This window comes from Actinoplanes hulinensis, assembly GCF_019429605.1.
GTDB lineage: Bacteria > Actinomycetota > Actinomycetes > Mycobacteriales > Micromonosporaceae > Actinoplanes > Actinoplanes campanulatus.
The window spans coordinates 1-52697 of record NZ_JAHXZI010000037.1; the positions used below are offsets into that span (position 1 = coordinate 1).

The window sequence follows — 52697 nt, forward strand, 5'->3', positions numbered from 1 at the left end:
TCCACCTCATGGGGCTCCATGTTCGCGATGAGCGTCGTCTCCCTGCTCCCGATCTTCCTCGCCTTCCTACTCGGCCAGCGCTACCTGGTCAAAGGCATAGCCACCACCGGAATCAAATAACAGGAGGAAATCGCCATGTATAACGGTCTTTCCCGGCGCACCCTGCTCTCCCTCGGTGCCGGCGCCGCCGCCGCGTCCGCTCTGGCCGCCTGTGGCGGTGACGGTGGCGACGCCGGCGGGGAGATCACCAAGGACGCGGTGAAGCTGCGGTTCACCTGGTGGGGATCGGACGCCCGGCACAAGCGGACGCAGCAGGCCATCGACATGTTCACGAAGAAGTACCCGAACATCACCGTCTCCGGTGAGTTCAAGGAGTGGAACGGCTACTGGGACAGCCTCGCCACCACGGTCGCCGCCAACGACGCCCCCGACATCATCCAGATGGACGAGCTCTACCTCGCCTCCTACGCCGAACGCGGCGCCCTGCTCGACCTCGGCACCGCCACGAAACACCTGAAGACCGACGGCATCGACCCGGCGGCCCTCGACACCGGCAAGGTCGACGGGAAGCAGTACGCCGTGCCGACCGGCGTGGCCGCGTACTCGATCGTCGCCAACACCACCCTGCTGGAGCAGTACAAGATCCCGGTTCCCGACGACTCGACCTGGACCTGGGACGACCTCAAGCGCATCGGCCTCGAGGTGTCGAAGGCCAGCGGCGGCAAGGTCACCGGCGTACAGTCCTGGGGCTTCGACGCCGGTGGCGTGAACATCTGGGCCCGCCAGGCCGGCGCCACCCTCTACGACGCGTCCGGCAAGGTGTCCATCCCGCCCGCCGTGCTGGCCGGATACTGGCAGTACCTGCTGGATCTCGCCAAGCAGGGCATCGCCCCGGCGCCGTCGGTGACGGTCGAGCGGGCCGGCGCGTCACTGGACCAGTCCGGCACCGCCACCAACACCTCCGCGTTCGGCACCTGGTGGAACACCCAGCTCACCTCGCTGTCAGCGGCCAGTGGCCAGCAGCTCAAGCTCCTCAAGCTGCCCACCAACGGCCAGGCCGCCGCCGCGGAGAGCCCGTACTACAAGCCGTCGATGTTCTGGTCGGTCTCGTCGCGGTCGAAGCACCCGGCCGAGGCCGCCCTGTTCGTCGACTTCCTGCTGAACACCACCGAGGCCGGCGAGGTGCTGCTCACCGACCGCGGTGTGCCCTCGAACAGCACGGTCCGGTCGGCGATCACCGGAAAGCTGGCCGACACCGACAAGGCCGCAGCCGAGTACCTGGCCGCCATCAAGGTCGGCGCCGCCCCGCGCGTCACCCCCAACGGCGCCAGCGGCATCGAGGCGATCCTCAAGCGCCACACCGAAGAGGTGCTCTTCGAGCGGCAGACCCCGCAGGCCGCGGCCGAGTCCTTCATCAAGGAGCTCCAGACGGAGATCGACGCGGCCTGACGCCTCACCCCTCATCCCCCATTTCCAGGAGAGAGCATGGACGCTCGTACCGGAAAGTTGTTGAAAGCCTGCACGGCGGCCGTGCTCCTGGCCGCCGCCATCCCCTCGTCCGCCGCGGCGCACCCGCCGCGCGGACCGCAGCTGGAACGCCTGGACCGCGGCCTGGTGGCCGCCACGACCGGCGAAGGCGTCTTCCTGAGCTGGCGGCTGCTCGGCACCGAGGCCACCGGTTCCTCGCCGACCGGGCTGACCGGCCGGAACTTCGACGTCTACCGCGACGGCCGGAAAATCGCCACCGTCACCGACAGCACCAACTACTTGGACAAGGATGGCACCGCGACCTCGAAGTACCGGGTCGCGGGCGCCACCACCACACCGTGGGCCACCAACTACCGTGACCTGCCGTTGCGGAAGCCGGCGGACGGCGTGACGCCCGCCGGGGAGACCTACACGTATTCGGCCAACGACATGAGCGTCGGCGACGTGGACGGTGACGGGAAGTACGAATACATCGTCAAGTGGGACCCGTCCAACTCGAAAGACGTGTCCCAGGTCGGCTGGACCGGGCCGGTCTACGTCGACACGTACAAGGCCGACGGCACCCTGCTGCACCGCATCGACCTGGGCGTGAACATCCGGGCCGGAGCGCACTACACGCAGTTCCTGGTCTACGACTTCGACGGCGACGGCCGCGCCGAGATGATGATGAAGACCGCGCCGGGCACGAAGACCATCCGCAACGGCCGGGAACGCTACATCACCACGCCGGGTCACTCGCCCACCGAGGACCACCGGATGAGCGCCGCCGACTACTACCAGCACATCGTGGACATGTTCCTCGGCTGGCATGCGCATCCGGAGGTGGTCGCCGGGAACTGGCCGGCCACCCTGGAGCAGGCGTTCGGCATCGAGCCGCGGTACCGGTACCCGCTCAGCCGGGCCGACGCCGAGGCGCTGACCGACTACTTCATGGACGTCTACGCGCCGTCCCGCAGCACCCGCAACAACCTGCGCGCCTTCGAGGGTTTCATCGTCGACGGGCCCGAGTACCTGACCGTGTTCGACGGGGCCACCGGCCGGGAACTGCAGACCATCGACTACAAGCCGGGCCGCCACGACGACGGCCTGATGTGGGGCGACTACGCGATGGCGCGGATCGAGCCGGGCAACCGGGTCGACCGGTTCCTGTCCGGAGTGGCCTACCTCGACGGGAAACGGCCGTCGGCGGTGTTCGCCCGCGGCTACTACACCCGCACCACGCTGGTCGCCTACCACTGGAACGGGCGGCGGCTGGTCGAGAACTGGTACGTCGACTCCGGCTGGACGCCGATGACGAACCCGTTCAACGACTCGCCGCACGGCCGGGACGGCACCGATCCCGAGTACGGCACGCTCACCACGCAGGGCTTCCACTCGCTCAGCGCCGCCGACGTCGACCTCGACGGAAAGCAGGAGATCGTCTACGGCTCCGCCACGATCGACCACGACGGTGACGTCCTTTACTCGTCGTTCGGCACGCTTCCGGCCGGCGGGCAGGCGCGACTCGGCCACGGTGACGCGATGCACGTGACCGACATCGATCCGGACCGGCCCGGCCCGGAGATCTTCACGGTGCACGAGGGCGCGACGTCGGCGCCCTACGGCATGGCGATGCGCGACGCGGCCACCGGCGAGGTGCTCTTCGGCACCTACTCCGGGCGCGACACCGGCCGCGGCATGATCGGCGACGTGCTGCCCGGCACCCGGGGCATCGAGTCGTGGGCGAGCATGCCCGGCGGGTCCGAGGCGCTCGGCCTGCACAGCGCCAAGGGCGAGATCCTGACCAACACCATTCCCGGTACGAATCAGAGCATCCGCTGGTCGGCCGACCTCACCACGCAGATCGTCAACGGGGCGCAGACCGTCACGCCGACGATCGACGACTGGAACCGTGGCCGTCTGCTGACCGCCGAGGGGACGCTCGCCAACAACGGGACGAAGGGCAACCCGAGCCTGGTAGCCGACATCCTCGGGGACTGGCGTGAGGAGCTGCTGGTCCGTACCGCCGACTCCTCGGCGATCCGGATCTACCTGAGCACCGAGGTGACGAACCACAAGCTGTACACGCTCATGCACGACCCGCAGTACCGGGTCGAGGTGGCGCGCCAGCAGACCACGTACAACCAGCCGTCGTACCCGAGCTTCTATCTGGCCTCGGACACCGACTGGTCGACGGTGCCGCTGCCCGGCCGTCGCTGAACCACCCGCCGTGGGCGGCCCGGTCCGGGCCGTCCGCGGGCGGCGGCTCGATAGCCTCGACCCCATGTCGAAGGAGAACGTCGAGTTCGTGCCCGGTGAGACCGTCTACCTGCGGCACGCCCAGCGGGATCAGGTGGGGATGGTGTTCCCGTTGCGGGTGGTCGAGGAGCGCGGCGACGCGGTCGTGCTGTGGGCGCCGGCCGGAACGCGGGGCTGGCACACCAACATGCCGGACGGCCGGAGCATGGGGCAGACCCCGCTGCCGGAGTGGTCGGCGACCCGACGGGTCCCGGCGCCGCACACCGTCGGCCACGGGGTGCTCAGCTGGCATCCACGCGGGCGGGACTACTCGATCCGATGGTTCTACCGGCCGGACGGCACCTTCTACCGGTGGTACGCGAACCTGGAGGCCCCGTCGGTCCTCTGGCGCGACGGCGGGCTGGCCGGATTGGACACCGCCGACTGGGATCTGGACGTGGTGATCGAACCGGACCGCAGCTGGGCCTGGAAGGACGAGGAGCTGTTCGCCGAGCGGCTCACGATGCCGGAGGCGTACTGGGTGGACGACGAGGACCGGGTCCGCCGGGCCGGCAAGGAGGTCATCGCGCTGGTCGAGGCGGGCGCGTTCCCTTTCGACGGCACGTGGTGCGGCTTCCGCCCGGATCCCGCCTGGCCGCCGCTGTCACCGGAGCTTCCGGCGGGCTGGGACCGCCCGTACAGTGGCCGGGATGAATAACCGTCCCGGCGTGATCGACGATCTCGCGGCCGAGCACGACCATCTGGAGTCGGTGCTGGCCCGGCTCACGCCCGCCGACTGGCTGTCCCCGTCGGCGGCCGCCGGCTGGACCGTCGCCGACGTCGTGCTGCACCTGGCCCAGACCGAGGAGGCGGTGCCGGTCGCGCTGAGCGGCGCGCCGGACGCCATCGGCTGGCGGGATCTCGGCGACAACGTCGACGACGCCATGAACGCGCTGGTCCGGGCGGAGCCGGCCGCGCCCGCCGAGGTGTTCGCACGGTGGCGGGCCGCCCGGCGGGCATCGGTCGCGGCGCTGCGGACGGCCGACCCGAAGCAGCCGGTGCAGTGGGTGGCGTCGTCGTTGAAGCCGCCGACGCTGGCCACCACCCGGCTGGCCGAGCACTGGGCGCACGCCCTGGACATCACCGGGCCGCTCGGCATCGGCTACCCGGACAGCATGCGCCTGCGGCACATCGCCTGGCTGGGCTTCCACACGCTGCCGTACGCGTACCGTCTGGCCGGGCAACCGGCCCCCGATCTGTTCTGCGAGCTGACCGCGCCCGACGGCACCACCTGGCGGTTCGGCGATCCGGTGGCCGAGTCGGTGATCACCGGTCCGGCCGGGGCGTTCTGCCGGGTCGGGGCTCTGCGGCTGGCCCCGGCCGACTCCGGGCTCACGACGCGCGGGCCGCACGCCGAGACGGCCCTGCACGCCCTGCGAAACTACGCCGCCACCTGAGCGATCCGGCCGGGCTCAGCGGTGACGGGTTCACCCTCACCTCGCGCCGGCTCGGGCTGTTCGCGTACCTGTTCATGGTCGCCCGCGTGGTGGCGCTTCCGGTGGTGTCGGTGCGCGTCTGGTGGACGGCCGCGTTGCGAACGAGCCCCGACCGTGGCGGCGCCACCCTGAGTGACCTGCGTTAATGGCCGATTCTGATCACAGTCCCTGGAGGGCCAAACTCGGTGCCCTCATCTTGCAGGTCTTCGATTTTTAGGGCAGCCTAACCAACGTAAGGCTAGGCTTCTCGAAGGATCGGCGCTCGATGTTCGTCTGCATCTGTTACCACGTTCGCGAGCGTGAGGTCCGGGCTGTCATCCAAGACGGTGCGAGGACGGAGGAAGAGGTCGGGGACGCCTGCGGCGCCGGCACGGGCTGCGGCAGCTGTCTTGACCGAATTTGTGAGCTGATCAAGGAGGAATCCGCGGACACACGCCTGCCCATGGTCGCTTAGCGTCACGGGACGCGTACGATTAACCCCAGTTAGCCATAACTGGGGGTATTTGGCATGCAAGGCGACGCCCGCGTCATCGAATTCCTGAACGAGCAGCTCACCGCGGAGCTCACCGCGATCAACCAGTACTTCCTGCACTACAAGATGCAGGAGAACTGGGGACATGGTGTGCTGGCGAAGCACACCCGGCACGAGTCCATCGACGAGATGCGCCACGCCGAGATCCTGACCGACCGGATCCTGTTCCTCGAGGGCCTGCCCAACTACCAGAAGCTGGGCGTGCTGCGGATCGGCGAGTCGGTCAAGGAACAGTTCGAGTGCGACATGAAGATCGAGGTCGAGGCCGTGGACCGGCTGCGCCGCGGCCTGGAGTACATGCGCTCGATCGGTGATGTCACCTCGGCCAGGATCTTCGAGGACATCCTCGCTGACGAGGAACACCACGTCGACTACCTGGAGACCCAGCTCGGTCTGATCGAGAAGCTGGGCGAGCAGCTCTACCTCCAGAACGTCACGGAGCACCCCGAGCCGGCGTGATCGTCAGGCCGCCGCCCGGGGTCAGCATGAACGCGGCCGGGCGGCGGCCATTACCGTGGGCGCATGGAAATCGCCGGGGTGGTCGTCGGCATCATCGCCATCGTCGTCGCCGTGGTCGCGGCCTACTTCGACTACATCCCGGTGCGCGGCAAGCTTCGGCCGGTCCGCAAGGATCCCGCCACTGTCCAGGCCGATGTGCCGAACCGGCCCTACGACGCGTCCTCTCCCACGCCCGGAGGACTCCGCGCTCGCCGAACAGATCGCCCGGCACATGCGCGGTCGCGGCCTCCAGGTCTTCCTGGCCGCGTGGACCTGACCGACGAGCGCACCCACGACGCGAATCTCGACACCCTCGCGGACGCCGTCCGCCGAGCCTGAAACCTCACTCGACGATGAGGACGCCCCGGCCGGGCAGATCGGCGCCGTCGATGACCAGCGGGAAGTCGGTGCGGTTGATGTGGAAGCGGACACCGCCCCGGATCGCCAGTTCCACCTTTCCCCGCAGGCCGGGCGGAAGCTCCGGCTCGACACCGGCGCGGGCCAGCAGTTCGGCCAGGACCGGGGCGAGACCCTCCGGGCCGAGACGGGCCGATACGTACGCCGCGGAGCCGTCGCCCACCGGACGGCGGGTGACCTCGGGGAACAGCACCTCGGTGGCCGGATCGGTGAGGTGCACCCGCTCGGCCCGGAGCGTGTCGTCGAGCCGCGGCTCGAACTCTTCCACCCGGATGCCCAGCAACTCCCGCAGCGCGCCCGGACAGCCGCCCAGCCAGACGTGGTCGTTCTCGTCCACGATGCCGGAGAAGTAGGTCGCCACCAGGTTCCCGCCACCTTCGGCGTACGCCGTGAGCCGGTCCCGAAGGGCGGACGGCACCATGTGCAGAATCGGTGCCACCACCAGGTCGTAGCCGGGCAGGTCGGTCCACACCGGGATCACGTCGGCGCGCACACCTTGGTCGAGGAAGGCCGTGTACCAGTCCAGCGCCTCCTGCCGGTACCGCAGCCGGGAGCTGGGGTGGGAGTCCTGCTCGGCGGCCCACCAGGACTCCCGGTCAGATCCATGATCTCGTCGAGCCAGCCGAAGTCGTACTCGCCGCTGACGGGTTCCAGGTGGGCCCACGAGAAGATACCGAGCGAGACGATGGTGACGCCGGCCTCGCGCATCGCGTCCACGTCGTCTTTCCACACGTCGCGCGGCCACTGCTCGGGGTTGTAGTCGGCGCCGTACTCGATCCGGCGCGGGCCGTCGCGGCGCAACCATCGCGGCTCGCTCAGCCCTCGCACCCGGCTCAACCCTTGCGACCCGATCAACCCTTGCTGTTCACCCGACCCTCGTGACCCGCTCAACCCTTGCGACCCTCTCCGGAGGGGCACCGGGCCGTGCGGACCGGGGGCGGTGGTGTCGGCTGCGTCGTCTCGAGACGATGCGCCGGGTTGCCCCGCGATGATCACAGGGACCTCGACGGAGATCGCATTATATGAAACGTTTTAACCCTAGAGGGACGCGCCGGACCCGCGCAAGGAGGCATGCGGCAACAGGCGCAGTTCCGCGAGCCGGGCGAGCACCAGCAGACCGATCTGGTCGGCCCCGTACTCGGAGAAGTGGGTGTTGTCGCGAAGTTCGTTGTAGAGGTAGATCGGCTTGGACCCCTCGACGCCGAGGCCCTCGACGAGCGCCGCGCTGTCCGCGGTCAGGTCGATGTAGGGCACGGCCTGCTCACCGGCGACCGCGGCCATCTCCGCCGGCAGGTCAACGCCGAGACCGTTCGTGTGCCGGGCCACCGCGTCCAGATGCCCGGTCCCGTCGAAGCGGCGCCGCACCGGCGGGCTCACCAGCACAGGCTTCGCATGCAGGGCACGCAGCTCGGTGATCATCCGGGTGAGGTTGGCGCGATAGCCCTCGGCGGTCGTGGTCTTGTCGTTGTGGCCGAATTGCAGCAGCACCACGTCACCCCGGCCGACCCGCGGCAGCATCGCGGCCCAGAGCTGCGGTTCGGCGAGGAAGGACCCGGTGCTCTCGCCGGAGTCGGCGTAGTTCGCCACGGTCACGCCCCGCCGCAGGTGCTGCGGGATCGCCTGCCCCCAGCCGGTGTAGGGGAAGGTGTCCTGGTCGCAGACCGTCGAGTCGCCGGCCAGGAACAGCGTCGGGCCGTGGCGGCGGGCCGGGCGCACCGTGACCCGCTCGACCCGCGGCGCGGAGCCGGTGAAGGTCAGCGTCAGACCGGGAGTGCCGGAGGTGACCTTGGTCGGTTCACCCTCGGGTTCGCGGACGTCGACGGCGAAGGAGCGGTGGGCGTACCGGCCGGCCGCGGTGGCGATCTCGCCGAGCATCATCCGGCGGGCCTCGGCCCGGACTCCGGTGACGGCGGCCTCGTCGGCGTTGCCGAGGACGACCGAGACGTCGTACACACCAGGGGCGACGTCGAAGTGGCAGACGATCGGCGCGGTGCCGGAACACTCCCCCGGGATGGCGCGCGGGCCGCCGGCGTGGGCCGGGCCGGGAACGCCGCCGACAGCGGTGACGGCGGCCAGTGCCAGGACGAGCGATCGTGATCTCCGCACCGGTTCTCCTCTTGACGGATGACGCAGGCAGTGAATCGTTTTATCGCCCTGCCATGCAAACAGGTACATCGATGTACGTCAACAGATGCACCCAGGCCCGGGCCACCCTGGAGGGATCACCACACTGTCCTGGCCGACGACCCGCCGACCATCGAGCGACTGATCGAGCACGCCGCTGACCGTGCGCTCGACGCCGATCAACGGACTCGGGTCATCGCCGGCATCCAACCGGTAGAGAACCCGGACGGTCACGCTTCCAGGGCCCTCGTCCATGATCTCCAGGCGACCACCTCATCGCCGAAACCGGGTCGCGAAGAGGATGGTGATCTCCCGGTCCGCCGGACCGGTCCGATAGCCGAACAGGGGCGCGGTCGTCTCACCACCGCCGCACTCCGCCTTCGCCGCGAGACTCGGCCGGTCACCGCGCCGGCCGTTCGAGCAATCCCAAACAACGCCGGCAAACACGCCCCCGGATCGCCGGCGACCCTCGACATCGATGTAGATCTTGAGCAATCGTCGCCGACCGGAGCGATCTTGCGCGATCACGGCCGTCCAGGCGCATCCATCCAGGCGCATCCGACAACCCGAGGCCTTCCAGCAGAATAGATCATGGACGATGATCGACCGTCGCATGGCAACCAGGAATCAGGATCGGCCCGAAACTACAATCGCCCAAGATCGCCGGGCGAGTCGGGGCGATGTCGCAGCCATCCGAATGCGCGGCTTGACATCGCGGCCACCCACAACCAGGAAACAGGCGTCGGAGACGCGTGGAACGCCAGCACGGGGTATGCGGAACGGCGGCGCGGGGCGGCGGCACCGGACGGGCGTAGATATGATTCATGGCAGGCGGTGCGCCCGCCCGAGCCCACCGGTGGCCGGCCCACGCCCGGTCGCCCATCAAGGGCCAAGAGTCCGCGACTCAGCGCCGTTCGATCCTGCCCCGGCGCCGTTAAGTCGCCCGTCCGTGCAGGGCGTGGGACTGCTCCGGAGACGACCATGGTTGAGAAGCATCCCCGGCGGACTCCCCGGCAGGGCCGGGCCCGCAAACGGGCCATCCGTGCCCAGGCCGCCCTGACCGGTGTGCGGTATTCGGTGGCCGCCCGCCAGCTCGAGGCGCCCGGCCTGCGACCGGGCGAGACCGTGGCCGGCAGCGGCCGCACGATCTATCCGTTCACCGGTGACGAGCAGCGGCAGCGTCTCATCGAGGCCCGCGCCCGGTGGGCTTTCGAGGAGCGGCTGGCCGACAGCCGGCGGGCCGCGTTGCTGCCGGACGGCCGGGCACAGCATCTGGTCGAGCGGTTCCCGTCGACCGGGTCGCTCTACTACGGCGAGGACCGCGCTGAACTGCTGTCGATGCTGTACATGGCGGTCGTCTTCGAGTCGCCGGCGCTGTTGCCGGAGCCCGGTTTCCTGGCCTGGGTGGCCGAGATGGGCGAGGAGACCACTGTCGACATGGAGTGCGCCGCTCTGGACCGGGCGGCCCGGGCGCTGCTCGACCGGGAGCCGGGCGAGCTGTGGCCGGTCCTGGAGCACGCGGTGGCCGCCAGTCGTGACGGCGCCGACTGGCACATGCGGCAGGTCGGCATCCGGCTGGCCGCGCTGAGCCAGGTCCTGTGGGCGGCCCGCCAGGAGGCGCCGGTCACCGGTGTGGCGCAGACGCTCGACGCGGTGCTGATGGTTGCCGACGACGGCCACGCCCCCGGCACCCGGGTCCGGCTGCTGACCGGGCCCTACCAGGGGCTGCGTGCCATGATCGTCGGCGCGTTGTGGGGCGCCGCCGGTCCGCCGGTGGCCTACCGGGTCCGCCGGGAGCGGTCCGGCCACACGCTGACGATGGCGCCCCACGACCTGGTGGTGTTAGCCGGGCAGGAGCTCCTCCCCCACTGACTCGATGGGGGCCGCGCTGCGGAAGACGAGCCCGGCCCGATCGTCGTCGCAGTCCACGACGACGATCTGGCCGGGGCGCAGCTCGTTGAAGAGGATCTGCTCGGACAGCGTGTCCTCCAGCTCGCGCTGGATGGTCCGGCGCAGCGGACGGGCGCCGAGCACCGGGTCGAAGCCCTTGGCCGCCAGATACTTCTTGGCGTCGTCGGTCAGCTCCAGACCCATGTCCTTGTTCCTGAGCTGACCCTCGATCCGCGCCGTGAAGATGTCGACGATCTGGAGGATCTCCTTCTCCCGCAGCTGGTGGAAGACGATCGTGTCATCGATACGGTTCAGGAACTCCGGGCGGAAGTGCTGCTTCAGCTCGTCGTTGACCTTGATCTTCATCCGCTCGTACGACGACTCCTCGGCCTCCGACGCCTGGAAGCCCAGCGACACCGCCTTCGCCACATCCCGCGTGCCGAGGTTCGTGGTCAGGATGATGACCGTGTTCTTGAAGTCCACGATCCGGCCCTGACCATCGGTCAGCCGACCGTCCTCCAGGATCTGCAGAAGCGTGTTGAACACATCCGGGTGCGCCTTCTCGATCTCGTCGAACAGCACCACCGAGAACGGCTTACGCCGCACCTTCTCGGTCAGCTGACCACCCTCGTCGTAACCCACGTAACCGGGAGGCGCACCGACCAGACGGGACACCGTGTACCGGTCGTGGAACTCGGACATGTCCAGCTGGATCAGCGCGTCCTCGGAACCGAACAGGAACTCCGCCAGCGCCTTGGACAGCTCCGTCTTACCGACACCGGACGGGCCCGCGAAGATGAACGAACCGGAGGGCCGCTTCGGATCCTTCAATCCGGCCCGGGTCCGCCGGATCGCCCTCGAGACGGCCTGCACCGGCTCGTCCTGGCCGATGACGCGCTTGTGCAGCTCGTCCTCCATGCGCAGCAGGCGGGTCGTCTCCTCCTCGGTCAGCCGGTGGACCGGGATGCCGGTCCAGTTGCCCAGCACCTCGGCGATCTGCTCGTCATCGATCTCGGACACCACGTCCTGGAAGCCGAGCCGCTCGGGTGCTGTGCTCAACCGGCGGATCCGCATCCGGGCGCCGGCCTCGTCGATCAGGTCGATCGCCTTGTCCGGCAGGAACCGGTCCGAGATGTACCGGTCGGCCAGCGTCGCGGCCGCGACCAGCGCCGCGTCGGTGAAGGTGACCCGATGATGGGCCTCATAGCGGGCGCGCAGACCCTTGAGGATCCCGATGGTGTGCGCCAGGGACGGCTCACCCACCACGATAGGCTGGAAACGCCGCTCCAGCGCCCCGTCCTTCCCCACATACTTTCGCCACTCGTCGCTGGTCGTCGCCCCGACGGTCTGCAACTCGCCGCGGGCCAGCATCGGTTTCAGGATCGAGGCGGCGTCGATCGCGCCCTCAGCGGCGCCCGCACCCACCAGATTGTGGATCTCGTCGATGAACAGGATGACGTCGCCGCGCACCCGGGTCTCCTTGAGCACCTTCTTCAAGCGCTCCTCGAAGTCACCGCGATAGCGGGATCCGGCCACCAGCGCGCCGAGATCCAGCGTGTACAACTGCTTGTCCCTCAGTGTCTCGGGCACCTCGCCCTTGACGATCGACTGCGACAGGCCCTCCACCACGGCGGTCTTGCCGACCCCCGGCTCGCCGATCAGGACCGGATTGTTCTTCCGCCGGCGGGACAGCACCTGCATGACCCGCTCGATCTCGCTCTCCCGCCCGATGACCGGGTCGAGCTTGCCGTCCCGGGCCTCCTGGGTCAGGTTGCGCCCGAACTGGTCCAGAATCGGCGACACCGCCGCGACGGCCGGCGGCCGGCCCTCCTCTGACTCGCGGCCGAAACCGGCTCCGGTCACCGACTGGACGACCTGCCGGCGCACCTGATCACGGTCGGCGCCCATCCTGGCCAGCACCTGGGCCGCCACGCCGTCGCCCTCACGGATCAGCCCGAGCAGGAGATGCTCGGTGCCGATGTAGTTGTGGCCGAGTTGCAGCGCCTCCCGCAGCGACGTCCCCAGAACCTTCTTGGCCCGCGGGGTGAACGGGATGTGCCCACCCGATGGCTCCTGGTTCTGGCCGATGACCTCCTCGACCTGCTGCCGCACCGCCTCCAGCGAGACACCGAGACGCTCCAGGACCATCGCGGCGACGCCCTCGCCCTGACGGATCAGACCCAGCAGGAGATGTTCCGTGCCGATGTGGTTGTGGTTGAGCATCCGCGCCTCTTCCTGCGCGAAGACGACAACCCGACGAGCCCGGTCGGTGAATCTTTCGAACATGACCATCACGCCCTCGACGGGCACCCACGTCACCCGCAAGACGGACGGCACATCAGCGCACCGCAGCGGAACAGAACGCGCTGAGTCGAAGACTCTTGGCCACATCCATGGTCGACGTGGGCAGCCACACGAGGCTCGGGCGGGCGCTCCGCCCATCACGATCCTAGCGGCCCGGCGCGCTTCCTGCCTCCCCCCATTCCAGGGACGACGGTCACCGGCCGTCTGATGTGGGCCTCAACGTGCCGGTGGGCGGGCCGGCTCGGTGGCCCACGCGGCGAGCAACCGCAGCGCGGTCTGCGAGGGCGAGCCGTCCTCCACGGTGTGGACGACCAGTGCCTGGTCCGGGTCGTCGGGCAGCCGCAGCGTCTCGTATCCCAGTTTCAGTTCGCCGACGATCGGGTGCCGGTAGGCGTACACGCCATGGGTCTTGTCTTTGATGTCGTGCGCGGTCCAGGCCGCGCGGAAGTCGGGGCTGGCCGCGCAGAGCTCGTCGACCAGCGCCCGGGTCTTCGGGTCGTCCAGGTGCCTCGCCCCGCCGAACCGCAGGTAGGAAGTGACATCGCGGAGTTTGGCGGGCCAGTCGGCGTAGAGGGTGCGCATGCCCTCGTCGAGAACGATCAGCCGGGCCAGGTTGCGCTGGCCGGGGTCGAGGGCTCCGAAGTCGGTGAGCAGGGCGGCGGCGAGATCGTTCCAGGCCAGCACGTCGGTGTCACGGCCGATGATGTAGGCCGGGACATCCGGCACCGACGCCAGCAGCCGCAGCAGCCCCGGCCGGACCCGCTCGGGCCGGGCCGGTCCCGGATCGGTGTTCGGCCGGGCCAGCCGGTAGAGGTGGTCGCGCTCCAGCGGGTCGAGGCGCAGGGCACGGGCGACCGCGTCCAGCACGGCCGCGGAGAAGTGCAGGCTGCGGCCCTGTTCGAGGCGGACGTAATGGTCGACGCTGACCCCGGCGAGCCGGGCCAGCTCCTCCCGCCGCAGACCCGGGACCCGGCGCTGACCGCTGTCGCGGGGCAGACCGAGCTCGTCCGGGCTCAAGCGGGCACGCCGGGACCGGAGGAACTCACCCAACTCGGTACGCCGTTCCAAGGTCATGCCGCCAGTATTCCGCGCGGGCGCGGGCGTTGCCTGGTCATGCCGTGCCTAGGCAGCGCACGCTCCTGGCTGTGCTCCCTGGTCTGGGCGAGGGTTACCGGCATGACCGATTCCACTGTGCCCACCCGTCCGCTCGGCGCCACCGGGATGGAATTGTCCGCCACCGGCCTCGGGGCCTGGGTGATGGGCGGCAGCGACTGGGAGTACGCCTGGGGCCCGCAGGACGACGCCGACTCGATCGCCACCATCCACCGGGCCGTCGAGTCCGGGGTGAACTGGATCGACACCGCGGCCGCCTACGGGCTGGGCCACTCCGAGCGGATCGTCGGCCGGGCCGTGGCCGGCCTTCCGGAGAACGATCGTCCCTATCTGTTCACCAAGGCCGGCCTGGTCTGGGACGATCCGCGGCAGCGCCACATGCCCCCGCGCAAGCTGATGACCGCCGCGAGTGTGCGCCGTGAGCTGGAGGATTCGCTGCTCCGGCTCGGCGTCGACCACATCGACCTCTACCAGGTGCACTGGCCCGGCGACGGCCGGCTGCTGGCCTTCGGCGACGATCCCGGCTCCGAGCCGGTCGATGTCACCCCGCTGGAGGATTACTGGCAGACCATGGCCGACCTGCGGCAGGAGGGCAAGGTCCGGGCCATCGGCCTCTCCAACCACGGCGTCGACGACCTGCGACGGGCCGAGAAGGTGGCGCACGTCGACGCGATCCAGCCGCCCTTCTCGGCGCTGGCCCGGCAGTCGGCCGACGAGATCACCTGGGCGGCCGGCCACGGCACCGGGGTCATCGTCTACCAGCCGATGCACTCCGGTCTGCTGACCGGCGCCTTCGACGCGGTGCGGGTGGCGGCGCTGCCGGAGAACGACTGGCGGCGCGGGCATCCCGACTTCACCGCACGCCTGGACCGCAACCTGCTGGTGGTCGAGGCCCTGCGGCGGGTGGCCGCCCGGCACGGCGTGCCGGTGGCGGCGGCGGCCGTCGCCTGGACGCTGGCCTGGCCCGGGGTGACCGGCGCGATCGTCGGCGCCCGGCGCCCGGCGCAGATCGCCGGATGGCTCCCCGCTGCGGGTCTCGCCCTGACCGACGCCGACCTGGACGAGGTGGGGGCCGCGATCGTCACAGCCGGGGCGGGCTCCGGCCCCAGCCGGCCCTGACCGCGACCAGCTCTCCCTGACCGTGACCGGCCCGCGGTCGGCGGCCGTGGGCACGGCTACCCCGTCCCGCCGAGCCACGCGACCGCCTGGCCGTGCACGGCCGCGACGCTCCCGCCGGGCTGGTCCGGGCCGGCGGCTGAAACGAAGCGCTCACCTCCGAGCACGCGAAGCAGGCGCAGCTGCTCGAAGTTGCGGCTGCCCGGCTGGGCGGTGTAGAGCATCAGGTGCTGGTCCTCCGCCGGGGACAGCAACTGCTCGCACTCGAGGTCGATCAGCCCGACGCTCGGGTGTTTCAGCCGCAGCCGACCGGTACGCCGCACCCCGACCTCGTGCCGCCGCCACAGCTCGTCGAACTCGGCGCTGACCTGCCGCAGCCGCCGCACCAGGTCGGACACCACCGGGTCATCGCCACGACGGGCCGCGGCGGCGCGCAGATCGGCGGCGTGCACCCGGCTCCAGTGGTCGCGGTCCTCCGGAGGGTACTCCTCCCGGTGGGCGGGGTCGGTGAACCACCGCCAGACGATGTTGCGGTCCTCCTGCCGAGTCGGGCAGACACCTCCGAACAGCGCCTCAGCCAGGTTGTTCTGCTCCAGCAGGTCGCCGATGTCGGTGAGGATCTGCGCCGGGGTGTCGACGAGCCGGTCGAGCAGGAACAGCAGACCGGGCCGGATGCGATCGCCCGCCTGCCGCCCGGCGGGTGGGCGGTGACCGGCGAGCAGGTAGAGGTGGTCACGCTCGTCCTCGGACAATCGCAACGCGCGGGCCAGCGGGGCCAGCACCTGCGTCGACGGCTGTGGGCCGCGTGCCTGTTCGAGGCGCATGTAGTAGTCGGCGGACATCGCGGCGAGCATCGCCACCTCCTCGCGGCGCAGCCCTGGCGTGCGCCGGCGGCCGCCGTCGGTCAGGCCCACATCGGAGGGTTTGAGCCGCTCCCTGCTACGGCGAAGGAAGTCGGCGAGTTCACGGCGATCCATGCCGGCCATCATCCCGCGCGGCCTCAGCCATAGCCATGGATCGCTGGTCCTAGGCAGGGCGATCCGATTCTCAGCCCGCCCGCACGCTGCCAGAGTCGAGCCGTCCCCGACATCCACACGAAGGAGCGGCCCGATGTCACGAGTTGTCAGCTTCACCCGATTCGGCGAAGTCGACGTCCTCGAGGTGATCACCGCCGAGCCGGGCGACCCCGGCGAGGGCGAGGTGCTGGTGGAGGTCCGTGCCGCGGGTCTGAACCCGGTCGAGTCCGCCATCCGCGGCGGGTTCCTCGAGGCGGTCTATCCGACCACCTTCCCGGCCCGGCAGGGCAGGGACGTGGCCGGTGTCGTCAGGTTCGTCGGGGCCGGGGTCACCGGCTTCGCCGCCGGCGACGAGGTGATCGGCCTCACCTCCGCTCCCGGTACGCATGCTGAGCACGTGATCGTGCCGGCCGCCCGGCTCGCCGCCCGTCCGGCCGGGGTCCCTTGGGAGGTGGCGGGCGCTCTGCCCACCGCGGGCGCCGCCGCCTACGCCGCGGTCCACGCGGTGGCCCCTGCTTCCGGTGACACCGTCGTGGTGGCGGGGGCGGCCGGCGGCGTCGGCTCCCTCGCGACCCAACTGGCCAGGTCCACCGGCGCGACCGTGATCGGCCTGGCCGGGCCGGCGCACCACGACTGGCTGCGCGACCACGGCATCGTCCCGGTCGCGTACGGCGACGATGTCGAGCAGCGGATCAAGGAGACCTCCGGCGGTCGGGTCGACGCGTTCATCGACGCGTTCGGCGCGCCCTACGTCGAGCTGGCCCTGTCCCTGGGTGTGCGTCCCGAGCGGATCAACACGCTGGCCGATTTCGCGGCCGCCCGGGAGCACGGCATCCACGCGCGAGGCAGCAATCACGTGTCCGTGCCCGAGGTGCTCGCCGACCTGGCCGCCCGGCACGCCCGGGGCGGCCTGGACCTTCCGGTGGAGGCGGCCTACCCGCTGGACCGGGTCGCCGACGCCTACCGGCACCTGGAGCGCCGCCACACCCTCGGCAAGCTCGTCCTGACCCCGTGAGGGTGAACAACAGCAGCGGGAATGCTCACGGAAGCTGACAAGGATGCCGATTTCGTACCGTTACGGCTCTCTACGCTTGGCGCCCGGTCCAGCGAGAGGAAGAACGCCCAGTGGACACCGTGCTCAGCGAGGTCGGCCGGCAGACCCTGCAGCTGTCCTATCCCGACGAGGTGGACGAGGTCGAGGCCGCGCTGCGCCGGTTCCGCGGCAGCGCCCGCCGGAGGCCGAAACCGCCGGTCGGGATGGGTGTGGAGCTGCTGCCGTTGGCGGACTACGTGATTCCGATGCTGGCCGGCCTGTTCGGGATCGCATCGGGCCGGATCGCGGAGCGGGCCACCGATGCCCTGACCGACCGCACCAGGGCGCTGCTCGCCGAGTTACGCGACCGGCCGGGACCGGGAGCCGGGCCGATGACGCCCGAGCAGGAGCGGGAGGTGTTCGAGTCGGTCCTGCTCAGCCTGGAGGGGCAGGTCAGTTCGGAGGAGGCACAGCGGGTCGCACACGGGGTGATCGGTGCCCTTCGGATGCGCTCGACCGGTCGATGACCGAAGCGGTACCGGCCCCACGTTCACACGCCCGCGTCCCGTCGCCCACCGGCGGCCAGTACGTGCTGCTCACGACCGTTCTGGTCGCCACCGGCACCTATGCCGGCACCCTCATCTTCTTCGAGTTCTTCGGCCAGACCTGGCTGGCCGGCGTCCGCGAGTGTCTCGCCGGCTTGGACCCGCGCCCGCTGCCCGATACCGAGGTCCTCGCTCAGCAACAGCGTTTCGTTGCCTGTACCGCACCTCTGGAGCGCCCGCGGGCGGTAGCCGCGCTGACCGGTGGGGCGGCGGTTCTGGCTCTCGCTCTCGGCCTGGCCCAGGTGCTTCCCCGGGTCTATCTGCGGCGCCTCGGCGAGCTGCGGCCGCCGCCGCCTCGGTGGCCGGAGGCGATGGCCCGGATCGCACCCGCCTTCTTCCTCACGGCGCCCCCGCGGGTGTGGCTGGGCCCGGGTGATCTGCTCGAGGCGTTCACCATCAAGCGCGGCCGGACTCCCGAGGTGATCATGCCCGCGGGGGCACGCCGGAGATCCGACGCCGAGGTCACCGCGCTTCTCGGGCACGAGGCCGCGCACGTTGCCGCGGGCGATGTCCGGCTGGTCTGGCTGACCCGGGGCACGCGGTGGGCTCTGCCGATGGTGGCCGTTCTGCCGTTGCCCCAGGTCGTCCTCTGGCTGGTGACGGTTCGCGAGATGTCGCCGCTGGACTGGCAGGCGCTGTGGATGTGGATCGAGTACACCGCGCGGACCATGATGCTGCTGGTGGCCGCCTGGGTGCTCGCGGCCCGGATCAACCGGGCCCGCGAACACGAGGCGGATGCCCTGACCGCCGCGGCTGGTGCCCGGGCAGGCCTCGCCGCTCTGCTCAGCCGGCCCCCGAACGAGCCGGTGCCGTTTCGCGAGCGAATCTCCGCCGCGCATCCCTCGCATGCCAGGCGCCGGCATTTCCTCGACCGGACGGACGGCGCGGTGCCGTACGGCTGGCCCGATGAGATGGTCGCCGGGATTCTCGCGACGACCGTCCTGGTGACCTCCTACCAGGTGACCAATCCCGGATTGGTCGGCACGCCGATCGGCGGCTGGATCAACATGATCGACGCCGGGTTGGCCGGGTTGCTGATCACGGCCACCTGTGGACTGTCCTGGTGGCGCCGGGCCCATCGCCATCCCGTAATGGGGTGGCGCCGCCAGCGGCCGGTTCTCGCCATGCTCGCCGGGGTGCCGATCGGCATGCTCACCGGTGTGAGCCAGACGCGTGCCGACGGCGCCGCTGGGTCGTATATCAACTGGTGGAGTCTGCTGACCGTGCCGCTCGCGGTCGCGTCCGCAACGGCGATCAGTATCAGTCTGGCTCACCGGTGGGCCGGAGGCCGGCGGCGACCGGGACCACTGACACCGGTGCTGGTCAACACCGTCCTGTTCGGGCTCGCCTACTGGTTGGGCAGCGGCGGATCGATCACCTTCGTCCAACACGGTCCCGGAAAGATTCTGCTGATCGCGACTACCGCACCGTGGGCGCCGTTCCTGGCCGCGGCGCTCGTTGCCGGCGCGATCTTCGCGTGGCGGATGCCGCATCGGCGGAGGCCGCTGCTGCTCTCGGCAGTGGCCGCGGCCGCCGCCACCAGCGGCGTGCGCCTGCTGGCCCCGCGGCCCGCGGTGCCGGAAGAACCGAACGCGGACGCTTGGATCGATCTGTGGTCGGCCGCGGCGGCCGGTCTCGCCGTCGTCCTCGCGGTCCTGGTGCTGGCCCGTGCCGAGGATTTCGCCGCCACCCTGTACGCGTCTTTGATCGCCACCGTCGCCGCCTCGGCGGTGATCTACCTCCATCAGTTCGGCGACTGGGCGTTTCCCGTAGGCCGGGCCGTCCATGTGGTGGTGTACCCCCTCGCGGTCCTGGCCACCGGCATCGCCGTGGCCGCTCTTCTCCTGCCGCTGCTGCCCACACGGTCCCGCCGCTCGACGACACGGGCATGGCCGCCGGCCGTGCTGGCAGCCGGTTTCGCGGCCGCCATGACCGCCGGCCTGATCCACGTCGCCGGCGCGCTGCACTACTCGCCGCTCGTCTTCAGGGGCTGACGTTCACCATGCGGACATCAACGGACTTCACTTTATTGAGGGTGGTGGGCTTGGCTGAGTTCCATGACCGAACTGTCCCGGAGGTCGCTGCTGGCCGGCAGCGGCGCACTCCTGATGCTGGCCAGCAGCCCCGGCTCCGCAGAAGCCACCACCACCGGCGTCGCCACGAGCGCCGCCCCGACCCGGGCCACCGGCGCCGCCCGGGCTTCGGCGATCAGTCAGGGCACCACCCTGTTCCACGCCGACCTGCACAACCACACTCTCATGTCGGATGGCGACGGCGATCCGGCGAAGGCGTACGAGTCGATGAGATCCGCCGGGCTGGACGTGGCGGCCCTCACCGACCACGCCACCCTGTTGTCCATCAACGGGCTGTCGCAGTCCGAGTGGACGCGGACGGGGCAGCTCGCCGACGCCGCCGACAATCCCGGGATCTATACGGCGCTGCGGGGCTTCGAGTGGACGCATCCGCTGCTCGGGCACGTCAACGTCTGGTACACGGGCGCGTTCACCGACCTGGGTGGCTCTCCCGGGATGGCCAGGCTCTACGACTGGATCAGCAGGACCGGCGGCATCAGCGGATTCAACCATCCGGGTCGCGAGATCCTGCGGTTCAACGACTTCGCCTACAACGCGGCGCTGCGCGAGCAGATGGTCGGCCTGGAGATGTTCAACCGGGGCGACGACTATCTGTTCGACGGCTGGTCGAGTGGGCAGAGTTCACCCCTGAACACCTGCCTGAACGCGGGCTGGCGGACCGGGCTGACCGGAGTAACCGATGAACACGGCACCGAATGGGGCTATCCGGAGGGCAAAGGCCGCACCGGCGTGTGGGCGGTGGAGAACACCCGCAACGGGGTGCTCGCCGCGATGCGCGAGCGCCGGTTCTTCGCGACCCGGGTCAGTGGTCTTCGGGTGGACGCGACGGCGGCGGGCGTACGGATGGGTGGAAGTCTGCCCTTCGCCAAGGGCGACGTGCGGTTCGTGGTCGATCTCGACCGCGGTCCGGAGTGGGTGGGTAAGCCGCTGCACCTCCAGGTGTTGCGGCCGGGATCGCGCGCGCCCGAGGTGGCCGACGTCGTCGAGACGGAGGCGGGGCGGGTCACCGAGTTCACCGTGCCGCTGGACGCCGCGGACGGCAGTTGGGTGGTGCTGCGGATCGCCGACCCGTCGCAGGCCAACGCGTCCCCCGGTCCGTCCGGGCACCCGTGCAATGACTGGGGAGTCGCCTACACGAGCCCGTGGTGGCTCACCATGTAACGGCAGAAGTGACGGTCGCCCGCCTGGGCGGGCGCGACACAGGATCCCGCCACGACAGCGTTCGAGGTCGCCGCTCACAAGGCGTTCCAGAGCCCGGCCGACCGGACGGGCGCAACACGCGGAATGCCACCACGACAGGGATCGAGGTGGCCGCTCACGGGGCGAAGCGTTCCAGGGCCCGGTAGGCGCGGGCTAGGGTCTCGGCGTCGCCCGCCTCGATGGCCGCGTCAGCGAGTTTGATGGCGTGGGCGTCGCCGTTGTCGGCGGCGTATGCCATCAGGTCTTCCGGTCTGGTGCCGGGGCGCGGCGTCACCGGTCTCGGCTGCGCCGGGGCGTACGCCGAGGTGACCGCGGCGGTCGCGGCCCATGCGGCGGCAAGGCTCGGCAGGTGCAGCGCGCCCGGCAGCGCGGGCAGGGTACGCAGCACCGCGGTCGGGGCGGTGGCGGCGTGCACCAGCATGACCGGGTTGGCGTAGCCGTAACCCGCCTGCCGGACGACCGCTGCTTCGATGATGGCGAGAAGCCGGTCGTGCACCGTGTTCTCGTCGGCGGCGAGAAGCCGCGCCGCCGACGGAATCTCGCCGACGGCCGGCGGCTCGGCGGGCACCGAGTCGCGGCCGTTCAGGAACGGCACGGTAGGAGAGCCGGACGGTGCCGGAGAAGGGCCGGCGGGGATCCGCTTCCCTCGGCCGGTGGGGACGTCGGGCCAGGCCGGGAGGTCGGCGAGCTGGGCCAGCCGGGAGCGGATCCCGAAGCGCTGGTCCGGTACGCGCGGGACCGCGTCCAGGGCGGAGCGCGGGTCGGTCGTCCGGTACGGGCCCGAACCGGGCAGGGCCATCGGTTGCCAGCGGGCGGCCCAGTACGCCAGCGCCTGCCCCAGTTCGGCGACACGGGCCGCAGGCGGGCGGAATGCCGCGAGCGGGGAAGCGGCCGCGGAGGAAGACGGCGAGGAGGGCGCCGCCGCATCGGAAGCGACCCGAGGGAGAGCGGGGCCGGGACGATCGGAGGGATGTGCCGAGTCGGGTGGGGTGAGGAGGGCGCGGACCGCGTGGCCCACCCGGATCACGCCGTGGGTGGCGCCCGCGGCGATGCCCGGCAACAGCCGCGGCCACCAGCGGGCCAGCACGTCGGGCCACGAGCCCGTGATCATCTCGCGTTCGAAGAAGTTCAGCCAGTCGCCGGTGCGGGTGGGATCGCCGAGCGCGTCCCGCCACTCCTCTGCGCCGAGCGGGCTGATGCCGCGCGGGCGGGGCTCCAGGTTGCGGCGGTAGTCGTCGAGCCAGCGGTGCACCCGGTCGGCGTGACCGTGGTGGATGAGGGCCTCGGCCGCCATCGGCGCGTGGTTGGACAGCCAGCCGTCGAATTCCGGCCCGGTGTCGCACAGCCGCTCGTACACCTCGTCAAGGGTCGCGTTCGCCATGGTGACGAGCCTGCAACCTGAACCACGGTAGAGGTCAATACCGGATAATGTGGGCGGGGTGCAGCAGATCAACAGCCGTCTGATGAACTGGGCGAGCCTCCTCGAGGACGAGACCCGGCGGCAGGCCGAGCTGGCGTCGCAGCTGCCGTTCATCCACCCGCACATCGCGCTGATGCCGGACGCGCATCTGGGCAAGGGCGCCACGGTCGGTTCGGTGATCCCGACCCGTGGCGCGATCATCCCGGCCGCGGTCGGCGTGGACATCGGCTGCGGGATGGCCGCCGTCCGGACCCGCTATCACCGGGATGACCTGCCGCCGAAGCTGAGCACGCTGCGTACCTCGATCGAGCGGGCGGTGCCGTTGTCGGCCGGGTCGAACAACCAGAGACTGACCGATTCGGCGCGCGAGCGGGTGGGGCGGCTGACCGCCGAGGCGGAGAGGGCCGGTTTCGACCCGGGGCGGTACGCGAAGAACTGGGAACTCCAGCTCGGGTCGCTGGGCAGCGGGAACCACTTCATCGAGGTGTGCCGGGACGAGTCCGGGACGGTGTGGCTGTTCCTGCACTCCGGGTCGCGGGGCGTCGGTAACAAGATTGCGAGCCATCACATCCGGATGGCGCAGGAGTTCGTCACCCGTGGCGGGATCAGCGTGCCCCATCCGGATCTCGCCTACCTCGTGGAGGGCACCGAGGAGTTCGACGTCTACCTGCGGGAGCTGCGGTGGGCGCAGAACTTCGCGCTGGTCAACCGGGACGAGATGATGGACCGGGTGATCGCCTGTTTCGCGGATGTCGTGGGCGGGCCGGTCGACGAGGTGGAGCGGGTGCAGTGCCACCACAACTACACCGAACGGGAGACGCACTTCGGCGAGACCGTGTGGCTGTCCCGCAAGGGTGCGATCAACGCGGCCCGCGGGGTGCCCGGTCTGATCCCGGGGTCGATGGGCGACGCCTCGTACGTGGTGGTCGGCAAGGGTGACGCGATGTCGCTGAACTCGTCGCCGCACGGTGCCGGGCGGGCGTACTCGCGGACGAGGGCGCGCAAGACGTTCACCCGGGAGCAGCTGCGGGAGGCGATGAAGGGCATCGAGTTCCGGGACACCGACGCGTTCCTCGACGAGATCCCGCAGGCGTACAAGCCGATCGACGTGGTCATGCGGGATGCCGCCGACCTGGTGGAGATCCGCCACACGCTGCGCCAGCTGGTCAACGTCAAGGGCGATTAGAATGCCGGTATGGCCGAGGTCGTCCTGTTCCACCACGCGCTGGGGCTGACGCCCGGTGTCACCGCTTTCGCCGACGACCTGCGTGCCGCGGGTCACGTCGTGCACACGCCGGACCTGTTCGAGGGCGAGACCTTCTCGACGCTGCCCGAGGGCGTTCGCAACGCCGAGCGAATCGGGTTCGGTGAGGTGATCGAGCGCGGTGTCCGCGCGGTCCGGGACCTGCCGGCCGAGCTGGTCTACGCCGGCTTCTCGCTCGGCGTGCTGCCCGCGCAGAAGCTGGCGCAGACCCGGCCCGGCGCCCGTGGCGCGCTGCTGTTCTACTCCTGCGTTCCGGCGTCCGAGTTCGGCACGGCGTGGCCCGACGACGTGCCGGTCCAGATCCACGGCATGGACCGGGATCCGATCTTCGCCGACGAGGGTGATCTCGACGCGGCCCGTGACATCGTCGCCCGGGGCAAGTCCGCGGAGCTGTTCCTCTACCCCGGTGACCAGCACTATTTCGCCGATCTGACGCTGCCGTCCTACGACCGCGAGGCCACCACCCTGCTGCTTCGGCGGGTGCTCGACTTCCTGGGCTGATTCGGCGAGGAGCACTGGGCGGAACGGCGAGAAGCACTGGGCGGAGACGGCGAGGAGCACTGAGCTGATTCGGCGAGGAGCAGCGTCCCACCTGATGTAGAGCGCTCCCACGGGGCCGCGCCCGGACGATATGCTGCGGCCGAAAAGGCCGCCCGCTGCCGAAACGTCTGGAGTGTCTCCCCCATGTCATCGGATGCTGTCGCGATCTCCCGTGAGGCGTGGGGTTCCACGCCGGATGGCCCTGTCGAGCGCTTCACCCTCGACAACGGTCGAGGGCTGCGGGTGCGGGTCATCACCTACGGCGGCATCGTCCAGTCGATCGAGACGCCGGACCGTGACGGCGGGACCGCGAACGTGGCGCTGGGTTTCGACACTCTGCAGGGCTACCTGGACAACCCGGGCCCGTATTTCGGCGCGATCATCGGCCGGTTCGGCAACCGGATCGCCGAGGGCCGCTTCACCCTCGACGGCGTCACCTACCAGACCCCGGTCAACGACGGCGTGAACAGCCTGCACGGTGGCACGACCGGCTTCGACAAGGTGATCTGGGCGGCCACCGAGATGGATGGCGGGATCGCGCTCACCCACGTCAGCCCGGCCGGTGACCAGGGCTTCCCGGGTGAGCTGAGCATGACGGTCACCTACACCCTGTCCGCGGACGGCGGCCTTCGCATCGACTACCTGGCCACCACCGACGCGGCGACCGTGGTGAACCTGACCAACCACAGCTACTTCAACCTGGCCGGCGAGGGTGAGGGGCACGTCTACGACCACGTGCTGCGCATCGACGCCGACGAGTTCACGCCGGTCGGTGCGGGCCTCATCCCGACCGGGAAGATCGCGGAGGTGGCCGGAACGGCGCTGGACTTCCGCGATCCGGCCACGATCGGCGGCCGCATCCGGGCCGGTGAGACCCAGATGCTGTACGGGCGCGGCTACGACCACAACTGGGTGCTGCGCCCGCGCGACGGCGAACCGGAGTCGGCCGCCTTCGTGGTGGAGCCGGTGAGCGGCCGCACTCTGACGGTGCTGACCACCGAGCCGGGCATGCAGTTCTACTCCGGCAACTTCCTGGACGGCACGATCATCGGCGGCAGCGGCCGGCCGTACCGGCAGGGTGACGGGTTCGCGCTGGAGACGCAGCACTTCCCGGACTCGCCGAACCACGCGAACTTCCCGTCCACGGTGCTGCGCCCGGGCCAGGAGTACCGGTCCACCACGATCTACCGCTTCGGCGCGGAGTGAAGCGCGCGAAGTAGAAGGCGCGAAGTAGAAGGCGCGAAGTAGAGGCGTGACCGGTCGGGGGCCCGATACCGCTGTAACGTTCGGCCCTCGACCGGACATGGACGTGACGTGGGTTCTGGGACTGAACAGGAAGACCGATTCCGGCGCGTCTACGCCGGCAACTTCGAGGCGCTCCTGGCGTACGCGTTGCGGCGCGTCGATCAGCCGGCGGACGCCGCAGACGTGGTCGCCGAGACGTTCCTCGTGGCCTGGCGCCGAAGCCGCGAGCTGCCACCGGACGACGAGATCAAACTATGGCTGTACGGCGTGGCCCGCCGGGTTCTGGCCAACCATCATCGCGGCGGCGTCCGCCGGGAACGACTCGGCGAGCGCCTGCGCCAGCGACTGACCGCCATCGTGACCCGTGATCCGGGTAGCGAGGTTCCGCAGCGTCTGGCCGTACAGGATGCTCTGTCCCGCCTTGCCGAGACGGACCGTGAGGTGCTCACGCTGACCGTGTGGGAGGGTCTGCAGCCGCGCGAGATCGCGGAGGTGGTGGGGGCCAGCGCGGCCGCGGTGCGCACGCGGCTGTCGCGGGCCCGGTCGCGGATGCGGGAAATGATCGGTGACGATCTGGCACCGCCCGGACATGTACTCGACGTCCTGACCGCGATCGTCCCGGAGGAGGGCCGATGACCGACAAGCACCTCGACCGCAAGGTTCGAGACGCCGACCCCTACCGTCCCGATCTCGTCGCCCGCCTCGGCGGGGCGGAGCAGCAGCTCCTGGAGGAGATCATGTCCACACCGAAGCTCGATGTCGTCGAGAGCCCGGCGCCGCGCCGCGGCCTGTCCCGTCGCCTGGCCGGTGCGGTGGCCGCCGCGGCCGTCGTCACCGGTGTCATCGGCGCCACCGCCCTGCTGCGCGACCAGCCGGAGAACGGCGCCACCCCCGGCGCCTGGTCCGGCCCGCTCGGCCTGCCGAGCGCGGACACCGGTGGCGCGGGTGGCGGGTACGAGCTGGACCTTAAGGCCGCGCAGGAGCATCCGCGCCTGCTGGTCGGCCAGCCCGGCTGGAAGATCACCACGGTGTACGGGTTCGCCGCCGCAGAAGGCACGATCGAGTTCGTCAACGGGAACCGGTCGGTCCAGATGAACTGGTACAAGGCCGACCAGTACGACAGCTACTACAAGGACCGGCTGGAGGTCAGCAAGCCGGAGCCGACCACGGTGGCCGGCACCGAGGCGAGCGTGTTCACCTACGGTGGCGGCGACTGGGCGGCCATGCTGAAGCCGGTCGACAGCTCCTTCGTCGAGTTGCGCACCAGCAGCGGCTGGGAGCGGTCCGAGTTCGACGCCCTGCTGGCCGCTGTGAAGCGGGTCGACGCGAAGGCGTTCCTGGCCGCGTTGCCGCCGGAGGTGGTCACCCCGGGCAAGGTCCGCGAGGAGGCCGCCAAGGTGCTCGCCGACATCCCGATCCCGCCGGGCTTCGACGTGTCCGCGGTGAACGTTGACGGCGCGAACTCGCCGTACCACTTCGGGGCCGCCGTGACCGGCCAGGTGACCTGTAGCTGGATCGCCGAGTGGTCGCGGGCCAAGGAGGCCGGCGACAAGGAGGCGCAGGGTCAGGCCGCGGCCGCCTTGCAGAGCAGCCACCAGTGGAAGGTCCTCAATGACATGAACGCCGAGGGCGACTGGCCGGAGGCGACGTGGGAGCTGGTGGACCGGATGATCAAGAAGAACGAGGTGCCGGAGGGCTACAAGGAGGGCCTCGGCTGCCAGTGAGCGCGGCCTAGACGAGACCGGACGGCGGCCGGACCGGCTGCCGCTGGTCGTCGCGGGCGGCGAGTTTCGCGACGGCGCGCCGGTACTGGCGGGCGCTGATCTCCCCGCTGAGCAGTTGGGCGACGAGGGCGCCCTCCAGCGTGGTCGGTCCGGTCGGCGGTTCGGGGGCCGTCGCCGGGCCGGTCTTCGTCCCGGCCGGTTCCTGTTCCTGTTCCGGTTCCGGCCAGAAGGCGCTGGCGAGAACCAGGGCCACTGTCACGACGATGACGAGAATGATGAGCACGGCGGCCACCTCCATCGACAACACCATCGTCCCCGGACCGCCCGCTGCGGCAGGGCCGAACGGACGGATGTGCCACGGGTGCGAAATACGGGTCCGCGAAGTCGTCAGCGTATCCCCGCCGGTCAGGCGATGCGAGCAGCCACGAGGTCCTCGGCGGCCCCTTTCGCCTGACCGGCCAGATCACCGAGCGCCCGCGGCAGGTGGCGGCGGAACTGGTCGAACAGCCGGGCCCGGTCCCGCGGGTTGCAGTTGTCCAGCACGTACGCGTCCAGCCCGGTCGCGATGATCAGCGTGGCGAGCATCAGGTCGGCGGTCTCCAGCGTCTCGTTGTACGACAGGTGTGTCCGGATCCGGGCGGTCGGTTCACCGGTGCTCTTCGGGTCGGCGAACACCAGCTGCGGCGGGTGGGAGCCGAGCAGCCGCCGCTTCGCCTCCCACCGGATCGCCCCCGCCGCGATCAGCCGCTTCTCCACCAGGTCGACCGCCATGCCGCTGGTGGCGAGGTGGGCGATCCAGCTCCGCAGCCCGTGCGGGCCAGGGGTCGCGGCGAGTCGTTCCAGCAGGACCGTGGTGGCCCGGTCGCCGGTCGGCCGCGGGTCGATCACGTGCACCACGTCGCCGTCCGGGTGCAGCCGGCGCCAGAACATCAGCTCACCGAGCAGTGCGGCGCCCAGGCCCGCGCCGAGCAGCTCACCGGTGATCAGGAGCCGCCCGCCGATGCCGTCGTGGGCTGCCAGGTAGAAGTCGTCCGCCGGAGCAAGCTTCACGGCACATCACGATATCGGCGAATGGTTGCGGTGAGGTTGCGCAGCGTCAAGACCAGGATGGACAGTGGGACGCTCTTCGCGTCCGGCGGCCGCGACCGGCTAGGGTCACCGCCATGATCGACCAGGCTCCTGAGCCCGCGGGCACCGTCTACGGGCAGGCTCGCCGGACACCTCCGGTGATGCCGATCATCGTCGGGGTGGCCGCCGTCGCCGTGCTCGTGGTGGGGTTCGTGGCCTGGAACTCCACCGGCGGCGCCGACCGGGCGGGATCCGCGCCGCCCGCTGTCACCGCACCGCCGTCACCGGCCGCGACCGGTTCCGTCCCGGCCCAGCTGGCCGCCGGCACCTGGGTGGTGTCCCCGCTCGGCGACCCCGGCACCTACCTGACCACCGGCGGCGATTTCGCGGCGCTGTCCACTGTCGACCCGCTGCCGCTGACCGTGGTTCCCGGCCTGGCCGACGACACCTGCTACTCGTTCCACACCGAGGACGGCCGCCACCTGCGCCACTACGACTTCCGGCTGCGCTTCGACGCCGCTGAGGACTCGGACCTGTTCCGCGCGGACGCCACCTTCTGCCAGGAGGCGGGCACCGCGGTCGGCACGGTCCGGCTGCGCTCGAAGAACTACCCGGAGTATCTGGTGCACCGGCGCGGCGAGAAGCTCTACATCGACAAGCCGGACGGCTCGGCCGGTTTCCCGAAGGCGAGTTCCTTCATGGTGCAGGAGCCGTAGGGGCCCATCGGCCCTGCCGGACGGGACCGCCCGCGGCCTAGCGTTCGGGTCGTGAGGATCCGGCTTCCCGTTCTGGCCGGCGCCGCGCTCGCCCTGCTCGGCGGCCTGTACGGCGCCCTGCTGCTGCTCGGCGTGCCGGTGCCGGCGCCACCCGGCCCGGTCGACGAGGTGCACGGCCCGGTGATGGTGTTCGGTTTCGCCGGCACGCTGGTGGCCGTGGAACGGGCCGTCGCACTGCGCCGCACCTGGGCGCTGCTGGCCCCGGCCTGCTCGGCGGCGGGCGCCCTGGTCCTGCTGGCGTTCGGTCCGGTCCTGATCGGCCGGGCGGCCCTGATGCTGGCGTCGGTCGGCCTGCTCGGCGTCTACCGGGCGCTGTGGGCGCGGCAGCAGTCGGCGGCCCTGCTGGCCCAGGCGGCCGGGGCGTTCGGCTGGTACGCCGCCACCCTGCTGTGGCTGGCCGGTTACCCGGTCGCCGAGATCGTGCCGTGGATGGTGGTGTTCGTCGTCGGCACGATCGCGGGTGAGCGCCTGGAACTGGCCCATGTGGCGTTGCGCTCCCCCGCCGCCGGGCGCTGGTTCCTGACGGTGATGTCGGCGCTGGTGTTCGCGGCGACCGCGGCCACGGTCCGGCCGGAGGCGGGCACCCGGCTGTTCGGGCTGGCGCTGCTCGCGGTGACCGCCTGGCTGGCCGTCCACGACGTGGCCCGCCGCACCGTCCGGTCGACCGGCCTGCCCCGGTACATCGCGGTGGGCCTGCTGGCCGGCTACGGGTGGCTCGCGGGGGCCGGGCTGCTGTGGGCGGGCGCCGGCCCGGTGGCCGACGGTCCCCGGTACGACGCGACGCTGCACGCCGTGTTCCTCGGCTTCGTCCTGTCGATGATCTTCGTGCACGCGCCGGTGATCCTGCCGGCGGTGGTGCGCCGCCCGCTGCCGTACCACCCGGTGCTGTACCTGCCGCTCGCCCTGCTGCACCTGTCGCTGCTGGTCCGGGTGGTGGCCGGGGACGCCGCCGGGCTGGAGCCGGTGTGGCGCTTCGCCGGGACCGCGAACATCCTGGCCGTGCTGACCTTCGCGGGCTGCGCGGTCACCCTGTCCCGGCGGGCCTGGGCGGTGATGGCATGAACGGGCTGCGCGGCCACCTGTCCCGGCGGGCCTGGGCGGTGATGGCATGAACGGGCGGGCCGGCTGGCACCGGCGTACCGGGGCGTTGCCGTTGATGTATCTGGCCGGTCTGGTGGCGCTGGCGTTCGCCCATCCGATGCTGCCCACGTGGCGGTGGCTGGCGATCCACATGCTGCTGCTCGGCGCGGCCACCAACGCCATCCTGGTGTGGGGCGCCCACTTCACGGTGGCCGTGCTGCGGGCCCCGGCGCCCACCCGGCGGACCGGTGAGGCGATCCGGCTGATCCTGCTCAACGCGGGGGTTCTGGCCGTTCTGGCCGGTGGCGCCGCGGACCTGCCCTGGATCGGCGTGGGCGGCGCGGCCGCGGTGTTCGCGGCGGTGGCCGCGCATCTGTGGTGGCTGACCGCCCGGCTGCGGTCGGCGCTGCCGGCCCGGTTCGCGGTGACCGTGCACTACTACGTGGCGGCGGCCGTGGCGCTGCTGACCGGGATCCCGGCGGGCGCGTGGATGCTGGTCACCGACGACGCGGCCCGGTCCCGGCTGATCCTGTTCCACGCCCACGTGAACCTGCTCGGCTGGATCATGCTGACCATCCTCGGCACGATCCTCACGTTGTGGCCGACCGTGCTGCGCACCCGGATGGCCGGCGACGCGGTCGCCGCGGCCCGGATCGCGCTGCCGCTCGCGGTGTCCGGCCTGGTCCTGCTGGCGGTGGCGGTGCTCGCCTGGTGGCCGGTGGTGACGGCCGCCGGGCTGGGCCTGATCGCGGCGGCCGTGGTCCGGACCGCGATCCCGGCGGTACGGGTCGGGCTGGCCAAACCGCCGGAGTCGTTCGCCGCCTGGTCGATCGCGGCCGGGGCGGCCTGGCTGCTGGCCGCGCTCGGACTGGACGCGTGGACGCTGCTGACCGCGGGCGGCCCGGACGCGGCCGTGGACCGGTTCGGGATCGTGCTGCTGCCGCTGCTGGCCGGGGCGGTGGCGCAGGTGCTGCTCGGGTCGCTGGCGTACCTGCTGCCGATGGTGCTCGGCGGCGGCCCGGCCGTGGCCCGGGAGAGGAGCGCGGCGCTGGACCGGAACTGGGCGCAGCGGGTCGCGATGGCCAACGCCGCGCTGTTGGCGTTCCTGCTGCCGACCGGCCCGTACGCCCGGATCGCCACCTCGTTGCTGCTGCTCGTGGCGCTGTGCCAGTTCCTGGTGCCCGCCGTACGCGTACTCGTGCAAGCCCGGAGGTAGCCGTGTCCCGTCCTCTCGGCGGCGCGGCCGCCGGTGTCGCCCTGGTCCTGCTGGCCGTGCTCGCCGGCACCGTGGCGCAGCGCGCCACCGACCCGCCCTCGACCGTCGCGGCGGCGGACGTCGCCGCGACGGGGCACACCACGACCGTGGCGGTGACCGCGAAGGACATGCGGTACCACCCGGACACGATCACCGTGCCGCCCGGCGACCGGCTGATCATCGAACTGACCAACGGCGACGAACGGCGGCACGACCTGGTCCTGGCCAACGGCGCCCGCACCGGCACGGTGGAGCGGCATGCCACCGCCCGCCTGGACGCCGGTGTCATCGGCGCGACGGTGGAGGGCTGGTGCTCGCTGCCCGCGCACCGGCAGGCAGGAATGACCCTGACGATCGTCACCGGCACCGGCACCGGCACGCACATGGCGGCCGGGGAACACGGCACCGAACCCGCCCGGGACGCCACCGCGCCGACCACGCCGGCGGAGCGCGTGCACCGCGTCGACCTGCACGTCAAGGAGGTGCGGGTCGAGGTGGCCCCGGGGGTGCGGCAGCTGGTGTGGACCTACGGCGGCACGGTTCCCGGCCCGGTGCTGCGCGGCCGCGTAGGCGACGTCTTCGAGGTGACGCTGACCAACGACGGCACCATGGATCACGGTGTCGACTTCCACGCCGGGGCACTCGCCCCGGACCAGCCGATGCGCCCCATCGACCCGGGCGAGTCGCTCACCTACCGGTTCACCGCCACGAAGGCCGGCATCTGGATGTACCACTGCTCGACGATGCCGATGCTGCACCACATCGGGAACGGCATGTACGGCGCGGTGATCATCGACCCGCCGGATCTGGCCAAGGTCGACCACGAGTACGTGCTGGTCCAGTCGGAGCTGTACGCCGGCCCGGACGGCGAGGTCGGCGACCTGGCGAAGATGCAGGCCGAGCAGCCGGACGCGGTGATGTTCAACGGCTACCCCGACCGGTACGCGCACCGCCCGCTCACCGCGACGGCCGGCGACCGGGTGCGGATCTGGGTGCTGGACGCGGGCCCGAACCGGTCGTCGTCGTTCCACGTGGTCGGCGCCCAGTTCGACACGGTCTACCTGGAGGGCCGCCGGGTGCTCGGGCCGGACGATCCGGGCGGCGCCCAGGTGCTGCAACTCGGCCCGGCCTCCGGTGGCTATGTGGAGGCGGTCCTGCCGGAGGCCGGCCACTACCCGTTCGTGAGCCACGCGATGGTCGATGCCGAACGCGGCGCCCGTGGCGTGATCGAGGTGGGCCCGGCGTCATAGCGCGCGAAGCAGCCGCCCGATGTAGGGACGCAGGAACTCGCTGTTGAACGGGGTGGTGACCTGGACGACGTTGCGCCCGTTCGCGGTGATCGCCCGCACGTCCACACCACTCATCAGGTACGGCCGGGACACCACGTTGCGGATCAGGGACTGCGGCACCGGGCGCAGGTGGTAGAACTCCCCGGTCGAGGTCATCAGGATGTCGCCCTCGGCGATCGACTCCTCGGTCCGCCGCGCGGCGCTGATCTGCTGCCTACGGGCCTCGAGGCTGGGATCGTACTTCGACAGCTTCTTGCCCGCGGCCCTGCGTGCGGCGTCGTCCACGGTGAGCGCCTCCAGCCGGGTGGCCGCCTGTTTCGACTCCAGGCTGGTCACGATGCCCGCTTCGCCGATCCGGTCCACGCTCGCGGGTTCGCGGACCGCGAGGAGCCCGCCGTCACGGAACCTCAGCGGCCGGCTCTCCCGGCCGGCTTTCACGATCCACGAGTCGCCGAAGAACTCGACCGGGCGCATCCCCAGATCCCCGATCAGCCCACTGGCGTGCCCGATGGTCTGGCGGTAGCCCGGATGGGCGATCGCCAGCAACTCGCTGACCTGCCCGAGCGCCATGTCGAACGTACGGCCGCCGCCGCCCTCGATCGCGGTCGCGAGGCGGATCCAGGCGGCATCACCGAGCGGCCCGGCCCGGAAGAGCCTCGTGAGGCGGGCATGCATCACCGCATCGGCCTCCAGGCTCGCCGCCCGGACCAGCCAGGTGAAGGTGGAACTGCTCACCGCCGGGATCTCGGTCGCGGCGCCCCGGAGAACGGAACTGACCAGGCTTGCGCCGGGTGTCGCCGCGCGGCGTACGATCGCTTCAAGATCTTTTTGGGTACGGGCGATGCTCGCGAGCACCTCCTCACTGCGCAGCGCGGGAATCCTCCGCACGTCGGCGGCGAGCCTGGCCAGGACGGCGCGGTGTTCACCGGCCCGGTCCGCGATCAGGGGCAGGCTGCCCATGAACAGCTCGTTCTCGACCCGCATGTGCTCCAGCGCCCGGGTCAGCGCCCCGGCGTTCATGGCGCGCAGTCCTCGCCCCCAGGCGCTGACCCGGGCCAGCCGCTCGGTCCGGGCACCGCCGGCCAAGGCCATGACGGCGAGCTCGTCGAGACCGGTCACTTGGCCGCCAACAGGGCGAGTTCGAGAATGAGGAGGCCGACGTCGAAGGCGGCCGCACCGTACGCCATCGCCAGATCGCCGTAGCCGGGCTCCGCCTCGATCAGCCGCAGCGCCGGGTCGAGAGTGGCCGCCCAGGAGGTCCGGCCCATCTCGAAGAAGACCGTCTCCCGGTAGGCCTCGACGGTCGAGTGGCCCACCGCCGACAACTGGGCCCACAGTCCGGCCCTCCTGGCGATCAGCGAGGCGAGCCCACCGGCCGTGTTCAGCTCGTTCCAGTGCTCCATGTACCGGGTGGGCAGGCCGCGGGCGCGCATCACCTCGGTGGCCGCCGCCCACGGCAGGGTCCCGTCGCCGAACCCCGCTTCGGTCAGGGCCGCGAAGACGGCGGCCGGATGATCGAAGGCGTCCCGCGGGGTGCGCTTCTCCGGATTGCCGCGCAGCCGATGGGCCGTCTCGTGTACGAGGCCGCGCTCACCGGTCTTCACGTCCGGCCGTGACTCGCCGAGGTGCTGGAGCGACTGCGGGACCGGCGCGATCTCACTCTCCACCTTGGCGGCCGCCTCGACCACCGTGGTCACCGCCTCGGCGCACGCCCGGGCGACGGCCGGCCCGTCCCGCCCGGCCAGCGCGGGCAGGTCGAGGCCGCGGGCCAGCGGGAACACCGTGATCACCCCGGCTTCGACGACCACCACGAGCTGGGCGGCGGCGGCGACCGCGTCGGCGGCGAACCGGATCTCCTCGCCGATGCGGGCGGCCGCGCTGCCCAGGCCGGCGCCGGACAGCTCATCGGTCAGTTGACGGATGCCGGGGACGAGACGTTTCGCGATGCCGGTGGTGACGGGCAGGAGCCACGCCTCGGTGAGCGTCATCGCGAGGCTTCGCGCGGCGGCCGCCGCCGCGTCGGCGATCTTCGCGTGGTGGCTTCGCCGGACGTCGGCGGCCCAGGACCGGACCCTGCCGAGGTCGGCCAGCAGGGTCACGAGCGTGCGGAATTCGGGCGCTTCCGGGTCGGGCCGCCACGGTCGCTGCCGCAGTTGCTCGGCGAGTGTGGCCGGGGTGAGGCCGATCCGCTGCTTTTCGTCGGCGAACCGGGCGTACGGTCCGCGCGGATCGAGGCGGGCCATCTCGGCGGCCACCGTGGCGATCGTGGCGTCGAGGCGGTACAGCACCTCGCGCCGGGCCAGTTCCTCGGCGACCACCAGCGGGCGGCCGATCCGGAGGCTCTGCTGTTCGGCGGCCCGCAGGAGTCCCCGGACGGCGGCGGTGATCTCGTCCCAGCGGGAGTTGTCGAGATCGGTGGACGGGCCCCAGTGCGGTCCAAGCGCCCGGTCGAGGGCATTGCCGCGAGCCAGCTTGATCATCTCGTCGACGCGGGCCCAGCCCTCGGTGCGGTACCAGATGTCCACCAGCTCGCCGAGCCGGGCCGGGTCGAGCGGCAGGCGGATCGGCGGCAGCCGCCGGTCCGGTCGCCGCAGCTCGACATGGGTGCGGCTGCCGCGCCACGACTCGTCACCGCTCAGGACCACGGGCGGCAGCGCCGGGGTGTCCAGGGCGTCGACCGGGGCAGGAGCAGCGACCGAGCCCGGGGCGATCCGGGCGTACACGGCCGGGGCCAGGTCGTCCGGCAGGTCGGCCGCCGACGTCTCGGCGAACAGGTCGGTCACGTCTTGCCAAGCTCGGCGCGCAGCCGTTCGGCCTCCAGTTCGGCCTGCTCGGCCATCGCGGTCAGCCGCCGCAGCTCGATCGCCCGGGTGAGCTCGATGTACTCCTCGCAGCCGGTGCACCGGCCGAGCCGGCTCTCGATCGACATGCCGGGCGTCGGCAGCAGGACCGTGGAGGTGGCGGGTTCGGTGTTGCGGACGTCGCCCAGCATGTTCAGCAGGAACGCCTCCAGCCCGGGATAGTTCGACGTGTTCAGCGGCACGGCCAGCTGGTCGCCGTGCGCGCTCACCACCCGCGGCTCGAACATGCCGGCCCGCAGCACGTTGCTGGACCCGATGATCAGCCGTTCCAGCTGTTCGCTCGGCGGCAGTGCCTGGAACAGCGCGAACCGGTAGTAGGACCAGTGTTCGCGCAGGTGGCTCATCAGCGCGTCGGCGCGTTCCCGGTGCCGGGCGATCTCCTCGAGGGGGAACTTCATCTCCAGTACGTCCTCGGCGGCCTGCTGCCCCTGCCGCTGGTCGGCGTCGTCGGCGGCCTTGTCCCCGGCCGCGGTGGCCGGCGGCGCCGCGTCGTACGCCTGCCACTTCTCCATCACCCGCTGGACCCGTCCCGGAACGCCCATGTCCTCCGGGGTGTACATGTTCTCCTCCCGGCAGCGGCCGCTCCACCAGGCCCAGTCCCATTCGTCCTTCATGTGGCCGGCGCGGATGGCGGCGCTGAGCGCGTACGTCTCCTTCTCCTTGTCGGACAGCTCCCCGAGCGACGCCAGGGTGGGGCTGCCCTGCGGCATCGGCAGGACGCCGGCCAGCTGGCGGGCGTAGTCGACGGTCAGGTCCTCGTCCTTGCGGTCCTTGAGCGCCATCAGCTCGGCCGCGAAGCTGCTGAACTTCGCCTCCACCAGACGCCGGAACAGCCAGCGGCGGGCGTTGCGGCGTGAGCCGTCGGACACGTTCTCGTGCAGGGCGATCGCGTCCAGAGCGGCATGCGCGTCCACGCGCGCACCGAACTGGAGAGCGGCGGTCCGCAGGTCGCGGATCGCGCTGATCAGATCGCTCTGCTCCTTGGAGACGACAACCGGGTCGGGCTTCGGCTTCTTGACGCCGGTCTGCGCCACCTTGGCCGCGGCGGCGCGGCGGGCCGCCTGCTCGGTGACCGCGATGGCGTACGCCTCCAGATAGCGGATCGCCTCGAACCCGGCTCGCAGACTGCCTTCGAGGAGGGCGTCGCTGAGTGCCGTCTCGTTGCGGCGCACCACCGCCTCGGTCAGTTCGGTGCTGATCGGGTTCGGCACGAAGGCGCACAGTCGCGAGTCCTCCGGCAGGAACGTGGTCTCGATGGCGTAGTGCGCCAGCACCTCGTAGTAGTCGAGGTTGAGGGTGTGGCACAGGTTCGGGTTCCGGATCTTGCGGGTGATCCGCTGCTCGGAGCCCCACTCCACGGTCTCGCTGATCTTGGTGACGCGCTGGGACCGTACCTTCGTGGAGGCTTTCACGACGGTCTCGTGCACCCGGTTCTGGGTGGTCTTGCCGATCTCGCCGATCGTGCTCTTGTTCGACACCGACGCGTCCGCGCCGAGCGTGATCTCGCCCGCCACCGGCCGGTAGGTGGCCCGCAGCGACCCGCTGACCTGCCACTGGAAGTCGCGCTGCCGGTTCACCTCGGAGTAGACGTCGCTGGTGTCCTTCGTGGAGTCGGTGCCCTCGAACGTCTGCTCGGTGCCGGTCTCGCTGGACTGTTCCAGGGTCTTGCGGTGCCGTTCCCAGGTGTACAGCTCGATGGTCGCCTCCTCCTGCGGGGCGAGCGACAGCGAGTGCAGCAGCCGGCCGCGGCTGAGGCCTTTCAGTGTCCAGACCTGACGCCATGCCAGGAAGAGCGCCACGTCCAGTTTGGGGATCGGCGGGGTGCCCTGCTTCCGGGCGGTCTGCTCGGCGACCGGCTGAAAGACCGGCATCGCGAGCTTTCCGAGCGGCACCGTCGCCGGCGCGAGCTTCGACGGTGGTTCCGCCACGTAGACCGGAGTCGAGGGTACGGGCGCCGGCGCGCTCTTGGTGACCTCCGGCTCCGGTACGAAGACCGGCGGCTCGTAGTCGTCGAGGTCCTTCTTCAGGTCCTTCAAGGCTTACCCACCCGCAGGGTGAGCACCCGCCCGCTGGCCAGCATCAGCTGCGCGGTCCCGTCGGCGCGCAGCAACTGGACCACCTGGGCGGTGAGCGGCACCCGGTACGGCAGGCCGCCCGCGCCGGGGACGACCGGGTTGGCGAGGAAGGCGGCCAGGTCGGGGACGGTCACCTGGTCGTCCCGGGGGGCGACGGCGAACCCCACGTCCAGCCGTTCCTGCTGGCGCAGCCGGACCAGCCGGGTCCGCTCCCCGGCCGTGCCGCGCACCACCACGGTTCGGCCGGCGAGCAGCGCGGCCACCTCGGCGGGTTCCAGCGCGAGCCGGATCCGCAGCCCGTCGACGTCCAGTTCGGGCAGGGCGAGCAGGCCGTCGAGGGCGTCGGCGGCGATGAGCGGCGCGTCGATCACCTTCGGCAGCAGGCGCAGCCAGACCCGGGAACTGCGCCCGTCGCGGACCCGCCGGGCCCGCAGCAGCTGTGGCTCGCCGTCGCGGATCGCGGTGATCTGGCCACCGTGCAGGGTCAGGAAGTACTGGGTGCCCTCGCCGGTGAGCAGGCCGGACCGGATCAACTCGTCGACATCGTCGACAACGATCTGATCCGGTACGCCGATGGCCTGGAACGCCTCGGTGCCGTCACCACTGACGGCCCGGCTCAACGGCACCCCGCCGGCCAGGTCCACGGTCCGGGTCGGTGCGCCGGTCTCCTCACGGATGCGCAGGCTGGCCTGGAGCACCGCGTCGTCCTGGGTGACGACCAGCGGATGGGTGACACCGCTCTCGTCGGTGGCGTACAGCTCGACGAACTGGCCGAAGTCGAACCACTCGACCACCTCGCCGACCGGCAGGGGGCGGTTGCTGTCGGTGGCGAACAGCTCCGGGTCGATCGGCGAGTCGGGGTAGCCCATCAGCCGAACCGCAGCCGGACCAGGGATTCCGGGACCTTTATCCGTACGCTGAATCGCTCGTAGATCCGGAAACGCCTGGTCTCCGAACTGTCCACGAAGGTGAACGCGGTGGCGCCGTGCACCGCGATGGCCAGGTCGACCGTCCCGCCGAGCGACACCATCACGCCCTCACGGTCGTTCAGGGTCCCGGCGGCGTGGAAGCCGGCCGTCATGAGTGGCCGGATCCGGTCGGCCGGGGCGATCAGCGTCGACTTGAGCGACCGGTGCGCGTCGGCGAACTGTGGTCCGGCCAGCAGCAACGCGTACGGGCCGTTCAGGCTCCTGCCTTGGAGGAACGCGTACGCGTCGGCGACCGCCGAGAACAGGTTCTCGCCGTAGATGCCGGGCGCCTTGTCGTCGATCGGCGGCACCGGCACCACGTGCTGCTCATCCGCCACCGAGACGAGGCCGGGGTTGTTGCCGTCGCCCTGGAGCACGGCCAGGTCGATCTGCCGGGCCAGCCGGTTCGCGGCCCGGGTGGCCAGCGCGACCCCGGTGCCGATCCACTGCTCGTCGTAATACTGTTCCTTGCTCAGCACGAAGACCTGGGACTTCTCCAGCAGCGGCAGCACCCGGCCCTGGTCCACGGACAGCTCGCCGCTGGTGGCGTCCTCGTCGATCCGGTTCGCCGGCACGGTCCGCGCGCTCGGCGTCAGCGACGGCACCCGTGGCAGGAACTGGGCGACCACCGACGCCCGGTCGATCTCGTCGACCGTCGCCCGGTCGATCCGCTCCCAGATGTCCGGGCCCCATTCGGGCAGCTTCTCCCGGCCCAGGTTCAGGCCGTCCGGCACGATCGGCGGCGGCAGGTCCGGCGGGCGCGGCGGTTGCGGTGGCTCGACGGGCAGGCCGAGCGGGTCGGTGCGGCGCATGCGGTCATGCTGCTCGGCCCGGCGGGGACACGGTATTCGCAGAAGTGAGTAGCCGCCGGCTGTCCCCGATCGGACAGCGACCGCCCTGGCGTGCCCCCGGATCCGGCCACCATGCTGCTGAAATGCGTCTCTTGGCGAGTCGTGACTACGAGAGCATCCTCGATCTCGCCGGCCGGCTGGTGGGCGACCTACCGGCCCGGCGCAGCTGGGAACTGGTCTGCGAGACCCTGATGGCGGCCCTGTCCGCGCCACGGGCCGCGGTCTTCGACGACGAGGCGCAGGCCCGCAGCGTGTTCGGCGGCCTGAAACAGCTGGCCATTCCGGTCGGCGGTCCCGCGGTGGTGGTGGCCCGGGGCGGCAGCGACTTCTCCGGCCGGGAGCGGGCGTACGCGGCCCGGCTGCGCCCGGTTCTGGTCGCTCTGCACCACCGGCAGCCCGCCCCCGGCCGCCCGGATCACGCCGCGGCGGCCGGGGTGACCCCGCGCGAGCTGGCCGTGCTGCGGCTGCTGGCGCAGGGGTGGACCGCCGTGGCGATCGGCCGCCGCCTGGCGATCCACCCGTGCACCGTCTCGAAACATCAGCAGAACCTGTACCGCAAGCTCGGCACCAATGACCGCCTGACGACGGTGCTGCACGCCCAGATGCTGGGCCTGCTGGACCGCTAGCCGCAGAGCAGCCGGGCGGCCGCCCAGTCGCCGTGGTCGGCGCCGACACCGTCGCCGCCGTCGGTGATCCGCAGTTCGAGGCGGCTGCCGCCGGTCACGTCCGCGGCGACCGGCTGGGCCGAGGCGGTTCCGGTCAACCGGCCGGAGGATGTCTTGAGGACACCGTCCACCCACACCTCGAACGTCACCGACCCGGACGAGCCCATTTCGTCGTCCACGCCGACGTCGGCGCGGAGGGTGGTGCAGCCGCGGCCGGTCAGGTCGACCGCCACCCGGGACACCGCGTGCCCGCCGAGTCCCTTGTCGTAGACGACACCGCCGATGGTGAGCGGGCGGCCGTCGCCGGCGATCTGTTCGGCGTTGCTGCGGTCGCGTTCCACCGGGCCCCAGCCGTTGACCTGCTCGAGGAACGGCAGATCGCTCACCCACAGCGATCCGGACGGCAGCGGGGTACGGACGACGGCGGTGGCCCGTACCGTGCTGCGGAACCCGTCCGGGGTCGCCGATGTGACCGTCGCGGTGAGCCGGTGCTGTCCCCAGTCGGCGCCGGCCGGGACGGTCACGTCGAAGCCGCCGTCGACCGGTGTGACCTGCCAGCCGTCCGGGGCGTCCAGTGTGGTGACGACATCCTCCGGCGCGCCGGCGCAGCGTGGGGTTACGGTCACCCCGATCCGCTCGGGCACCCCGGCCTCGGCCGTCCCGTCGGTCTGCACACCGACGTCCGGCGGGCAGGGTGCGGCGGCCCGCGAATCCGGCAGCCCACCGGTCGACAGTGGCCGTAGCACCAGCTCGTAGTCGTAGGCGGCGCCGGGCGCCAACCGGTACGGGGCGAGCACCGAGTTCGGCGTCTCCCCCATGCCGGTCTCCCCGGTGGCGGCGTGCAGGGTCACCCAGCCGGCGTTGCGCACGAACGGCAGCTGATGGTCGTACTCGGCCCGGTCCAGGTCTTCGTAGCGGCTCACGCTGACGTCCAGCGATTCGCCGACCGGGCTGCCGACCAGGATCCCCGTCCTCCGGCCGTCGCTGAGCGCCGCCCAGCGGGTGCCGGTGTGGTTGCCGTTGGCCTGCGGTCGTGAATAGGCCGTGAACTGGTCGTTCACACTGCTGCTCCACACGCCGACGGTCGCGGCGCTCTGCCGGTCGTTGTAGGTCTCGTGCGGCCCGGTGCCGTACCAGGTGAACTCGTCCATCGACGCCGGGACCTTGACCTGCACACCGACCCGCGGCAGGTAGGGCAGCGATCCGGCCCGGCTGCCCCGGGCCTGCACAGCGTGGGCCAGGGTGAGGACACCGTTCGCGTCGATCCGGTAGGTCAGGGTCTGCCCGATCGCGAACGCGTCGGCCAGGCCGGGGGCCGCCGCCGTGGCCCGGACGGTGATCACCGCTTCGCCGCCGTCGACCTTCGCCGACACGTCGTCGACGGTGGTCTTCAACCGGTCGAGGCCGACATCGTGCCAGATGTTGCGGTCGGCGGTGCCCCAGCCGTACGTCTCGTTGCTGGTCGGCGGCCGGTAGACGTCCAGTTCCGGCCCGGCGGTGAGCAACTCCCGGCCGTCGGCGGCCATCGACGTGAGAATCCCGTCGGCGAACCGGTAACGCCAGTCGTCACCCCGTACCTCGATGGTCCTGTCGTGGTGGCGGAGAGCCGGCGCCGGACCGCTCGCCGGACCCGGCAGGATGCCCGGAACCACCCGCCCGCCGGCGGCGAACTGCTCGTGCGCGAAGACCCACCCCTTGCGCGCCCACGGCAGGTCGTCGACCGTCACCGCCTCCAGGTCGAGCCAGCGCTCCCGGTCGTTCGGGTTGGCGGGCGCCGCGCCCAGGTCCAGCTCGGCCGTCTCACCGGCCGGAAGATCCAGCGACCGTACGCCGCCGCGCAGTTTCCGGCCGACCTCACGGTGTGACCAGTTCAGCCGCAACCGCAGGGTTCCGGCCGTCTGCTCGTTGTGCACCCGGACGATCCCGGCGGCCGCGTCGACCGCGGTGAACCGGATCGGCGAGTGCGCCCACGCCACCTCCTCGGTCTCCGGCTGCAACCGGCGGTCGGAGGTGACCATGCCGTCGGTGCCGGACAGGCTGATCCCGAGGCTGAGGAAGTCGCCGCGCCGCTCGAACCGGTCGAGGTCGAGCGCCAGGATCGCGTCGTCCTTCGGGTCGGCCGCCAGTTGCCCGGCGGTGAGGGCGGTGCCGTAGACGCGGACGTCGTCGACCAGGCCACGGCCCGTGCGGACGCGAAGGTCGTCCTGCTGGGTCTCGGCGTTGCGGCCCACGTTGACCTCGTACAGGCCGGGGTCGATCGTGCCGGTGCGGACCGTCTCCGCGGTCTGCACACCGTCGATGAACAGGCGCAGTGCGGATCCGTCGTAGGTTCCGGTCACCCGGTGCCACTGGTCGTACCAGTCGGCGGGAACGTCGGCGGCCACCGAGATGTAGTCACCGAGGTCCACCCCGAATTCGAGGGTGTCCTGGTCGCGCATCTGGAGCGCGTAGGCCCGGCCCTTCGTGACGATCGGGAAGCTGCCCGCCCACTGCCCCGGCTTCACCCAGGCGTCCAGGGTGACCTGCGCGGTGAGGTCGAACCGCCGGTCGCGGAACACATTGACGAAGTCGTCGAGACTGGACAGGTTGATCGCCTTTCCGCGGTGCCCGTCGATCGGGACGGGCTTGCCGACCAGGAACGCCTGGATCCGGTTGCCCGACGAGTCCGGGGTGGTGATCAGCGGCTGGCGCAGGTTCTGGTCGGCCCAGTCCCACACGAAACCGCCCTGCATCGACGGCTGCCTGCGTGCGATCGCCCAGAACTCGTCGAAGTTGCCCATGCTGTTGCCCATGGCGTGCGCGTACTCGCCCATGATGATCGGCTTGGTGCCGGTGCGGGCCTTGTTCTCCAGCGACGCCGGGGTGGGATAGCGCGGCCCGGACACGTCGGCGAACGGGGCGTCGCCGTCCGGGTTGTTCGACTGGTGGTAGAGCGGCCGGGTCGGCTCGTTATCGTCCGCCCACTGCGCCATCGCGTGGTGGGCGGTACCGAGACCCGCCTCGTTGCCGGTGTCCCACAGCAGCACGCTCGGATGGTTGCGGTCGCGGGCCACCATCGCCCGGAACCGGTCGGCGAACGCGTCCTGCCACTCCGGTTTCGAGGCGAGACAGGTGCTGGGGCAGTTCTCCCGGGAGTGGGTCTCGATGTCCACCTCGTCGTCGATCCACAGGCCGTACCTGTCGGCCAGGTCGTAGAGGTACGGGTCGGACGGGTAGTGGGCGGTCCGTACCGCGTTGACGTGCAGCCTCTTCATGAGGAAGACATCGTCGCGCTGTGCTTCCCGGCTCATGTGGCGGCCGGTGTCCGGGTCGGTCTCGGCCCGGTTCACGCCTTTGACCAGAATGCGTTTCCCGTTGACGAGCAGCTGCCTGTCGCGGATCTCGATCTCGCGGAAGCCGACCGGTTGTGCGCTCATGTGCGCCGCGTGGCCGTCCGGGGCGATCAGTTCCAGGCCGAGCGTGTAGAGGTTGGGATCCTCGGCGGTCCACTTCGCCGGATCGGTGACCGGGGTACTCAGCGTGACTGCGGCCTGCTCGACGTTTCCATCAACAACCGCGACGGTACGCCCGGCGGCGTCCCGCAGCGTGCCGCGCACCGAGTAGCCGTCGCTCGCCCCGGCCACGTCCACCCGGGCGGTCAGTGTCGCGTCACGATATTCGTTGTCGAGATCGGTGGTGAGGTACGCGTCGCGCAGCCGCACCTGTTCGGTCCGGTACAGCCACACGTCGCGGAAGATGCCGCTGTACCGCCACTGGTCGAAATCCTCCAGGTAGGAGCCGGAACCCCAGCGGTGCACCTGGACCGCGATCGTGTTACGCCCCGGCCGCAGGAACCCGGTCACGTCGAACTCGGCCGGGGTGTAGCCGCCCTGGTCGTAGCCGACGTAGCGGCCGTTCACCCAGACGAGGTATCCGCTGGTCACACCCTCGAAGCGGAGGAACTCGCGGCCGCCGTCCCAGTTCTGCGGCACGTCGAACGTCCGCACGTACGCGCCGGTCGGGTTGACGTCCTTCGGTACGAACGGCGGGTTGTCCGGCCAGACCTCCTCCGGGATGTTGCGGAACATCGGATGGTCGATGAAGTCGGACTGCCAGGTGTGCGGCACCGACACCCGTTTCCAGTCCGACACGTCGTAGCCGTCGGCGGCGAACCCGGACGGCACGTCGTCGGGACGGTCGAACAGCCGCATCCGCCAGCCGCCGTTCAGGCTGGTCACCCACGGTGACTTCGCGTCCTTCCTGGCGGTCGCGGTCGCGAAGGGGCGCAGGTCGGCGTGCGGCGCCTCCTGGCCCTCGCCGGTCATCCGCGGATCCTCCAGGTAGCGGTACACATCCGCGGCGGTCTGCGGTCCGTCGGCGGCGAGCGCCGGGCTTGCCTGAAGGGTCACGCCCATGATCAGCACCAGGATCAAAGTCAAGATCTTCTTCACGGTACGGCCTTCGCGTTCACTTCCACCTCACTGACAGTGATGTACCCGGAAGGGCGAGCGGTCATCACGATCCGGGCCGCGGTGACCGGACCGGCGGAGGTGACGGGGATGTCGACGACCGGACTGCCCTCGGTCGGCACCGGGATGTCGGCGCTCGCGTCGCTCCAGACGCCGTCCGCGCCGAGCAGTTGCACCCGCAGGCTCGCCGGGAAACTGAGGTTGGCCCCGTCCCGGTAGAAGTAGGTGACGACGCGGGTCGGATCGCGTTCGGCGGGCAGTGTCACGGTGATCGTGTCGGACGGGTTCTTGGTGCCGGACCGCCAGTTCGACCAGGCCTTCTCGGAACGGTCGCCGTTTCGCAGACCGGCCGCCGAGTAACCGCTCTCGGTGTAGGTGGCCGACACCGTCACCCCGTCGTCGAGAGCGGCGTTGACCTCGATCGGCTCGACCACGGTGACGGTCGCGGTGGCCGGCAGGGTGGTCCCGTCGGCGACCGTGGCCGTGCCGGTCACCGGGAACTCGCCGAGCCGGTCCAGGACCGGAACCTCCCAGGTGACGGGCAGCTCGGCGCGCCCGCCGTGCCGTCCGGCGCCGGTGACCGTCGCCGGCAGCGCCGGGCGCCCACCCGGGTAGGTGGTGGCCTTCGCCGGCAGCGTCCTGACGAAGGTGTCGACGGTGACGACGGCGGTGGCCCGGTGGGTTCCGCCGAGCGGATCGGTCGCGGTCCCGGTCACGGTCACCTTGCCGGGCCGCCGCCAACGCCGCTCGTCCGGCATGTTCCACACCACCGGCAGACTGCCGCGAGCACCGTCGCGGTAAACCGGCGTGACGCGCTCCGGCAGCGTGGGCACCAGTCGCGGTACGGTGTGCGCCGCCACCGTCCGCGTCCGCAGCACCGTCTCGTCGACGATCGCCCACCGCTGGTTGGCTCCCGAACTGGGGGTATAGGTGCCCACCGGGCTGCCGTCCGCGGTCGCCTGCCCGGTCACGTCAAGAAGGCGCCCGCTCCCGACGTTGACCAGCGTCCACGTCCCGTCCCCGGTACTGGACAGAATCCACTGCGCCGCCTCATCCACCGCGGCGGCTCCACCTCCACCCGCGGCCGCCGGAGCAGCTCCGCCCTTCCCCACGGCCACCGCGGTGGCTGCGCTCGCGCCTACATCGGCGGCGCTCCCGGCTTCGGCGGGCTTCTGCCCGGTGGTGGGTGGCGGCTCCAGGACCAGGATGCTGTCTCGGACGGCGAGCCGTGCTCCCGAGGCGGCCACGCTCACGGCGTACCTCTCCCGGTTGGTGTTGCCGGAGGTCAGCTTCGTGATGGACCACAACTGGGCCGGATCCCCGGCGGCGGTGGTGCGAACCACCGCTCCCGTCCCGCCGGTGTTCGGGATGAGCGACCGCCCGCTCGCGACACCCTGCACTCGGTAGACATGACCGGACTGAATCAATGCGGCGTCACGGTCCACCCCGCGAACACCGTCGACCAGGAACGTCGTGACCGACTGCGCCGGCACCGTCAACGTGGCCAGATCACCGCGGACTCGGACCGGACTGCCCTTGATCAACGCGCCGGAAGCACTGGTGACGACCGGCGTGACGGACGCACCGGACCGCACGGACCGAAACGCGGACAGATCAATGTTGACGGTCCTATCGACTGCACTTGAGTTGACATGCACGAGCGTCAAGTCATCACGAGACGGCTTGAGAGCAGCGACAGTTGACGTGTCGTCAACCTTGACGAAGCGATCACCAGGACGGATGTGCCGAGTGAAGTTCCGGATCGTGTCGAACTTGGAGTTCGTCTTGATCGGGCAGGTCTCCAGCGTCGCGTCAGCCGTGCAATTGAACGGGATGTGGATGCTCCCCCAGTTGCCGTTGCCGGCCTGCTGCGGGACAGCGTCCTCGATCGGCTGCCAGAACACCCAGGCGGACGGCTCCAGCTCACGGATGTCGTCGACCATGCGGGTCGCGATCCCGAGCCCGGGCAGCATCCCGGTGTAGTCGGTCGTTCCGGGCCCCCAGTTCCCCTCGACCTCACTCATCCAGAGCCTCTTGCCGGCCGCCTTCGCCACGTCACGCACGCTGGTCCGCGACCCGGTCCCGTACGTGTGCACGTTGAGCTGCGAAACCGCGTCCCGGGCCTCGGCACGGTACGCGTTCCAGTTCGTCATGAAGATGCCGGGATTGGTCTCGTCCATGGCGGACACCGTCATCCCGGCCCGTGAAGCCTTGTCCCGTAGAGCGAGGATCACCGCCTGCTGCAGAGCGGGCCCGGCGTGCGCCCCCTCCTGACGCCCACCGGTCGGCTGCCCGTCAGCGCCGAGCGTCGTACCCCAGTAGTTGGTGTTGGGTTCGTTGAGCGGATCGATGGTGGCGAAGTCGATGCCGTGCGCGTCCCCGATATGTGAAGCCACGGTGGTCAGGTAGGTGGCGAACTCGTCGACCCGGTCCGCCCGGATCTGATCCGCGCTGGAGTCGAATCCGCCGGAGACGTAGCCGCTGACGGTCTGGAAGTACGGCGGCGAGTTGCTGAACGCCTCCCAGATCGTCACGTCGTCCTTGATCTGGTCGATCCACCAGCGCTGGTTGGCGTCGGCGGCCAGATCCCAATGCGACGGATCGTCCGGGTTCCACCATTCCCGGTCGGCGACGGTGGTGCCGGCCGGCGCCTTCCAGAAGCCCGGCATGGTGGCGCCGTTCTTCATGTAGTTCGTGCGCACGCCCGGCGCGTTGCCGCCGCCGATGTTGTAGCGGGCGATGTTGAGGTCGAGCCCGTCCGGGCCGAACAGCATGTCGGCGAGTTTCCGGCGGATCGGCTCGGGATAGCCACCGGTGGCGTTGGCGAACCAGACCAGGCTGGTGCCCCAGCCCTCGAACTCCTGCTGCTGGTAGCCGGGGTCGATGCGGATGGTCCTCGTCTCGGTGACCTTCTCCGCCCTGGCCGCCGCCGGCAGAGGCAGGACGGCGAGCAGGGCGGCAAAGATCCCGGCGAGCGACCGCCGAAAAGCGAGCGACATGACGGTTCCCCATCCGCTGCGGCGACATGGCGATCACAACGGCAACACGTTCGACCAGAAGCGAACACGTTCCGTCGAATCGAGACGTTACAACAGGGATCTCCGACATGGAACAGCGTCAATGAATACGTTTACCGGTCGATCCGCACGGCCTTCGGGTGGTCGATCAGGAACGACGCCACCCGGTCCCCGGCGACGGCAGCGAAGAACCCCTTCACCCCGGGCAGGAACTTCTCACCCCGGTAGACGCCGCCCTCGAACAGCGCCGTGCCGGGCAGGTCGATCGACGTCATGCCCCGGACGTCCAGCTTGCGTGCCACGTTCAGCCAGTCGGCGAGCCGGACGCCACCGCCCACGACGGTCAGCGAGTCGCCGGCGGACCGGACGATCGCGGTGACGTCCCGTTGCATCACCCGCTTGGCCATCGCCTTCAGGAACTGCCGCTGGTGCCGCGTCCGGTCGTAGTCGCTGCGCGGCAGGCCGTAGCGCTGGCGCACGTAGTCGAGCGCCTCCCAGCCCTGGAACCGCATCGGGGTGGCGCTGAGCTGATAGGTCTTCTGCGGGCCGACGTACGGGCGCAGGCACGTGGCCGAGCACACGGCGGTCCGGTCCCGTGGGCTGCCGTCCGGCTTGAGGTGCTCCGACTTGACCACCTGGTCGACGGGCACCCGCACGCCGCCCATCGCGTCGACCACCTTCTTGAAGCCGCCGAAGTTCACGATCGCGGCGGCGTCGAACGAGCGGATCCCGGTGACCTTGCCGACCGTCCGGGCCAGCAGGTAGACGCCCTGCCGCGGGCTGTACGTCCCGTCCGGCCGCCGGCTGCCCAGCGTCATGGCGGCGTTGATCTTCGTCCGCTCGGCGGCGCTGCCGGACGCCTTGAACGCCGGGATCCGTACCACCAGGTCCCGCGGCAGCGAGAAGAGGTAGACATCCTTCCATCCCGACGGCACGTGCGCCACGACGATCGTGTCGGCCAGCGGCCTGATGTGCGAGCCGCGCGGGTCGATGCCGACGAGCAGGAAGTTCAGGGGCCGACGGTCATCGGCCGGCCGTACGGCTGCCGGCGAGCCGGCGCCCGGGATGCCCTCCTTGCGCGGCCCGCCGGCCGCGACCGCCGCCCCGGCCGGGATCAGCAGAAGGGCTCCCACGGCGATACTGAGCCTGGCCCACAACGGAGCCCGGCGACCTTCGGACCTGGCCATTTAATGCTATACCTCCCGATTTCAGCCAACTCGCGCATGATCACACGGTTGGTGAGAGCGGGGAGGCGTTATGCCGTCCTAGTCAGTCGGTCGCGGTTCGCGATCGGCGAGAACCCGATGCGGTACGCCGGACGCGCTCCCGAGATCAGCGGTAGCGGCGGCCGCGGTAACGCCGTGCCCGCTGCGTCCGGCGCCGCGTCACGAGGAGCACGACGAATCCCACCGCCGCGGCCGGGAACGCCACCAGCAGGACCGGCGAGATCCCCCAGCCGGTGGCCGCGGGAGTCGTCGGTGGCGCGGCCGCGGCCGTCCCCTTCGTACCGGAAGCTCCGGAAGGTTTGGTCTGTTTCTGTCGTGACGGGCTCGCCGAGGGCGGCGTGGCCGCCAGATCGTCCCCGATCACCGACATGATCCACGGGCGCAGGGCGTCGACCCGGGTGGCGGTGTCCGGTCCGGTGTGCGGGCAGTCGGGCCCGCGGCTGACCACCGCGATCAGGACGGCGCCGGCCTGCTCCTCGGTGAAGTACGGCCCGCCGGAGTCCCGCTCGCAGGGGCTGGTGTTCGACCTCGGCGCGATCCCGGACAACCCCATCTCGGTGGCCGCCACCGACGTGACCTCGAACCGGCCGGTCCGCATCCGGTCGGGGGTCTTCGACGCGTTCGGGCTGGTGAACCCGTACCCGACGAGCCGCGCCTCCTGCCCGGAGGTGGGCTTGCGCTTACCGAGCCGCAGCGGGGTGATGCCGGTGATGGCCCGGTCCAGCCGGATGAGCGCGACGTCCGACTTCCCGTGCTGCTCGACCTGGACGACGTTGGCGGTGAACCCGGCCTTCCCGGTCAGATCGGCCCGGCCCACGGTGGCGATGGTCCTCTCCGCCACGGTCCGCGACACCCGCCGCCCGTTCTCGTCCCGGAAACAGTGCGCCGCCGTGATCACCCAGCGGGGCGAGACCAGCCCGCCGGAGCAGGAGCTGTCCCGGGTGCCGCCGTCAGCCGTGGGGATCCCGAGCGCACTGATCTTGACGGCGAACGGGTACCGCCCGTCGGGCACGCTGTCCCCGTTGGCGATGGCATGGGCGGGCCCACCGAACACCCCCAGCACCATCGAGAGCGCGGCCAGGCCGGTGAGAAATCTCCATAACGGTTTCAACGGGTGTGCACAGTACGCCACCGCCGCAACCCTCCCCAGCCGGCCGAGTCTCCTCACTCAGGACGAGTCCCGAGCCCGCTCAGGTTGCACGAAGCCCGCCACCCTTCTCTACGGTGGCCGCGCCGGAACCGTTCAAGCGGCGGCGCCGCGGAGAACGGCGTCGACGAGGGTCTCGGCGAACCTCTCCTCCGGGATCGCGAGGTTGAAGTGGAAGATCGACTGCATCATGCCGGGTGCCGACAGCATGATCTGGGTCAGCTCGACGTCGAGGTCGGGCCGTAGCTCGCCGGTCTCGATGCCGCGCCGCAGCACCTGGCGGGTCACCTCGCGGCGGGGCTCGATGAAGTCCCGGTACATCCGGCTCAGCTCGTCGTCGCGGATCAGCTCCGGCATCAGGCAGGCGGTCACCTTGCTGTGCCGCTGAGCGCGCGCTGTGCGGTTCGCCTGGACCAGCGCGATCAGGTCCTCCCGGACCGAGCGGCCGGCCAGCTCGGGCAGCGGGCCCTTCATGGCCCGGACCGCGTCGATGAGCAGCGCCTCCTTGTTGGGCCAGCGCCGGTAGATGGTGGCCTTGCCGACGCCGGCCCGCGCGGCGACCGCCTCGATGGAGACGGCCGCGGCGCTCTGGCCCTCGCCGAGCAGCGCCAGCACCGCATCGAGGATGGTCTCGTCGGCCTGGGCGCTGCGGGGCCGGCCAGGAGCCTTACGCTCCTGGCCGGCCGCGGTGCTGCTGTTCATGGCGTTCATTGTCACTGACCGGTTTACGCGTCGGCCAACTGCAGGTCATGCACCTCGGCGGGAGTGGCCGCGGGGCGCCGGCCGGGCAGCCAGAGCACCGCCACCAGGACGCCGAGCAGGGCGAACACGGTCGAACCGACGGCCGCGTAGTGCATCGCCGTGACGAAGGCGCTGTCGGCGCCGGCCAGCAGCGCGGGCGCGGCCGGTCCGGCCTGCCCGGCCACCGCGTAGGCGCCGGCGATCGACTCGTGGGCCATGTCGGCGGCGGCGTCCGGCAGACCGGCCGGGGTGGTCAGGTGATCGCGGTAGACCGAGGAGACGACCGCGCCGAGGACCGCCACGCCGAGCGCGCCGCCGAGCTGGCGAATCGTGTTGCTGACCGCCGAGCCGACTCCGGCCTTCTCCCGGGGCAGTGCCGACATGATCGCCTCGGTGGCCGGCGGCATGACGTTGGCCATGCCCACGCCCTGGACGAAGAACGCCAGCGCGACCAGCGCGATCGGGGTGTCCACGCCGATGAACAGCCACAGGCTGAGAGCGGCCGAGACCAGCAGCAGGCCGACGGTGCTGACCGCCTTCGGGCCGAACCGCTTGACCAGCGAGGAGCTGGCCGGCGCGAAGATCATCTGGCCGAGCGCGAACGGCACGAACAGCGCGCCCGAGGCGAGCGGACCGTACCCGCGGACCATCTGGAGGTAGAAGGCGCCGAAGAACATCGAGCCCATCGCCGCGAAGAAGACCAGGCCGATGATGCCGGTCGACGCGGAGAACTGCCGGTTGGCGAAGAGGCGCACGTCCAGCGACGGGAAGGTGATCCGGCGCTCGTAGAGCACGAATCCGGCCAGCACGAGCAGGCCGGCGGTGAGGGTGGACCAGGCCGCCGTCTCGCCGAAGCCGTCCTCGCCGCCCTTGATCACGCCGTAGGTGAGCAGGGTGAGGCCGACGATCGACAGGATCACGCCGAACACGTCGATGCGGCCCGGCTTCGGGTCACGTGACTCCGGCACGAGCACGGCCACCAGGACCAGGCCGATCACCACGATGGGCACGTTGATCAGGAAGACCGAACCCCACCAGAAGTGTTCGAGCAGCAGGCCGCCGAGGACCGGGCCGATCGCGACGGCCAGGCCGACGGCTCCGGCCCAGACGCCGATGGCCCGCGGGCGCTCCAGCGGGTCGAAGACGTTGGCGATGATCGACAGGGTGGCCGGCATGACGGCCGCGGCGCCGAGGCCCATCACGGCGCGGGCCGCGATCAGCTGGTCGGGTGAGCTCGCGTACGCCGAGATGAGCGACGCGAGGCCGAAGATCACCAGGCCGGCGACCAGGCTGAGCCGGCGGCCGAGCCGGTCGGCCAGGATGCCGGCGGTGAAGAGGAGCCCGGCGAACACCAGGGTGTACGAGTTGATCGCCCATTCGAGTTCGCTCTGCGTGGCGCCGAGGCCCTTGTCCGGGTCGGCGATGGTGCGCATCGCGACGTTGAGCACCGTGTTGTCGAGCACGACCACCAGCAGGCTGATGACGAGCACACCGAGGATCGCCCATCGGCGGGGATGCCCGGTCTGGGGTTGAGCTTTGGTCATGTGCTTGGCCCCCGAGTTTTTCGAAACGGAACCGTTCCGTTTTCAAACGCCACGCTAGTCCCGCCCCCCGCAAAACGGAACGGTCTCGTATCGAAAGTGTCGCCGGTCACCCCGCGAACCCGGCAACCGGACGGTGACCCACGCGCACCGGCCCGGCAATCACCCCCACCCACCCCAGGCCGAAGTCAACGGTGAGCCCGCAACACACTTCCCCGGAAGGACCGATCTTGCGCCAGCTTCTCCGCCGCATCGCCGTGACCGCCCTCATCGCCCCGGTCGCCGCCGGCACCGTCATGATCGCGTCCCCCGCCGAAGCCGCCCCCACGAAGCCCAGCACGGTCGCCCTGCAGA

The 52697-nt window shown here is 70.8% G+C and carries 43 protein-coding genes and 1 pseudogene; 23 read left to right on the forward strand and 21 right to left on the reverse strand.

Features of this window, described 5'->3' with window-relative positions:
* Window positions 1-135 precede the first annotated feature (135 nt).
* The 7 genes from KZ829_RS40845 (at window position 136) to KZ829_RS40875 (ending at window position 6570) form a co-directional block, all read left to right on the forward strand.
* Window positions 136-1449 (forward strand): ABC transporter substrate-binding protein, encoded by a 1314-nt coding sequence (locus KZ829_RS40845; protein ID WP_220149204.1) that lies wholly within the window; start codon window positions 136-138, stop codon window positions 1447-1449.
* A 36-nt stretch (window positions 1450-1485) separates the two neighbouring features.
* Window positions 1486-3687, forward strand: coding sequence for a rhamnogalacturonan lyase (locus KZ829_RS44335; protein WP_220149205.1), 2202 nt, complete (start codon window positions 1486-1488; stop codon window positions 3685-3687).
* Window positions 3688-3751: 64 nt separating this feature from the next.
* Window positions 3752-4423, forward strand: a complete 672-nt coding sequence (locus tag KZ829_RS40855; protein WP_220149206.1) for a ribonuclease FAU-1 family protein — start codon at window positions 3752-3754, stop codon at window positions 4421-4423.
* Complete coding sequence (locus KZ829_RS40860; RefSeq protein ID WP_220149207.1) at window positions 4416-5162, forward strand: maleylpyruvate isomerase family mycothiol-dependent enzyme; 747 nt, start codon at window positions 4416-4418, stop codon at window positions 5160-5162. The genes KZ829_RS40855 and KZ829_RS40860 overlap by 8 nt, the downstream gene beginning before the upstream one ends.
* A 304-nt stretch (window positions 5163-5466) precedes the next feature.
* Window positions 5467-5655: a (2Fe-2S)-binding protein gene (locus KZ829_RS40865; protein ID WP_220149208.1), complete on the forward strand. Its 189-nt coding sequence runs from the start codon at window positions 5467-5469 to the stop codon at window positions 5653-5655.
* Window positions 5656-5709: 54 nt separating this feature from the next.
* Window positions 5710-6192, forward strand: coding sequence for a bacterioferritin (gene bfr / locus KZ829_RS40870; protein WP_183226659.1), 483 nt, complete (start codon window positions 5710-5712; stop codon window positions 6190-6192).
* A gap of 63 nt (window positions 6193-6255) precedes the next feature.
* On the forward strand, window positions 6256-6570 hold the full coding sequence (locus KZ829_RS40875) for a hypothetical protein (RefSeq protein ID WP_220149209.1): 315 nt from the start codon (window positions 6256-6258) through the stop codon (window positions 6568-6570).
* A gap of 4 nt (window positions 6571-6574) precedes the next feature.
* Here the strand turns inward: KZ829_RS40875 and KZ829_RS40880 are convergent, their stop codons facing one another.
* The 4 genes from KZ829_RS40880 to KZ829_RS40890 all read right to left on the reverse strand — a co-directional run bounded on the left by KZ829_RS40880 (window position 6575) and on the right by KZ829_RS40890 (window position 9387).
* Window positions 6575-7195, reverse strand: coding sequence for a beta-galactosidase trimerization domain-containing protein (locus KZ829_RS40880; RefSeq protein WP_246637102.1), 621 nt, complete (start codon window positions 7193-7195; stop codon window positions 6575-6577).
* Window positions 7126-7476, reverse strand: coding sequence for a beta-galactosidase (locus KZ829_RS43705; RefSeq protein ID WP_308285872.1), 351 nt, complete (start codon window positions 7474-7476; stop codon window positions 7126-7128). Before KZ829_RS43705 ends, KZ829_RS40880 begins: the two co-directional genes overlap by 70 nt.
* A gap of 210 nt (window positions 7477-7686) precedes the next feature.
* Complete coding sequence (locus tag KZ829_RS40885; RefSeq protein ID WP_220149211.1) at window positions 7687-8754, reverse strand: rhamnogalacturonan acetylesterase; 1068 nt, start codon at window positions 8752-8754, stop codon at window positions 7687-7689.
* A 291-nt stretch (window positions 8755-9045) separates the two neighbouring features.
* Entirely contained in the window at window positions 9046-9387 is a 342-nt protein-coding gene (locus KZ829_RS40890) for a hypothetical protein (protein WP_220149212.1), read from the reverse strand.
* Window positions 9388-9753: 366 nt separating this feature from the next.
* Between KZ829_RS40890 and KZ829_RS40895 the strand changes: the two genes are divergently transcribed.
* Window positions 9754-10644 (forward strand): hypothetical protein, encoded by an 891-nt coding sequence (locus tag KZ829_RS40895; RefSeq protein ID WP_220149213.1) that lies wholly within the window; start codon window positions 9754-9756, stop codon window positions 10642-10644.
* Here KZ829_RS40895 and KZ829_RS40900 read toward each other — a convergent pair.
* Both KZ829_RS40900 and KZ829_RS40905 read right to left on the reverse strand, forming a co-directional pair.
* Entirely contained in the window at window positions 10615-12948 is a 2334-nt protein-coding gene (locus tag KZ829_RS40900; RefSeq protein ID WP_220149241.1) for an ATP-dependent Clp protease ATP-binding subunit, read from the reverse strand. The two genes, KZ829_RS40895 and KZ829_RS40900, sit on opposite strands and share 30 nt — an antisense overlap.
* Before the next feature lie 234 nt (window positions 12949-13182).
* Window positions 13183-14040 carry a helix-turn-helix transcriptional regulator gene (locus tag KZ829_RS40905; protein WP_220149214.1) on the reverse strand — a complete coding sequence of 286 codons (858 nt, stop codon included), beginning with the start codon at window positions 14038-14040 and terminating at the stop codon, window positions 13183-13185.
* Between the two features lie 102 nt (window positions 14041-14142).
* Here KZ829_RS40905 and KZ829_RS40910 point away from each other — a divergent pair, with 102 nt between their 5' ends.
* A complete protein-coding gene (locus tag KZ829_RS40910) occupies window positions 14143-15198 on the forward strand; it encodes an aldo/keto reductase (protein ID WP_246637100.1) in 1056 nt (351 codons plus the stop codon).
* A 56-nt stretch (window positions 15199-15254) separates the two neighbouring features.
* Here KZ829_RS40910 and KZ829_RS40915 read toward each other — a convergent pair whose 3' ends face one another.
* Window positions 15255-16172: a helix-turn-helix transcriptional regulator gene (locus tag KZ829_RS40915; protein WP_246637101.1), complete on the reverse strand. Its 918-nt coding sequence runs from the start codon at window positions 16170-16172 to the stop codon at window positions 15255-15257.
* A gap of 133 nt (window positions 16173-16305) precedes the next feature.
* On the opposite strand from KZ829_RS40915, the gene KZ829_RS40920 reads away from it, so the two are divergent.
* The 4 genes from KZ829_RS40920 to KZ829_RS40935 all read left to right on the forward strand — a co-directional run bounded on the left by KZ829_RS40920 (window position 16306) and on the right by KZ829_RS40935 (window position 21103).
* Complete coding sequence (locus tag KZ829_RS40920) at window positions 16306-17226, forward strand: NADP-dependent oxidoreductase (RefSeq protein WP_220149216.1); 921 nt, start codon at window positions 16306-16308, stop codon at window positions 17224-17226.
* 110 nt (window positions 17227-17336) lie between these two features.
* Window positions 17337-17771, forward strand: a complete 435-nt coding sequence (locus tag KZ829_RS40925; RefSeq protein WP_220149217.1) for a hypothetical protein — start codon at window positions 17337-17339, stop codon at window positions 17769-17771.
* Window positions 17768-19843 carry a M48 family metalloprotease gene (locus KZ829_RS40930; protein ID WP_220149218.1) on the forward strand — a complete coding sequence of 692 codons (2076 nt, stop codon included), beginning with the start codon at window positions 17768-17770 and terminating at the stop codon, window positions 19841-19843. The genes KZ829_RS40925 and KZ829_RS40930 overlap by 4 nt, the downstream gene beginning before the upstream one ends.
* A gap of 63 nt (window positions 19844-19906) precedes the next feature.
* On the forward strand, window positions 19907-21103 hold the full coding sequence (locus KZ829_RS40935; protein ID WP_220149219.1) for a CehA/McbA family metallohydrolase: 1197 nt from the start codon (window positions 19907-19909) through the stop codon (window positions 21101-21103).
* A 697-nt stretch (window positions 21104-21800) separates the two neighbouring features.
* On the opposite strand, the pseudogene KZ829_RS44985 reads toward KZ829_RS40935, so the two are convergent.
* Window positions 21801-22523, reverse strand: a pseudogene (locus KZ829_RS44985) (questin oxidase family protein); the annotation flags it as partial.
* 58 nt (window positions 22524-22581) lie between these two features.
* Between KZ829_RS44985 and KZ829_RS40945 the strand changes: the two are divergent.
* The 5 genes from KZ829_RS40945 (at window position 22582) to KZ829_RS40965 (ending at window position 27335) form a co-directional block, all read left to right on the forward strand.
* Complete coding sequence (locus tag KZ829_RS40945) at window positions 22582-23748, forward strand: RtcB family protein (RefSeq protein WP_308285873.1); 1167 nt, start codon at window positions 22582-22584, stop codon at window positions 23746-23748.
* A 9-nt stretch (window positions 23749-23757) separates the two neighbouring features.
* Window positions 23758-24327, forward strand: coding sequence for a dienelactone hydrolase family protein (locus tag KZ829_RS40950; protein WP_220149221.1), 570 nt, complete (start codon window positions 23758-23760; stop codon window positions 24325-24327).
* A gap of 183 nt (window positions 24328-24510) precedes the next feature.
* Complete coding sequence (locus tag KZ829_RS40955; RefSeq protein ID WP_220149222.1) at window positions 24511-25572, forward strand: aldose epimerase family protein; 1062 nt, start codon at window positions 24511-24513, stop codon at window positions 25570-25572.
* A 108-nt stretch (window positions 25573-25680) separates the two neighbouring features.
* On the forward strand, window positions 25681-26247 hold the full coding sequence (locus KZ829_RS40960) for an RNA polymerase sigma factor (protein WP_220149223.1): 567 nt from the start codon (window positions 25681-25683) through the stop codon (window positions 26245-26247).
* A complete protein-coding gene (locus tag KZ829_RS40965; protein WP_220149224.1) occupies window positions 26244-27335 on the forward strand; it encodes a hypothetical protein in 1092 nt (363 codons plus the stop codon). Before KZ829_RS40960 ends, KZ829_RS40965 begins: the two co-directional genes overlap by 4 nt.
* 7 nt (window positions 27336-27342) lie before the next feature.
* Here the strand turns inward: KZ829_RS40965 and KZ829_RS40970 are convergent, their stop codons facing one another.
* Together KZ829_RS40970 and KZ829_RS40975 are read right to left on the reverse strand one after the other, a co-directional pair.
* Window positions 27343-27633 (reverse strand): hypothetical protein, encoded by a 291-nt coding sequence (locus KZ829_RS40970; protein ID WP_220149225.1) that lies wholly within the window; start codon window positions 27631-27633, stop codon window positions 27343-27345.
* A 107-nt stretch (window positions 27634-27740) separates the two neighbouring features.
* Entirely contained in the window at window positions 27741-28385 is a 645-nt protein-coding gene (locus tag KZ829_RS40975) for a GOLPH3/VPS74 family protein (protein ID WP_220149226.1), read from the reverse strand.
* A 113-nt stretch (window positions 28386-28498) separates the two neighbouring features.
* On the opposite strand from KZ829_RS40975, the gene KZ829_RS40980 reads away from it, so the two are divergent.
* The 4 genes from KZ829_RS40980 to KZ829_RS40995 are packed head-to-tail and all read left to right on the forward strand — an operon-like array spanning window position 28499 to window position 32764.
* Window positions 28499-29119, forward strand: a complete 621-nt coding sequence (locus KZ829_RS40980) for an AbfB domain-containing protein (protein WP_220149227.1) — start codon at window positions 28499-28501, stop codon at window positions 29117-29119.
* 51 nt (window positions 29120-29170) lie between these two features.
* Complete coding sequence (locus KZ829_RS40985) at window positions 29171-30241, forward strand: DUF8744 domain-containing protein (RefSeq protein ID WP_220149228.1); 1071 nt, start codon at window positions 29171-29173, stop codon at window positions 30239-30241.
* Window positions 30242-30287: 46 nt separating this feature from the next.
* Window positions 30288-31475 (forward strand): hypothetical protein, encoded by a 1188-nt coding sequence (locus tag KZ829_RS40990; RefSeq protein WP_220149229.1) that lies wholly within the window; start codon window positions 30288-30290, stop codon window positions 31473-31475.
* A 2-nt stretch (window positions 31476-31477) separates the two neighbouring features.
* Window positions 31478-32764 (forward strand): multicopper oxidase domain-containing protein, encoded by a 1287-nt coding sequence (locus KZ829_RS40995; RefSeq protein ID WP_220149230.1) that lies wholly within the window; start codon window positions 31478-31480, stop codon window positions 32762-32764.
* On the opposite strand, the gene KZ829_RS41000 is transcribed toward KZ829_RS40995, so the two are convergent.
* The 5 genes from KZ829_RS41000 to KZ829_RS41020 are packed head-to-tail and all read right to left on the reverse strand — an operon-like array spanning window position 32759 to window position 39519.
* On the reverse strand, window positions 32759-33922 hold the full coding sequence (locus KZ829_RS41000) for a hypothetical protein (protein WP_220149231.1): 1164 nt from the start codon (window positions 33920-33922) through the stop codon (window positions 32759-32761). The genes KZ829_RS40995 and KZ829_RS41000 overlap by 6 nt on opposite strands.
* The gene (locus KZ829_RS41005; protein ID WP_220149232.1) at window positions 33919-35586 is read right to left on the reverse strand and encodes a hypothetical protein; all 1668 of its coding nucleotides are present in this window, start codon (window positions 35584-35586) and stop codon (window positions 33919-33921) included. Before KZ829_RS41005 ends, KZ829_RS41000 begins: the two co-directional genes overlap by 4 nt.
* Complete coding sequence (locus KZ829_RS41010) at window positions 35583-37700, reverse strand: hypothetical protein (RefSeq protein WP_220149233.1); 2118 nt, start codon at window positions 37698-37700, stop codon at window positions 35583-35585. Before KZ829_RS41010 ends, KZ829_RS41005 begins: the two co-directional genes overlap by 4 nt.
* Window positions 37697-38608 (reverse strand): hypothetical protein, encoded by a 912-nt coding sequence (locus tag KZ829_RS41015; RefSeq protein ID WP_220149234.1) that lies wholly within the window; start codon window positions 38606-38608, stop codon window positions 37697-37699. Before KZ829_RS41015 ends, KZ829_RS41010 begins: the two co-directional genes overlap by 4 nt.
* Window positions 38608-39519 (reverse strand): encapsulin, encoded by a 912-nt coding sequence (locus tag KZ829_RS41020; RefSeq protein WP_220149235.1) that lies wholly within the window; start codon window positions 39517-39519, stop codon window positions 38608-38610. The genes KZ829_RS41015 and KZ829_RS41020 overlap by 1 nt, the downstream gene beginning before the upstream one ends.
* Window positions 39520-39641: 122 nt before the next feature.
* Here KZ829_RS41020 and KZ829_RS41025 point away from each other — a divergent pair, with 122 nt between their 5' ends.
* Window positions 39642-40184, forward strand: a complete 543-nt coding sequence (locus KZ829_RS41025) for a response regulator transcription factor (RefSeq protein WP_220149236.1) — start codon at window positions 39642-39644, stop codon at window positions 40182-40184.
* Here KZ829_RS41025 and KZ829_RS41030 read toward each other — a convergent pair.
* From KZ829_RS41030 to KZ829_RS41055, 6 genes are all read right to left on the reverse strand, one after another.
* Window positions 40181-44653 (reverse strand): glycoside hydrolase family 2 TIM barrel-domain containing protein, encoded by a 4473-nt coding sequence (locus KZ829_RS41030; protein WP_308285875.1) that lies wholly within the window; start codon window positions 44651-44653, stop codon window positions 40181-40183. The two genes, KZ829_RS41025 and KZ829_RS41030, sit on opposite strands and share 4 nt — an antisense overlap.
* Window positions 44650-47670 carry an RICIN domain-containing protein gene (locus KZ829_RS41035; RefSeq protein ID WP_220149237.1) on the reverse strand — a complete coding sequence of 1007 codons (3021 nt, stop codon included), beginning with the start codon at window positions 47668-47670 and terminating at the stop codon, window positions 44650-44652. The genes KZ829_RS41030 and KZ829_RS41035 overlap by 4 nt, the downstream gene beginning before the upstream one ends.
* A 131-nt stretch (window positions 47671-47801) precedes the next feature.
* Window positions 47802-48821: an LCP family protein gene (locus tag KZ829_RS41040; RefSeq protein ID WP_308285876.1), complete on the reverse strand. Its 1020-nt coding sequence runs from the start codon at window positions 48819-48821 to the stop codon at window positions 47802-47804.
* A gap of 199 nt (window positions 48822-49020) precedes the next feature.
* Window positions 49021-50025: a S1 family peptidase gene (locus tag KZ829_RS41045; protein WP_220149239.1), complete on the reverse strand. Its 1005-nt coding sequence runs from the start codon at window positions 50023-50025 to the stop codon at window positions 49021-49023.
* 132 nt (window positions 50026-50157) lie between these two features.
* A complete protein-coding gene (locus tag KZ829_RS41050) occupies window positions 50158-50763 on the reverse strand; it encodes a TetR/AcrR family transcriptional regulator (protein ID WP_308285877.1) in 606 nt (201 codons plus the stop codon).
* Between the two features lie 23 nt (window positions 50764-50786).
* Window positions 50787-52346: an MFS transporter gene (locus tag KZ829_RS41055; protein WP_220149240.1), complete on the reverse strand. Its 1560-nt coding sequence runs from the start codon at window positions 52344-52346 to the stop codon at window positions 50787-50789.
* Window positions 52347-52697: the final 351 nt, after the last annotated feature.

Coding starts and splice junctions, on each gene's coding strand:
- KZ829_RS40845 (WP_220149204.1), top strand. CDS start 136: ATGTATAACGGTCTTTCCCGGCGCACCCTGCTCTCCCTCGGTGCCGGC.
- KZ829_RS44335 (WP_220149205.1), top strand. CDS start 1,486: ATGGACGCTCGTACCGGAAAGTTGTTGAAAGCCTGCACGGCGGCCGTG.
- KZ829_RS40855 (WP_220149206.1), top strand. CDS start 3,752: ATGTCGAAGGAGAACGTCGAGTTCGTGCCCGGTGAGACCGTCTACCTG.
- KZ829_RS40860 (WP_220149207.1), top strand. CDS start 4,416: ATGAATAACCGTCCCGGCGTGATCGACGATCTCGCGGCCGAGCACGAC.
- KZ829_RS40865 (WP_220149208.1), top strand. CDS start 5,467: ATGTTCGTCTGCATCTGTTACCACGTTCGCGAGCGTGAGGTCCGGGCT.
- bfr (WP_183226659.1), top strand. CDS start 5,710: ATGCAAGGCGACGCCCGCGTCATCGAATTCCTGAACGAGCAGCTCACC.
- KZ829_RS40875 (WP_220149209.1), top strand. CDS start 6,256: ATGGAAATCGCCGGGGTGGTCGTCGGCATCATCGCCATCGTCGTCGCC.
- KZ829_RS40890 (WP_220149212.1), bottom strand. CDS start 9,387: ATGCGACGGTCGATCATCGTCCATGATCTATTCTGCTGGAAGGCCTCG.
- KZ829_RS40895 (WP_220149213.1), top strand. CDS start 9,754: ATGGTTGAGAAGCATCCCCGGCGGACTCCCCGGCAGGGCCGGGCCCGC.
- KZ829_RS40900 (WP_220149241.1), bottom strand. CDS start 12,948: ATGTTCGAAAGATTCACCGACCGGGCTCGTCGGGTTGTCGTCTTCGCG.
- KZ829_RS40905 (WP_220149214.1), bottom strand. CDS start 14,040: ATGACCTTGGAACGGCGTACCGAGTTGGGTGAGTTCCTCCGGTCCCGG.
- KZ829_RS40910 (WP_246637100.1), top strand. CDS start 14,143: ATGACCGATTCCACTGTGCCCACCCGTCCGCTCGGCGCCACCGGGATG.
- KZ829_RS40915 (WP_246637101.1), bottom strand. CDS start 16,172: ATGGATCGCCGTGAACTCGCCGACTTCCTTCGCCGTAGCAGGGAGCGG.
- KZ829_RS40920 (WP_220149216.1), top strand. CDS start 16,306: ATGTCACGAGTTGTCAGCTTCACCCGATTCGGCGAAGTCGACGTCCTC.
- KZ829_RS40930 (WP_220149218.1), top strand. CDS start 17,768: ATGACCGAAGCGGTACCGGCCCCACGTTCACACGCCCGCGTCCCGTCG.
- KZ829_RS40935 (WP_220149219.1), top strand. CDS start 19,907: ATGACCGAACTGTCCCGGAGGTCGCTGCTGGCCGGCAGCGGCGCACTC.
- KZ829_RS40950 (WP_220149221.1), top strand. CDS start 23,758: ATGGCCGAGGTCGTCCTGTTCCACCACGCGCTGGGGCTGACGCCCGGT.
- KZ829_RS40955 (WP_220149222.1), top strand. CDS start 24,511: ATGTCATCGGATGCTGTCGCGATCTCCCGTGAGGCGTGGGGTTCCACG.
- KZ829_RS40965 (WP_220149224.1), top strand. CDS start 26,244: ATGACCGACAAGCACCTCGACCGCAAGGTTCGAGACGCCGACCCCTAC.
- KZ829_RS40970 (WP_220149225.1), bottom strand. CDS start 27,633: ATGGAGGTGGCCGCCGTGCTCATCATTCTCGTCATCGTCGTGACAGTG.
- KZ829_RS40980 (WP_220149227.1), top strand. CDS start 28,499: ATGATCGACCAGGCTCCTGAGCCCGCGGGCACCGTCTACGGGCAGGCT.
- KZ829_RS40990 (WP_220149229.1), top strand. CDS start 30,288: ATGAACGGGCGGGCCGGCTGGCACCGGCGTACCGGGGCGTTGCCGTTG.
- KZ829_RS41015 (WP_220149234.1), bottom strand. CDS start 38,608: ATGGGCTACCCCGACTCGCCGATCGACCCGGAGCTGTTCGCCACCGAC.
- KZ829_RS41020 (WP_220149235.1), bottom strand. CDS start 39,519: ATGCGCCGCACCGACCCGCTCGGCCTGCCCGTCGAGCCACCGCAACCG.
- KZ829_RS41025 (WP_220149236.1), top strand. CDS start 39,642: ATGCGTCTCTTGGCGAGTCGTGACTACGAGAGCATCCTCGATCTCGCC.
- KZ829_RS41035 (WP_220149237.1), bottom strand. CDS start 47,670: ATGTCGCTCGCTTTTCGGCGGTCGCTCGCCGGGATCTTTGCCGCCCTG.
- KZ829_RS41050 (WP_308285877.1), bottom strand. CDS start 50,763: ATGAACAGCAGCACCGCGGCCGGCCAGGAGCGTAAGGCTCCTGGCCGG.
- KZ829_RS41055 (WP_220149240.1), bottom strand. CDS start 52,346: ATGACCAAAGCTCAACCCCAGACCGGGCATCCCCGCCGATGGGCGATC.